The sequence below is a fragment of the Streptomyces sp. NBC_01446 genome (assembly GCF_026340095.1).
GTDB lineage: Bacteria > Actinomycetota > Actinomycetes > Streptomycetales > Streptomycetaceae > Streptomyces > Streptomyces aureus.
In genome coordinates this window covers 286500-343321 of record NZ_JAPEPO010000002.1, presented here as the reverse complement: position 1 = coordinate 343321, position 56822 = coordinate 286500, and the positions used below count along the sequence as shown (strand labels likewise).

General features: G+C 68.4%; 52 protein-coding genes and 6 pseudogenes (1 of these 58 only partly in view). 23 read left to right on the top strand and 35 right to left on the bottom strand.

Annotation, left to right across the window (positions count from 1 at the left end; genetic code table 11):
• The 5 genes from OG456_RS39040 to OG456_RS39020 form a co-directional block, all read right to left on the bottom strand.
• Nucleotides 1–202 carry the start of a hypothetical protein gene (locus tag OG456_RS39040; RefSeq protein ID WP_266569831.1) on the bottom strand. The gene continues 221 nt to the left of window position 1, outside the view, so only the first 202 of its 423 coding nucleotides appear in the window; the start codon lies at nt 200–202; its stop codon lies beyond the left edge, outside the window.
• Nucleotides 199–1029 carry an IS5 family transposase gene (locus OG456_RS39035; protein WP_266569830.1) on the bottom strand — a complete coding sequence of 277 codons (831 nt, stop codon included), beginning with the start codon at nt 1027–1029 and terminating at the stop codon, nt 199–201. The genes OG456_RS39040 and OG456_RS39035 overlap by 4 nt, the downstream gene beginning before the upstream one ends.
• 304 nt (nt 1030–1333) lie before the next feature.
• The gene (locus OG456_RS39030) at nt 1334–1585 is read right to left on the bottom strand and encodes a hypothetical protein (RefSeq protein WP_266569829.1); all 252 of its coding nucleotides are present in this window, start codon (nt 1583–1585) and stop codon (nt 1334–1336) included.
• Between the two features lie 239 nt (nt 1586–1824).
• A complete protein-coding gene (locus OG456_RS39025) occupies nt 1825–2676 on the bottom strand; it encodes a class I SAM-dependent methyltransferase (RefSeq protein ID WP_323136433.1) in 852 nt (283 codons plus the stop codon).
• Between the two features lie 198 nt (nt 2677–2874).
• Nucleotides 2875–3288 carry a helix-turn-helix domain-containing protein gene (locus OG456_RS39020; RefSeq protein ID WP_266569828.1) on the bottom strand — a complete coding sequence of 138 codons (414 nt, stop codon included), beginning with the start codon at nt 3286–3288 and terminating at the stop codon, nt 2875–2877.
• 101 nt (nt 3289–3389) lie between these two features.
• On the opposite strand from OG456_RS39020, the gene OG456_RS39015 reads away from it, so the two are divergent.
• The 11 genes and pseudogenes from OG456_RS39015 (at nt 3390) to OG456_RS38965 (ending at nt 15483) form a co-directional block, all read left to right on the top strand.
• Nucleotides 3390–4241: an alpha/beta fold hydrolase gene (locus tag OG456_RS39015; protein ID WP_266569827.1), complete on the top strand. Its 852-nt coding sequence runs from the start codon at nt 3390–3392 to the stop codon at nt 4239–4241.
• Nucleotides 4242–5145: 904 nt separating this feature from the next.
• Complete coding sequence (locus tag OG456_RS39010; protein WP_266569826.1) at nt 5146–6585, top strand: PP2C family protein-serine/threonine phosphatase; 1440 nt, start codon at nt 5146–5148, stop codon at nt 6583–6585.
• Nucleotides 6586–6595: 10 nt separating this feature from the next.
• Nucleotides 6596–6742, top strand: a complete 147-nt coding sequence (locus tag OG456_RS39005) for a hypothetical protein (RefSeq protein ID WP_266569825.1) — start codon at nt 6596–6598, stop codon at nt 6740–6742.
• Nucleotides 6743–6826: 84 nt separating this feature from the next.
• Nucleotides 6827–7432 (top strand): dihydrofolate reductase family protein, encoded by a 606-nt coding sequence (locus OG456_RS39000; protein WP_266569824.1) that lies wholly within the window; start codon nt 6827–6829, stop codon nt 7430–7432.
• Between the two features lie 895 nt (nt 7433–8327).
• Nucleotides 8328–9593: a glycosyltransferase family 39 protein gene (locus OG456_RS38995; protein ID WP_266569823.1), complete on the top strand. Its 1266-nt coding sequence runs from the start codon at nt 8328–8330 to the stop codon at nt 9591–9593.
• A 755-nt stretch (nt 9594–10348) separates the two neighbouring features.
• Nucleotides 10349–11186 (top strand): annotated as a pseudogene (locus OG456_RS38990) (NAD(P)-dependent oxidoreductase).
• A 308-nt stretch (nt 11187–11494) separates the two neighbouring features.
• Nucleotides 11495–13018: a glycine betaine/L-proline transporter ProP gene (gene proP / locus OG456_RS38985; RefSeq protein ID WP_266570733.1), complete on the top strand. Its 1524-nt coding sequence runs from the start codon at nt 11495–11497 to the stop codon at nt 13016–13018.
• An 18-nt stretch (nt 13019–13036) separates the two neighbouring features.
• Entirely contained in the window at nt 13037–13405 is a 369-nt protein-coding gene (locus tag OG456_RS38980; protein ID WP_266569822.1) for a hypothetical protein, read from the top strand.
• A 29-nt stretch (nt 13406–13434) separates the two neighbouring features.
• Nucleotides 13435–14100 carry an NAD(P)H-dependent oxidoreductase gene (locus tag OG456_RS38975; RefSeq protein ID WP_323136432.1) on the top strand — a complete coding sequence of 222 codons (666 nt, stop codon included), beginning with the start codon at nt 13435–13437 and terminating at the stop codon, nt 14098–14100.
• A gap of 87 nt (nt 14101–14187) precedes the next feature.
• Nucleotides 14188–14721: a type 1 glutamine amidotransferase domain-containing protein gene (locus tag OG456_RS38970; protein WP_266570732.1), complete on the top strand. Its 534-nt coding sequence runs from the start codon at nt 14188–14190 to the stop codon at nt 14719–14721.
• A gap of 297 nt (nt 14722–15018) precedes the next feature.
• Entirely contained in the window at nt 15019–15483 is a 465-nt protein-coding gene (locus OG456_RS38965) for a hypothetical protein (RefSeq protein ID WP_266569821.1), read from the top strand.
• A 59-nt stretch (nt 15484–15542) separates the two neighbouring features.
• Here OG456_RS38965 and OG456_RS38960 read toward each other — a convergent pair whose 3' ends face one another.
• The 3 genes from OG456_RS38960 to tnpA all read right to left on the bottom strand — a co-directional run bounded on the left by OG456_RS38960 (nt 15543) and on the right by tnpA (nt 17677).
• On the bottom strand, nt 15543–15890 hold the full coding sequence (locus OG456_RS38960; RefSeq protein WP_266569820.1) for a hypothetical protein: 348 nt from the start codon (nt 15888–15890) through the stop codon (nt 15543–15545).
• A gap of 144 nt (nt 15891–16034) precedes the next feature.
• A complete protein-coding gene (locus OG456_RS38955; protein ID WP_266569819.1) occupies nt 16035–17243 on the bottom strand; it encodes a transposase in 1209 nt (402 codons plus the stop codon).
• The gene (tnpA, locus tag OG456_RS38950) at nt 17240–17677 is read right to left on the bottom strand and encodes an IS200/IS605 family transposase (protein ID WP_266569818.1); all 438 of its coding nucleotides are present in this window, start codon (nt 17675–17677) and stop codon (nt 17240–17242) included. Before tnpA ends, OG456_RS38955 begins: the two co-directional genes overlap by 4 nt.
• A 400-nt stretch (nt 17678–18077) precedes the next feature.
• On the opposite strand from tnpA, the gene OG456_RS38945 reads away from it, so the two are divergent.
• Nucleotides 18078–18512 carry a hypothetical protein gene (locus OG456_RS38945; RefSeq protein WP_266569817.1) on the top strand — a complete coding sequence of 145 codons (435 nt, stop codon included), beginning with the start codon at nt 18078–18080 and terminating at the stop codon, nt 18510–18512.
• A gap of 149 nt (nt 18513–18661) precedes the next feature.
• Here the strand turns inward: OG456_RS38945 and OG456_RS38940 are convergent, their stop codons facing one another.
• Nucleotides 18662–18931: a PRC-barrel domain containing protein gene (locus OG456_RS38940; RefSeq protein ID WP_323136431.1), complete on the bottom strand. Its 270-nt coding sequence runs from the start codon at nt 18929–18931 to the stop codon at nt 18662–18664.
• A 771-nt stretch (nt 18932–19702) separates the two neighbouring features.
• On the opposite strand from OG456_RS38940, the gene OG456_RS38930 reads away from it, so the two are divergent.
• On the top strand, nt 19703–20683 hold the full coding sequence (locus OG456_RS38930; protein ID WP_266570731.1) for a hypothetical protein: 981 nt from the start codon (nt 19703–19705) through the stop codon (nt 20681–20683).
• 359 nt (nt 20684–21042) lie between these two features.
• Here OG456_RS38930 and OG456_RS38925 read toward each other — a convergent pair whose 3' ends face one another.
• The 5 genes and pseudogenes from OG456_RS38925 to OG456_RS38905 all read right to left on the bottom strand — a co-directional run bounded on the left by OG456_RS38925 (nt 21043) and on the right by OG456_RS38905 (nt 26981).
• Nucleotides 21043–22686 carry a transposase gene (locus OG456_RS38925; RefSeq protein WP_266569816.1) on the bottom strand — a complete coding sequence of 548 codons (1644 nt, stop codon included), beginning with the start codon at nt 22684–22686 and terminating at the stop codon, nt 21043–21045.
• Nucleotides 22679–23255 (bottom strand): annotated as a pseudogene (locus tag OG456_RS38920) (IS607 family transposase). Before OG456_RS38920 ends, OG456_RS38925 begins: the two are co-directional and overlap by 8 nt.
• 205 nt (nt 23256–23460) lie before the next feature.
• Nucleotides 23461–24147 carry a hypothetical protein gene (locus OG456_RS38915; RefSeq protein WP_266569815.1) on the bottom strand — a complete coding sequence of 229 codons (687 nt, stop codon included), beginning with the start codon at nt 24145–24147 and terminating at the stop codon, nt 23461–23463.
• A gap of 264 nt (nt 24148–24411) precedes the next feature.
• Entirely contained in the window at nt 24412–25215 is an 804-nt protein-coding gene (locus tag OG456_RS38910; RefSeq protein ID WP_266569814.1) for a phosphatidate cytidylyltransferase, read from the bottom strand.
• The gene (locus OG456_RS38905; protein ID WP_266569813.1) at nt 25212–26981 is read right to left on the bottom strand and encodes a histidinol-phosphate aminotransferase family protein; all 1770 of its coding nucleotides are present in this window, start codon (nt 26979–26981) and stop codon (nt 25212–25214) included. Before OG456_RS38905 ends, OG456_RS38910 begins: the two co-directional genes overlap by 4 nt.
• A gap of 432 nt (nt 26982–27413) precedes the next feature.
• Between OG456_RS38905 and OG456_RS50605 the strand changes: the two genes are divergently transcribed.
• Both OG456_RS50605 and OG456_RS38895 read left to right on the top strand, forming a co-directional pair.
• Nucleotides 27414–28094 (top strand): hypothetical protein, encoded by a 681-nt coding sequence (locus OG456_RS50605; protein ID WP_323136430.1) that lies wholly within the window; start codon nt 27414–27416, stop codon nt 28092–28094.
• Nucleotides 28095–28358: 264 nt separating this feature from the next.
• Nucleotides 28359–28565, top strand: coding sequence for a DUF6417 family protein (locus OG456_RS38895; RefSeq protein ID WP_266569812.1), 207 nt, complete (start codon nt 28359–28361; stop codon nt 28563–28565).
• A 1078-nt stretch (nt 28566–29643) separates the two neighbouring features.
• Here the strand turns inward: OG456_RS38895 and OG456_RS38890 are convergent.
• Together OG456_RS38890 and OG456_RS38885 are read right to left on the bottom strand one after the other, a co-directional pair.
• Nucleotides 29644–29790: a hypothetical protein gene (locus tag OG456_RS38890; RefSeq protein WP_266569811.1), complete on the bottom strand. Its 147-nt coding sequence runs from the start codon at nt 29788–29790 to the stop codon at nt 29644–29646.
• A gap of 9 nt (nt 29791–29799) precedes the next feature.
• Nucleotides 29800–30489: a S9 family peptidase gene (locus OG456_RS38885; RefSeq protein ID WP_266570729.1), complete on the bottom strand. Its 690-nt coding sequence runs from the start codon at nt 30487–30489 to the stop codon at nt 29800–29802.
• 16 nt (nt 30490–30505) lie between these two features.
• Between OG456_RS38885 and OG456_RS38880 the strand changes: the two genes are divergently transcribed.
• Nucleotides 30506–30706: a DUF6381 family protein gene (locus OG456_RS38880; protein WP_266569810.1), complete on the top strand. Its 201-nt coding sequence runs from the start codon at nt 30506–30508 to the stop codon at nt 30704–30706.
• Between the two features lie 367 nt (nt 30707–31073).
• On the opposite strand, the gene OG456_RS50915 is transcribed toward OG456_RS38880, so the two are convergent.
• The 3 genes and pseudogenes from OG456_RS50915 to OG456_RS38865 form a co-directional block, all read right to left on the bottom strand.
• On the bottom strand, nt 31074–31283 hold the full coding sequence (locus OG456_RS50915) for a hypothetical protein (RefSeq protein WP_353963606.1): 210 nt from the start codon (nt 31281–31283) through the stop codon (nt 31074–31076).
• 572 nt (nt 31284–31855) lie between these two features.
• On the bottom strand, nt 31856–33628 hold the full coding sequence (locus tag OG456_RS38870; protein WP_266569808.1) for an MOSC and FAD-binding oxidoreductase domain-containing protein: 1773 nt from the start codon (nt 33626–33628) through the stop codon (nt 31856–31858).
• 317 nt (nt 33629–33945) lie between these two features.
• A pseudogene (locus tag OG456_RS38865) lies at nt 33946–34050 on the bottom strand (alpha/beta hydrolase); the annotation flags it as partial.
• A gap of 461 nt (nt 34051–34511) precedes the next feature.
• On the opposite strand from OG456_RS38865, the gene OG456_RS38860 reads away from it, so the two are divergent.
• Nucleotides 34512–35339, top strand: a complete 828-nt coding sequence (locus OG456_RS38860) for an alpha/beta fold hydrolase (protein ID WP_266569807.1) — start codon at nt 34512–34514, stop codon at nt 35337–35339.
• A 159-nt stretch (nt 35340–35498) separates the two neighbouring features.
• On the opposite strand, the gene OG456_RS38855 is transcribed toward OG456_RS38860, so the two are convergent.
• The 3 genes from OG456_RS38855 to OG456_RS38845 form a co-directional block, all read right to left on the bottom strand.
• Nucleotides 35499–35963 carry a hypothetical protein gene (locus OG456_RS38855; protein WP_266569806.1) on the bottom strand — a complete coding sequence of 155 codons (465 nt, stop codon included), beginning with the start codon at nt 35961–35963 and terminating at the stop codon, nt 35499–35501.
• Complete coding sequence (locus OG456_RS38850; RefSeq protein ID WP_266569805.1) at nt 35930–36340, bottom strand: STAS domain-containing protein; 411 nt, start codon at nt 36338–36340, stop codon at nt 35930–35932. Before OG456_RS38850 ends, OG456_RS38855 begins: the two co-directional genes overlap by 34 nt.
• Before the next feature lie 1373 nt (nt 36341–37713).
• Nucleotides 37714–38442 carry a TetR/AcrR family transcriptional regulator gene (locus OG456_RS38845; protein WP_266569804.1) on the bottom strand — a complete coding sequence of 243 codons (729 nt, stop codon included), beginning with the start codon at nt 38440–38442 and terminating at the stop codon, nt 37714–37716.
• A gap of 89 nt (nt 38443–38531) precedes the next feature.
• Between OG456_RS38845 and OG456_RS38840 the strand changes: the two genes are divergently transcribed.
• Nucleotides 38532–39392 (top strand): SDR family oxidoreductase, encoded by an 861-nt coding sequence (locus OG456_RS38840; RefSeq protein ID WP_266569803.1) that lies wholly within the window; start codon nt 38532–38534, stop codon nt 39390–39392.
• Between the two features lie 803 nt (nt 39393–40195).
• On the opposite strand, the gene OG456_RS38835 is transcribed toward OG456_RS38840, so the two are convergent.
• The 5 genes from OG456_RS38835 to OG456_RS38815 all read right to left on the bottom strand — a co-directional run bounded on the left by OG456_RS38835 (nt 40196) and on the right by OG456_RS38815 (nt 43975).
• A complete protein-coding gene (locus OG456_RS38835; RefSeq protein WP_266569802.1) occupies nt 40196–40855 on the bottom strand; it encodes an RraA family protein in 660 nt (219 codons plus the stop codon).
• Between the two features lie 40 nt (nt 40856–40895).
• Complete coding sequence (locus OG456_RS38830) at nt 40896–41168, bottom strand: DUF6510 family protein (protein ID WP_266569801.1); 273 nt, start codon at nt 41166–41168, stop codon at nt 40896–40898.
• A 282-nt stretch (nt 41169–41450) separates the two neighbouring features.
• Nucleotides 41451–42203, bottom strand: coding sequence for a ferredoxin reductase (locus OG456_RS38825; protein WP_266569800.1), 753 nt, complete (start codon nt 42201–42203; stop codon nt 41451–41453).
• Nucleotides 42173–42772, bottom strand: a complete 600-nt coding sequence (locus OG456_RS38820; RefSeq protein ID WP_266569799.1) for a sulfite oxidase-like oxidoreductase — start codon at nt 42770–42772, stop codon at nt 42173–42175. Before OG456_RS38820 ends, OG456_RS38825 begins: the two co-directional genes overlap by 31 nt.
• A 120-nt stretch (nt 42773–42892) precedes the next feature.
• Nucleotides 42893–43975 carry an IS630 family transposase gene (locus OG456_RS38815; protein ID WP_266567716.1) on the bottom strand — a complete coding sequence of 361 codons (1083 nt, stop codon included), beginning with the start codon at nt 43973–43975 and terminating at the stop codon, nt 42893–42895.
• Between the two features lie 758 nt (nt 43976–44733).
• Here OG456_RS38815 and OG456_RS38810 point away from each other — a divergent pair.
• From OG456_RS38810 to OG456_RS38795, 4 genes are all read left to right on the top strand, one after another.
• Entirely contained in the window at nt 44734–45177 is a 444-nt protein-coding gene (locus OG456_RS38810) for a pyridoxamine 5'-phosphate oxidase family protein (RefSeq protein WP_266569798.1), read from the top strand.
• A gap of 42 nt (nt 45178–45219) precedes the next feature.
• The gene (locus OG456_RS38805; protein ID WP_266569797.1) at nt 45220–45519 is read left to right on the top strand and encodes a hypothetical protein; all 300 of its coding nucleotides are present in this window, start codon (nt 45220–45222) and stop codon (nt 45517–45519) included.
• Nucleotides 45520–45777: 258 nt separating this feature from the next.
• A complete protein-coding gene (locus OG456_RS38800) occupies nt 45778–45978 on the top strand; it encodes a hypothetical protein (RefSeq protein WP_266569796.1) in 201 nt (66 codons plus the stop codon).
• Nucleotides 45979–46095: 117 nt separating this feature from the next.
• Nucleotides 46096–47559 carry an NAD(P)/FAD-dependent oxidoreductase gene (locus tag OG456_RS38795; RefSeq protein WP_266569795.1) on the top strand — a complete coding sequence of 488 codons (1464 nt, stop codon included), beginning with the start codon at nt 46096–46098 and terminating at the stop codon, nt 47557–47559.
• 335 nt (nt 47560–47894) lie between these two features.
• Here OG456_RS38795 and OG456_RS38790 read toward each other — a convergent pair.
• From OG456_RS38790 to OG456_RS50910, 4 genes and pseudogenes are all read right to left on the bottom strand, one after another.
• Nucleotides 47895–48182 (bottom strand): annotated as a pseudogene (locus OG456_RS38790) (transposase); the annotation flags it as partial.
• Nucleotides 48183–48189: 7 nt separating this feature from the next.
• A pseudogene (locus OG456_RS38785) lies at nt 48190–49390 on the bottom strand (IS110 family transposase).
• A gap of 616 nt (nt 49391–50006) precedes the next feature.
• Complete coding sequence (locus OG456_RS38780) at nt 50007–50924, bottom strand: NADP-dependent oxidoreductase (RefSeq protein WP_266569792.1); 918 nt, start codon at nt 50922–50924, stop codon at nt 50007–50009.
• An 85-nt stretch (nt 50925–51009) separates the two neighbouring features.
• Nucleotides 51010–51231, bottom strand: a pseudogene (locus OG456_RS50910) (DUF4158 domain-containing protein); the annotation flags it as partial.
• A 577-nt stretch (nt 51232–51808) separates the two neighbouring features.
• Here OG456_RS50910 and OG456_RS38770 point away from each other — a divergent pair.
• Nucleotides 51809–52015 (top strand): DUF6417 family protein, encoded by a 207-nt coding sequence (locus OG456_RS38770; protein ID WP_266569794.1) that lies wholly within the window; start codon nt 51809–51811, stop codon nt 52013–52015.
• A 1028-nt stretch (nt 52016–53043) separates the two neighbouring features.
• On the opposite strand, the gene OG456_RS38765 is transcribed toward OG456_RS38770, so the two are convergent.
• The 4 genes from OG456_RS38765 to OG456_RS38750 all read right to left on the bottom strand — a co-directional run bounded on the left by OG456_RS38765 (nt 53044) and on the right by OG456_RS38750 (nt 56352).
• Entirely contained in the window at nt 53044–53427 is a 384-nt protein-coding gene (locus tag OG456_RS38765; protein WP_266569793.1) for an MmcQ/YjbR family DNA-binding protein, read from the bottom strand.
• A 422-nt stretch (nt 53428–53849) separates the two neighbouring features.
• Nucleotides 53850–54767 carry an NADP-dependent oxidoreductase gene (locus tag OG456_RS38760; protein WP_266569792.1) on the bottom strand — a complete coding sequence of 306 codons (918 nt, stop codon included), beginning with the start codon at nt 54765–54767 and terminating at the stop codon, nt 53850–53852.
• A 53-nt stretch (nt 54768–54820) separates the two neighbouring features.
• Nucleotides 54821–55468 (bottom strand): nitroreductase family protein, encoded by a 648-nt coding sequence (locus OG456_RS38755; protein ID WP_266569791.1) that lies wholly within the window; start codon nt 55466–55468, stop codon nt 54821–54823.
• A 59-nt stretch (nt 55469–55527) separates the two neighbouring features.
• Entirely contained in the window at nt 55528–56352 is an 825-nt protein-coding gene (locus tag OG456_RS38750) for an isocitrate lyase/phosphoenolpyruvate mutase family protein (RefSeq protein ID WP_266569790.1), read from the bottom strand.
• Nucleotides 56353–56822: the final 470 nt, after the last annotated feature.

Genomic DNA, 56822 nt, shown 5'->3' with positions numbered 1-56822 from the left:
GCTCGGTGGCGGGTGAGGGCACGGGGAGCGTGAGGAGGGTCTTGCGGGTGATGCGCAGGTTCTCGCTCTCCGTGTCGATCTCGCCGAGCTGCCGGGTGAGTTCCTCGATGCGGTCCCGCAACTGCCCGGCCTGGTCGGCCAGTTTGCGCTCACGGTTCTCGATGTGTTCCAGGATCGCCTTGACCTGCGGGTTGTCGCTCATGCGGTCCTCCAGGAGGCGAGGGTGGCTCCGGTGAGGCGGCGGCTCATGACGGAGGTCATCGCCCACAGAACGCGGGAGCGGGAGGAGGCGGGACGGTGTTCGTAGTCGCGTACGAGACGGCGGTAGAACATCAAGATCCCGTTCGTCTGCTCCACGATCCACCGCTTCGCCTGCGGAACGAACCCGCGCTGGTCCGGGTTGCGTTCGACGATCTCGACGTCGATGCCCACGGTCTTGCCGTGCTCGACGACCTTGTTCTTGAAGCCCTGGTCGACCAGGGCCTTGGTCACCGTGTCGCACTGTGCGGCGACACCGTCCAGCAGGGCGATACCGGCGGCGTTCTCGTGCGCGGAGGCGGGCAGCACGACGCAGTCGATAACCAGGCCCAACACGTCCACGGCCAGGCATCTCTTCCTGCCCGGGACTCTTTTAGCGGCGTCCTTGCCGGTCGTGGTGGCGGGGACGCCGACCGCGGCGTGGATACTCTGCGTGTCCAGGACCACCAGGCTCGGATCGGCTAATCGCCGCTTCTTCTCGCGAAGTTGCCACCGCATCAGATCGTGGACGGTCTGGTCGGTGCCGTCATCGCGCCACTTGTAGAAGTAGTACTTCACCGCGCCGGCGGGCGGCAGGTCGTGGGGCAGCAGGTCCCACTGGCAGCCGCTGCGGTTCTGGTACAGGATCGCGTTCACGATCTCCCGCATCTCGTATCTGCCCTGATGGCCGCTGACCGACGGATGCGTGGCCTTCCAGGCTGTGATCACGGGCTCGACCAGGGCCCACTGCTCGTCGGAAGTGTCACTCGCGTACGGCTTGCGCATGCTCATGCCACAACCCAAGCGAATCCCGAACGCCTGACCGGCCGCGATACCCCAACATCACACCATCGAGCGATCACAAGCCGGACAGAAGATCACGTACCGCACTCTCACTACTGGCGAGCAGTCGCATGCAGGGTGACGGCGCGGGCGTTGCATTCCCATGCCGGAGCAAACCCCCGGATCAGGTCGAACCCGTACACCACTTCCCTGGACGCAACCGTTCGTGCGCGATGGAATGTCGTACACGCCGTCACGCCGGGAATGTCTCGTAGCCTGCCACGCCGCACGTTGTCGTGGGGTGTGGACGCACTCACTGTTCGCCTGAGTCTGCCTTCGCCTTGGCCTTTACGTCGGATTCGATCTCGTGCCGCTGGGCGCCCTGGACCTTCGCGTGTTCAGTGACAGCAGCCTGGACGTCGCGGGCAAGATCCCGCCAGGCGCGCCATGCCGTCTCATAGGTCTCGGTCTGTGCTTCCGTCCACGGCGTCGCGATGGTCGGACCGTAGTCGTCCCGCGGCGTCAGGACCTGAAGGCGTGCCGCGTTGGCGTTTGCGCGCTGCATGTCCACGAGGTTCTCGAAGGGTGTGCTACGAGCGGGATCTCACGTTGGCCTCACCGGCCACCCGGGCCGACCCGCACGTTGGGCCAGCGCCACCTCGGTAGTGGCATCGCTGGGTCGGGCCACCCCAGGGCGCTCAGTGGTAGGCGGTCAGAGCGCGCATGACCGGCTGGCCGCGCATGAAGCTGGCTCCACTCATCAGGCCCCCTTCGAAACCATCAACTAGGGAACCGGGAGGCGCTCTACCGGCGGATCGCCGAGATCAGGCCACCGGGCCGCTCCTCGTGCTGCGGCGGGGTGCTAATCGGGCGGCCGTAGGCGGCAGCGCGCTCGCGCAGGGTGTGGCTGCCGGCCTCCCAGCCGTGCCCGGCCAGCCAGGCCACCGGGTCGTCGGGCATCTCCGAGACCCACATGGACGCCGGTGATCCCGGCACGGCGTCCGCGCCGAAGCGCTCGATCACGCCGCGCGAGCCCAACGTCAGCCCCATCCGGCTGCCTGGCGCCGACTGCGCGCTGATCCGGGCCAGTAGCAGCTCCACCGCGTCCTCGGGCAGATAGATCAGCAGTCCTTCGGCGATCCACACGGTCGGCACCGCCGGGTCGTGCCCTGCGGCGGCCAGCGCGCCCGGCCAGTCCTCACGCAGATCCACCGCGACGGTGATCCGCTCGCAGCGTGCGATGGCCCGCTCCTGGCGCAGCACCGAAGCCTTGAAGTCCAGTGGCGCGACGGTGTCGACCTCGAACAGCCGGGTGCCCTCGGGCCAGTCCATCCGGAAGGCCCGGCTGTCCATGCCGGCGCCGAGCAGTACGACCTGCCGGACCCCGGACGCGGAGGTCTGCTGCAACAGGTCGTCGAGGAACTTCGTCCTGATGACGATGGAGAACGCCACGCCCTGCCGGCGGCGTCGCGTGGCCTCGTCACCGGGCAGCGGCGGCGAGGAGGGCCCCCGGCCGCCGGCGGTGGCGAAGGCCTGTGCCAGTGGGTCGCGGAACAGCGCGTTCTCCCGCTCGCTCTCCAGCGCCCGCACCCTGGCCACCCCCACCGCCGTGGCCCACACTCCGGACGGCTGCACCCGCTCTTGCTCATCAGTCACCGCGGCAGCCTAGATGATCGATTCCAAGGGGGCTGATGAGGGTGGAGCCAGGTTCATGGGCGGCCAGGCTGCATTAATCGCCTCGAAAGGCACCGGGCCGTAGCCACGCGGTATGACAAATTGGCGGTCCGCTACGAGGCGACCGTTCTTGTCGCGGTCATCAACGAGTGGCTGTGACCGGCACATTCGATCCACGCGCTAGTCGGGGGGTGACTCGTCGGCGAGCTGGTTGCTGCGGTCGATCTCCGGCATGTGTGTCTCGGCCCAGATCCGCAGGGCGGAGAGCGGTCTTTCGAGGGACAGGCCGAGCTCGGTGAGCCGGTAGTGGACGGCGGGCGGCACGGTGGGTTCCACTCGGCGCGCGACCAGGCCGTCGCGGACCAGGCTCTGCAGGGTGACGGACAGCATCTTCTGTGAGATGCCGGGGATACGGCGCCGCAGTTCCGCGAAACGGAGCTCGTCCGGAGCCTCCTCGGCCAGCACCTTGACCGCCATCGACGTCCACTTGGTGCCGATACGGTCGAGCAACTGGCGGGTCGGGCAGCGCGGATCCAGCAGGTCACCCCGCTCACCGGGCCGCCGGCTGGGTTCGCCGGGCCTCGATGTGGTCACTCAGGGCTCACCACCTGAAGGGAAAGTGCCGTCTTGGAGGAACCAGGATAGTTCCTTAGCGTGACCTGGTCACTATTCCTCACCACACCTGGAGCCTCTCCATGCCCGAGCTGCGGCGCGTCCCCGTCAACGGTGTCGAACTGAACGTCGCTCTCGCCGGATCGGGCCCGGCCGTCCTGCTCCTGCACGGTTTCCCTCACACCTGGGAGCTGTGGACGGACGTCATGGCCGGCCTGTCCGGCCGCTACCGCGTCATCGCGCCGGACCTGCGCGGGTTCGGAGCGAGCAGCCGGGCCGCCTCCGGGTACGACGCGGGCACCCTGGCCGAGGACGCCGCGGCGCTTCTCACCACGCTCGGCGTGTCCTCGGCCGCGGTGGTGGGCATCGACGCGGGTACCGCGCCGGCCTTCCTCCTCGCCCTGCGTCGCCCCGGTCTCGTCCGGCGCCTGGTCGTCATGGAGTCCCTTCTGGGCAGGCTGCCTGGCGCCGAGGACTTCCTCGCCGACGGGCCGCCGTGGTGGTTCGGCTTCCATTCCGCCGCGCCCGGCCTTGCCGAGACCGTGTTGGAGGGCCGTGAGGCCGCCTACGTCGACTGGTTTCTGCGCGCCGGCACGCTCGGCGACGGGGTGCGCCCCGCCCTCCGGGACGCCTTCGTCCGCGCATACACCGGCCGCCAGGCTTTGAGCCGCGCGTTCTCGTACTACCGGGCGCTGCCCGAGAGCGCGGTACAGATCGCGCAGGCGGTCGCCACTGCCCGCCTGACGGTGCCGACGATGGCGTTGGGCGCCCGGCCCGTCGGTGCGGCACTGGAACGCCAGCTCCGCCCGGTCACCGACGATCTCACCGGACACGTCATCGAAGACTGCGGCCACATCATCCCGCTGCACCGCCCGCGCGCCCTGCTCACGCTGCTGCGTCCATTCCTGGCCGGTGAGGACGCGAAAGCAACGTGACCGGGGCTGGGGGCTGACTTTCGATCACGACTTAGCGTCGACTCGCGGATGTTCTCCCGCTCGGTCTCCGCCGTCGCGGCGAAGAACGCGCGTAGCAGCTTGCCCGGGCTGGTGGGTCGTAGATGCTGGTCAGGGGCCCGGCGAGCATCTCCAGGATCCAGGATGAGGCTGTCGGCGGGGAGGTGGTCGGCGAGCGCGAGTTCGGCAACATCCCGGCCGATCCGCTTCATCTCGTACACGGTGAAGATGACCCGGTGGCGCGGGGCGTGCGCCTTGATCTCCCGGGCCGTATGGACTGACTCCTCGAACTGGGGCCGTCCGCGGACCCGGGCCCGAGGGTGGAACAGTGGGCCCACCCGATGCGGATGTCTGCGCTCGGCTCGGCAGGGTCGATCGGGGCCGGGGGCGGGGTGCCCGGGCGCCACGGCCGCCCGGGCCGCGGTCGGCCGGGGTCGGGACCCGCCGCGCCTTCTTCAGCCGGGGGACCATGGTGAAGAGGCGGGTGTCGTAGGCGGGCGACCGCACCGCCGCGCGAGCGGCACGGCGAGCCGGGCTGGGCGTCACATCGGACAGGCGTGCTGTGCGATGTCGTCCGCGTCCGACTGGTCGGCCGGCGGTCGGCCGGTGACGGAGTGGGCCGTAACACCTCGGGCCCACGGCTGAGGTCCGCTTGGCCGCCGAGGAGGATCGCCGCCGGGTCGACGGATGCGGACTGGGTCGTCTCTTCGTCTTGCAAAGGGGTGCTTGAGCGTCGGCGACCGCGCTCGCCGAGCGGTGGGTCGCGGCAAGCCCCGCTGGACCGACGACAGACCGTGGACTGCGTCGGCGCTCGCGGTCTTCCTGTGCTGCGGTCCAAGGTGGGTAGCAGAGAGACTCAGCTCGCTACAGACGAGGGAGGAGGGTCATGGATGTGAACCGTGAGGCAGGCGGGCGGGCGATGCTCGCCGGTCTGCTGGACGTCAGTCACCTGATGCCCCTCGACGCGTTGCCGGAGAAGGCCGGTGAGTTTGCCCGGGCCGCGGGTTTCACCGACGTGCTCATCTACGTGGCGGATTTGCGGCGCCAGGGACTGCACCTGCTGACCGGGCCGAACGGGGCCGCTCCGAACACCGCGAGAGACCTCCACATCGAGGGCACCACCCCTGGGCGGGCCTACCAATACGGCCGGCTCACCGCCTCCTCCGTGAAGGAGGCGGCAGGCATCGACTGGTGGCTGCCCATCGTGGACGGCACCGAACGCGTGGGGGTGTTGCGCGTGCGCTCTGTGTACGACGATGCCCGTGCCCGCGAGGACGCCGACCGCCTCGCCGCGCTCCTGGCGCTCCTGATCGTCGCCAAACGGGCCTCCAGCGACACGCTGGCTCGGCTGGTGCGGACCGAGCCGCTGAGCATCGGGGCCGAGATGGCGTGGAACCTGATGCCGCCGAGCACCTATGCCGACGGGCGGGTCGTAATCGCAGCGTCGTTGGAGCCGGCCTACCGCGTCAGCGGCGACGTGTACGAGTACGCCCTCGACGGTCCTTTGGTGCATCTGACGCTGTTCGACGCGATGGGCCATGACGCCGCCGCCGGTCTGTGCGGTGCCCTGGCCCTGGGCGCGTGCCGCAATGCCCGCCGCCAGGGCGCGGGCCTCGCTGCCGAGGGCGAGGCTGTGGAAGCCGCCCTGATCGGCCAGTACGGCCAGCCGCGCTACGTCACCGGCATCCTCGCCACCCTCGAGACTCGTACCGGTGTGCTGAGCTGGGTCAACCGCGGCCATCCTCCGCCAGTCCTTATTCGCGAGAACCGCTGGAGCAGCCACCTGAAGTGTTGCCCGGCCCACCCGATGGGCACTGGGCTGGGGTTGCCCAGCACTGTGTGCCGCGAACAGCTGCAGCCGGGTGATCGCATTGTCCTCTACACCGACGGCATCACCGAAGCGCGGGGTGCCGACGACACCGAGTTCGGTCTGGAGCGATTCACCGACTTTCTCATCCGCCACCACGCCGACGGCCTGCCCGTCCCCGAAACCCTGCGCCGTCTCATCCAGGCCGTTCTCGACTACCACGACGGGCATCTGCAGGACGACGCCACCGTCTTGATGTGCGAATGGCTGGGCCCTCTCGTTGAAGACACCGAACCAGCGGCGGCCCTGACCGGACTGCCGGTCAACGACCCGCCACACACTTCAGCGTGCCCTTGCGAGGAACCCCGGGGGTTCGCCCCCCGGGGGGAATCGCATCCGGTGACGGCGATGCGGAGCATCGCCGCGACAATTGGCGCGGAGCGCCCGCAAGAAACGGGGCCGGAGTGCTCGGTGGGGAATGTGTGCTGTTCGAATGCCGGTACGTCGGGCGGCGGGTAGCGTCAGGGTCGTGAAGTTGACCGTGCAGGTGAAGCTCTTGCCGACGCCCGTGCAGGCGGCGGCACTTGAGGCAGCCCTGCATGCCTGCGAGGCGCTCGGACTGGAATTCGCCCTCACGGTCGATGTCGGATGGATGCCGGATCCGACATCGCGGTGAGACTCCGTAGTGCTGTGCCACGGAACTTCCCTCGATGAGTTTCTGGCGGTTGCGTGGTCTACCCGTCGACTAAGGGAGCACACCATGCGCGAGATCATCGTCTGCACGTTCCTGACCCTCGACGGCGTCATGCAGGCGCCGGGCGGTCCGGACGAGGACGCGGGGAGCGGCTTCAAGCACGGCGGCTGGCAGAAAATGGTGGCCGACGATGAAGTTGGCACGGCCATCGCCGGTTGGTACCAGCACTCCGACGCGATGCTGCTCGGCCGCAAGACGTACGAGATCTTCGCGTCGTACTGGCCAACCGCCGATCCTGACAATCCGTTCACCGATCGGATGAACAGCACGCACAAGTACGTGGCGTCTCGGACCCTGACGTCCCTCGGGTGGCAGAACTCCACGCTGCTGGAGGGCGACATCGTCGATGCCCTGCGCACGCTGAAGGCATCCGACGGCGGCAACATCAACGTCGTTGGCAGCGGCGACCTCGCCCAGACCCTCATGCACCACGGCCTCGTCGACGAGTACCGGCTGACCATCCACCCCGTGATCATCGGCACCGGCAAGCGACTGTTCGCCGACGGAGCGATCCCCACCGCGCTGGAGCCGGTCAGCGTCTCGACGACGAAGGGCGGCACCGTCCTCGGCGTCTACCGGCCGAACGGTAAACCCACCTACGACAGCTACTAATGTGCGCCGCGGACCGCTGACGACCATCGGCGCAACTTCCGCGGCACAGCAGTAGCTCAGCGGGTCGCGCCTTCGCCACAGGTCTGCACGGACGGCGATTTCCGACATGGAGCCGAGACGCCGAGTGTCCGACGTGACGTAAGACAGCAGACAGATCCGCAGGTCGCAAGGCCCGATATCCGACACCAGCCGCGAGACCGTACACCAGGCAATGGCTACTGCAACAGGGGCGGTCGGAACAACCAGCCGACAGACGTTCCTCTATAACGGCCCGGTGAACAACATCGGATGACCCCGCACCCAGGCCCCCTTCTCACGGAGGGGACCTTTGGCTGCGTACGGATTCAACCCGCAGATTCGAGCCGGGCCGCCGCCCCGTTGAGTCCGAGGTTGGCGCGTGCGGCGAGTGCGCCTGCCATCAACTCGGCTCGCCGGCACGGGTTGTTGGAGAGGACACCCCCGAGCCGGACGGGACACGGCGGTGTCCATGTGGTCGCCGGCGCCGGAGCCCCGTGAGGCCGGAGCTCCAGGGGCGACCTTTAAATCAGTAGTAATAGAGGTCCATTAATGACGATAGACATGCAAAGGTGTCTAATCCTGGCTTAGTTCTTGTGTCTCTTGGGGTAGCCCGAGCAAGGTGACGGAGTCGGCGGGGGCGGCGTCCCTGACGGGTTCGGAGAGGTAGTGGGAAATTCAGGGGCTCGATGGGTTGACCCTGTTTCCGGTGGAGTTGGCGCTGCTTATCCATCGTCGCCAACAGACGGGCCGTGCTACTGCGCCAGAGGGTGTTCCGAGGACCATGGCACAGCGGTGTGGCGTGTCTGCGTAACCCTGACCTGCACGGGTGTAAGGGTTCGGCGAACGATCGTCCATGACGCCGGGGTGACTTCGACCGATGAATGCGATGCCGACTGTTGTCTCTGCCGAGCCCGCACAACACGACGGCACACTCCCGGCCGCGCCGGTCGACCTGCACAAGCGGTCGAGCAGGCTGGTACGACGCTATGGGCCGGCGGTCGGGTGCTACGCGGTACTGAAGCTGGCCGGCTTCGGGGTCTTCATGTGGCTGGTCGACTACTCCGGCTACCACCTCACGAAGCAAGTGCGCTTGGGCGGCGGCGCCCACCCGTGGGACGTGCTCGCTTCCTTTGACGGCTGGTGGTACCAACAGATCGCGGAGTTCGGGTACAACCCCCAACTGGTGCCGATCACCGGTTCCCCCCTGTACACGTTTCAGGCGAACTCGGCTGCGTTCTTCCCGCTCTACCCGGGCCTGATGCGCATGGTCTCGGAGTTCACCGGTCTCGGCCTGTACGGCGCCGGGATGCTGGTATCGGTGGTCGCTTCGCTGTTCGCCGCGGCCGGTATCTTCGCCGTCGCGGAGAGGCTCGGCGGGGCACGGGCCGGTGTGATCGCGGCGGGCCTGTGGGCGGTCATCCCGGGATCCGGCGCGGAGTGGGCGGTCTACTCGGACTCCACCTTCACCGCGCTCGCCGCGTGGTCCTGCTACGCCGTGATGACCCGGCGGTGGATCGCTGCCGGACTGCTCGCCCTGGTGGCCGGGCTCAACCGGCCGACCTCGGCGACCCTGATCGCAGCGGTGTGCGTGGCGGCGCTGGTCGCACTTTTGCGGCGCACTGACAAAACCGGGCGCCCTCTGGCCGCGATGGTGCTGGCACCGCTCGGGCTGTTCGGATATCTGGGCTGGGTGAGCTGGCGTATGGGGGACTGGGGCGGCTACTTCAAGCTCCAGAGGGGAGCCTGGCTGCACTTCTTCGACTGGGGCCAGCACAATGCCACCGTGATGCGGGGCATTCTGCTTGGCAGCGACGATGATATTTTCGCCGCGCTCGTCCCCGATCTGCTGGCGGCACTGATCGTCATGGCGTTGCCGATCCTGATCGTCCTGCTGGTGCGACTGCGCCCGCCCGCCGTTTTGATGGTGCACACGCTGCTCACCATCGCGACCGTGCTCGGCAGCCAGCAGATGTTCTGCAACGTCGCGCGCTTTCTGTTGCCCGCCTTCCCGTTGTTGATCCCGCTGGCGATTGCCCTGAGCAGGCTTCGCCGACCTGCTCTGGTAATGGTCCTCGGCACCTGCGCTCTCGCCTCCGGCTGGTTCGCGGGATTCGCGATGTTCGAACTCGGTGGTGCCCCATAGCAGCGGCCGAGCGCACGGTGAACTGCGTGTTCATCGGGATTCCTCCGTGGATACTCCGCTCTTCAGGGTGGAGAGGAAGAGGACTCCTGCGGAGCAGGGCAGCGAGCGGGTATTGGCTCTCTGGGCGGATACCCGCCCCACGCGCCGTCCGCGACTTGTATCCTCGACCCTGCCCGGCTGGCGATAACCAAGCTGGCCGGGTCTACCGCCGGGCTATTCGTTTTGAGAGGCTGCGCAGTGTGGCGCGCAGCCTCTCACACTCCGGTGTGCAGTGACCGGTTCGGCACTGCCGAGCCCCCCCACGATCACGGCCCAAGACCCACCCAGCGTGTCCAACTCTGGGGACTGCGCAGCGGGCGACAGCCGACTGCGCACCCCCCTACCCAGAACATCCCCCATCAGCCAGAACGGCTGCCGAAGCCGACGGGCTTGTCGTCGACGTGGGCGTCGGCGTGCACGTCCCACGACCCCCGCCGGCTCTGCAACTGCGCACTCCCCCCTCCCCTCCGCACCGGTACGCGTTTGGTTTTCCAACGCGTCATTCAGGCCATGGCGGAGCGGCTGCCGGACGGTGACGTGTTCGCGTCGGTGCCGCGCAAGGACCAGCGGGCGAAGGGGGCAGCGCAACGACGAGTGCGAGGCGGACGGACGCTACCTCTGGCAGCCAAAGACGTAGTCGCCAACCCGGCCGGCCGACGGAGAAGGCGGTCACCCGAGCGGGTGACTGGCTTCGCTGTTGGGCCTGTGGGGCTACGGTGACGCACAGGACCATTCTGATCGTCGGCGGCAGCGGCTTCCTGGGGTCCGAACTGATCCGGCAAGCGAGGACAGCGGGGCACACGACCTCGCGACCTACACGACCGGGCCGGGCAGCTCATCCCCGACCGCATGGTGCCCCCTCGATCTACAGGACGCGGGAAGGATAGACGCCGTCATGGCCGACGTGAATCCGGCCGTGGTCGTCAACGCATCGAGAGGCCGGGCCGACTGGGCGGTTACTGCTGAAGGCCCTCTTCAGCTCGCGATCGTCGCGGCGAAGCACGGAACCCGCATGGTCCACGTGTCGAGCGACGCGGTGTTCTCCGGTGCCGGCCGCGTCCACTACGACGAGTCCTGTCTCCGGACCCCGTCACCCCGTACGGCGCAGCCAAGGCCGCCGCCGAGACCGGGGTCCTCGCCGTGCACCCGAAGGCCGTTGTCGCCCGCACGTCGCTGATCATCGGGCACGGGCGTTCCGAGCACGAGCGCCTGGTGCACCAACTGGCAGCCGGCACAGTCGATGGGGCCCTGTTCACCGACGACATCCGCTGCCCGGTCCATGTCTCGGATCTGGCAGCCGCCCTCCTGGAACTGGCGTCGAGCGGAGCAACAGGCATCCACCATCTCGCAGGGACCGACGCCCTGAGCCGTCACGAACTCGGCACCCTCATCGCCACACGCGACGGTCTCGACGCCTCCCATTTGCCCACGGGCCTGCGGGCAGACAGCACCGTTCCCGGAGCCCTCGACGTACGTCTCCAAAGTCAAGCGACCCAGCGGCAGTTGCGCAGTGTGCTGCGTGGAGCTCGGCAGTTCCTGGGCCCTGGTGTGTGACGCGATTCGCGGCCGTTCTGGCCTACGCGGGCGAGTGTGCAACCCGCCGACCCGAACCACTGGCGCTTGGTTGTGCGCAGCTCGGACGGTATCGCGTCGCGTGGCCCGGGCCACGCGTACAGCCGTCTCTGGAGGCGGTCCGGCCGCTCACTGCGAAGAATGAGAGCCCTCCGCATCGGCGCCGCAACCCGCGGCTGCCGCAGCCGTCCGCAGAGAGGCTCCCGCCCATGCCAGGTCTCTTCCGGCGCCGGAAGTCCGATCCGCCGGGGCGGAGCGCTGCGCGCGCGTCGCATCCGGCCACCGACCGCATGCTGCGTACGCTGCTGCGCCGGCGTAAGAAGGCCCTCTCGGCCCAGGACGTGACCGTCGCCGACCGTCCGCAGGTGCGCAAGGCTGTCACCGCGGCTGCTCTGGGCAACACCATGGAGTGGTTCGACTTCGGCGTCTACGCCTACCTGGCGGGCACCCTGGGCAAGGTCTTCTTCCCGTCGAGCTCGCCTGGCGCGCAGGTGGTCTCCACCTTCGCCACCTTCGCCGCGGCCTTCATCGTGCGCCCTCTGGGCGGGCTCGTCTTCGGGCCGCTGGGCGACCGGGTGGGCCGACAGAAGGTGCTCGCCGCAACGATGATCATGATGGCGGCCAGTACCTTCGCCGTGGGCTTCCTGCCAACCTACTCCGCGGTCGGCTTCCTCGCCCCGATCCTTCTGCTGGTGTGCCGCCTCGTCCAGGGCTTTTCCACCGGCGGCGAGTACGCGGGCGCCACGACCTACATCGCCGAGTACGCGCCCGATAAGCGCCGGGGTTTCCTCGGCAGCTGGCTCGACTTCGGCACCTTCATCGGCTACTCGCTCGGCTCCGGTCTGGTCACGGTGCTCACCCTGGTGCTCGGCAGCGACGGCCTCGAGGACTGGGGCTGGCGTATCCCGTTCTTCGTGGCGGGTCCGCTCGGTCTCATCGGCCTGTACATGCGCATGAAGCTGGAGGAGACGCCCGCGTTCAAGCAGGAGGCCGCCTACGCGCACGCGCAGGCGTTGGGGAAGGGGGCGGACGAAGACCCCGTGGAGCAGGCCCGGCAGTCGGGCAGGGGCCGCGTGAGGGAGATCTTCGCGCGCCACTGGGAGGCGGTACTCATCTGTATGGGCCTCGTCCTGCTCTACAACGTCACCAACTACATGGTGACGTCGTACCTGCCGACCTATATGACCGTGACGCTCGGCGAAAACGACACGACGGCGCAGTTACTGGTCCTTGGCACGATGCTCCTGGTCGTCCTGCTGATCACGACCGTCGGCAGGACGTCCGACCGGTGGGGACGCAGACCTATGTTCATGGCCGGGAGCATCGCGCTCATCGCGCTGTCCTATCCCGCGTTCCTGCTGATCAGGGAGGGCGGCATCCTGCTTCCGGCGTTCGGGTGCGCGATCCTCGGCATGCTGCTCGTCATGTTCGCGGGAACCGCAGCCGCCACACTACCGGCCCTCTTTCCCACCCGGATCCGCTACGGCGCCCTGTCGATCGCCTACAACCTGTCCGTGTCGCTCTTCGGCGGCACCACACCCCTGTTCGCCTCAGGCCTCGTCGAGGCGACGGGCAACAACATGGTCCCCGCGTACTACCTGATGGTCGCCGGAGTGATCGGCCTCATCTCGACCCTCTTCCTGCACGAGACCGCGGGGCGACCGTTGCGCGGATCCGGCCCCATGGTGGAGACGCCGGAACAGGCACGCAGACTCGTGGCCCGCAGCCGCACCGCCGCCGGCCGGCAGGCGCGCGACATCTGGGTGCGCCTGCGCCATCCGCACGCGCGTCACTCGTCGCCCGACGACGAGTGACGCGCCCCCGTCCGCGAAGTGCCGGGCCTGGTACGCCGACGCACCGGCCTCGCACCCGGCTCGGTCGACCTGGCCCTCAGCAATGCGCCGTACGTTGCGACGGTGTACCGCCGACGGCGGCCGCACGGCCCGGCCCGTGCCTGGGAAGGCGGAGAGGGCGGCCGCGACGCCGTGGACCGGGATTGCGCCACGGCGCACCGGGCGCTGCGTGTACCCGGCATGCCGCTGATGGTGCACTGCGAGCGGTGCGGCGTCGCCGAGACGATCGAGCGGCTGAGCGCCCTCGGCATGAAGGCACGGGCCGTGGACCGGGCGCAGGTGCCCTTCGGCCCGGTAACCCGCAAGCGACGGGCCCGGCTCTGTGCCCCCGGGGTACCTGGACCGTGACCCGCGGACAGAAGGGCTGGTGGTGATCCGTGCCGAGCGCCCATGAACGACCGTTGCGCCTGACGATGGGCCGCGAGCAAGGCCCGTTCCTGAGGGAGGGGCCGGTCGAGGTCGTCGACGAGACGGGGGCCATGCACGTCTCGCAGCGCTTTCGGGCGGCCCTGTCCACCTGTCGGCGCAACCGCACCTTCCCCGGGTGCCACACCCGCCACCGCGGTCGCCGGCCACGCCATACGCCCCGGCGTGGAGGTGGACATGGGGGAGGGGACGCCTGCCCGCTCCTGCGCGACAAGGTGCACCAGGTCGACATCCTCGTGATCGCCACGCCGATCTGGCCGGCCCACCCCTCCGGCCTCTGCGAGTGGGTCCTCGAATGGCTGAACGCCGAGTCGTCGCAGACCGACGGCAGGGGCGCGCGCCCCCTCCTCTACAGCAAGGCCGCCGCGGTGGCCGTGGCCGGCAACGAGGACGGCGCGCACAAGGTGAGCGCGGACATTTCCCAGGCCCTGAACGACGTCGGCGTCTCCATCGCCCCCGGCACCGTCATGTACTGGGCCGGGCAGACCCAGCAGGGCACCGACTGCCAGGACTTCGACGAGAGGCCCGAGGCCGTGGCGGACACCACCCGCACGCTCGCCGTCGACACGGTCCACCTCGCGAAGCTCCTGAAGGAGCAGCCCTGCCCGGCCGGATGACCGGGCCTGCGCCCGCCCCGGAGCAGGGCCACACCCGCACAGAAAGGTTCACCCCATGACGGACCGACGACTGAGGGACGCAGCGTCCTGGCTCTCGTCACCAACTACGGCGTCGAGCAGGACGAACTGCTCGTGCCTTTGCGACAGTTGCGCAAGGACGGCGTCGACGTCACCGTCGCCGCGCCCAGCACAGACCCAGTCCAGACGCTGCAGGGGGACAAGGACCCAGGCCAGAGCGTGGACCCGGACGTCTCGCACGAGGCACTGGGCGCCGCCCCGCACGACCTCCTGCTCATCCCCGGCGGCACGCTCAACGCCGACCACTTGCGCCTGGAGAGGGCCGCCGTCGACACGGTGAAGGCATTCGCCGCGAGCAGCCGGCCCGTCGCCGCCATCTGCCACGGCCCCTGGGCACTGGTCGAGGCCGACGTGCTGCGAGGCAAGACCCTCACCTCGTACCCGTCCCTGCGCACCGACATCACCAACGCCGGCGCCAAGGCGTGGGTGGACGAACCGGTCGTCGTCGACGCGGAGGGCGGCTACCCGCTGATCACCTCCCGCACCCCGAAGGACCTGGACGACTTCGTGAGCGCGATCCGCGAGCAGCTTGCCCGGGCCTGAGAGACAACGGACAAGCCGAACGCGAGCGCACCGGAGGACGACACGTGCCCCGTACCCGAGCCGATGCCCAGCGCAGCCACCCCCGCCACCAGCGACGCGGCGAGGCCCGGCTGCCCGCCGTCGTCGCGACGCTGGTGGCGGTCGGGCTGTACCTCCTCCTGCCCCAGCAACTGCTGATCGCCCCGCGTTACGTCCTGCCCACTCTGGAAGTCGCCCTGCTGGTGCCGCTGGTCGCCATCAACCCGCGCCGGGCTCACCCGCCAGACCAGAACCTTCCGCGTCCTGTCGCTCACACTCGTGACGGTCATCGCGGCCAGCAACCTCGTCGCGCTCGCCACCCTGATCCATCAACTGGTCCACGCGGGCGTGAAAGACGGCCCCACTCTACTGGTGGCCGCTCTGCAGGTCTGGCTCACCAACATCATCGTCTTCGGGCTCGCCTACTGGGAGTTGGACCGCGGCGGCCCCGTGAGCAGAACACAGGCGGCCCGCGAGGAACTGCCTTTGGCCGACTTCCGTTTCTCGCAGGACGAGAACGACGACGCGGTCCAGGAGGTTGCCGACGGTGCCAGCGGTACGTCCGACTGGGTGCCCACGCTGGTGGACTACCTGTACGTCTCCGTGACCAACTCCACGGCCTTCAGTCCGACGGACACCATGCCGCTGTCGACGCGCGCCAAGAATTTGATGAGCGTGCAGAGCGTCGCCGCGCTCCTCACGTCGCTCCTCGTCATCGCCCGAGCGGTGAGTGTTCTGCCCTGAACCTCCCGCGACGCACCGAGACGACGGACCTGGGCACTCTGTGCCCACGCCGCCGACGCCTAGTTCCCCCTCGCCAACGCACTCGCCGCGTTCTTGAAAGTTGGGGGAGGCATGATCAGCACCGAGCCTGAGGACCCCGTGTGCTCCGTCTTGAGGCGCTGGACAGCGCGGCGCGGCTGGAGCTCGTTGACCTCGATGACTTGGTGGGGGTCTTCGGCAAGCACCGCGCGGAGCTCTGCCTCCGTCGCCGAGCGTCCCTGCGCCAGCCGGCCCAGTTCCGTGAAGTACCGCCGCATCACCTCGTCAACAGCCGTACCGGTGACGGGCTCGGGCTTGATGGTCCAGGTCGCCATCCAGTTCATGGTCCCGGTCTCGTCGCACGCCGTCCACGGTGCGGCTTGCGTCAAGCGCCAACCGTCACGGGCGACGAGTCGGCTCCCTGGGGGTGAGGCGCGTCCGGTGCCGGTGCTTCGCTCGTCGGCCGCACCGTTGAGCCGGAGGGTGGTGACTCCTCCCCCCGGGTAAGTCCGGGGGGCTTCTCCTGTCGGTGGCTATGCCACGTCGGGAAGGACCAGCCCGGCCCTGAGTGCGACGTTCCAGGCGCCCACGCGGTCGGCGTGGTCGATGTGGTGGCATGAGGTGCACTGGAACTTTTCGCCGTCGCGGTTCTGCGCGTCCACGTGCCCGCATTCGGGGCAGGTGCGCGAGGTGTTGCGGGGGTCCACCGGGATCAATACACGAGCGGCGCTTTCAGCCTTCTGCGCGAGGATGCCCAGGAACACCCCCCAACCCGCGTCAAGAATGCTGCGGTTGAGTCCGGCCTTCGAGGCGGCGCCGTTCGCCAGGAACGCTCCGGGCATCTCGGGGTCGGGCTTCGGCTTGGGAGTGCGAACCATGTTCGCGATGCTCAGCCGCTCGTGCGCGATCTGGTCGTAGTCGCCAACCAGGCAGAGCGCGGCTTTGTGCGCGTGGTCCAGACGCTGACGGCGGACCTTGCGGTGCAGCTTGGCAACCTTCTCCACGGCCCGGCGGTGCTTGGTGGTGCGGGTCTCCCGGGTGCGCCGGGGGAACGCCTTGAGGGCACGCTGAGCCTCGGCGAGGGCGTCGGCGTTGCGCTTGCCGTGCCGGGGGTTTTCGACGTGCGCGCCCTGGGAGGTGGTGAAGAAGTGCGTGACACCCATGTCGATGCCGCACGCCGCGCCCGTGGCCGGCAGCGGCTCGGCGGCCACCTCGTCGCAGGCGAGGACGACGTACCACTGCCGACCCTCGCGCTTGATGCTGACGGTCTTGACGCGACCCTTCACGGGCCGGTGCTGGTGCACGCGGACGTGTCCAACGCCTTGCAGGCGCACGCGGGTGACGGGGTCGTGCCCGGTGGAGTCCCACCGGCAGCCGTCGCCATCCTTGGGGAACTCCACCGTGTCGAACCACATCGCACCCCGAAACCGGGGATAGCCCGGCTTCTGTCCGGCCTTCACGCGCCGGAAGAACGCTTGGAACGCCTTGTCCAGACGGCGAAGCGTGGCCTGCTGGGAGGAGAACGACCAGCGGCCCTGACGCTCCGGGTCGAACGCGCGGACCTCCTTGAGCTGCGCGGACTGCTGCCCGTACTTGATGCTGGTCTTCGAGGCGTGCCGGTAGGCGTCACGGCGCTCCTGCAACGCGCCGTTGTAGAGCGAGCAGTGATCACGCAGCATGTCGCCGAGAGCCTGGCGCTGGCGGACGGTGGGGCGAAGGAGGAACTTGTAGGCGCGTATCACGCCTGTCCCTCCGTCTGCTTCTTCGTCCAGGGCCGTTCCCACTGGGTGTTGATGTACTTCTCCACCGTGTCCGCGCTGACCGCGCCGATTGAGGCGACGAAGAACGACGACGACCACAGCGTGGGCATCTGCGACTTCAGGTGCACGAACTCCGAACGGAGCACGCGGGAGGTGAAGCCCTTGAACGGGTTCGCGACGTAGGACGCGGAAGCCTTCGGCTCGTGCTTGACGAACAGGTGCACGTGATCAGGCATCACCTCAAGGGCGATGATCTCCCAGCCCTTCTCTGCTGCCTTCGCCTCGATCAGCTCACGCAGCCGGACCGCGACACGGCCACCAAGAACCCGGCGACGGTACTTCGGGCACCACACCACGTGCAGCCCCAAGTCGTACACGCCACCGGAGTACCGGCGAACCTTCCGCGTTACAGTCACCACGATCACTATACACACGGCACACATCTAGTCGTCTCGGGTCAACAGTGCAGACCCGTGCACCGAGTTGAGGTCAGAGCAGCCCTGAGAAGCGATTCCCCCCATGCCTAAAGCCACGGGTCCCCTCGCTAGATAGCTGATGGAATGCACCGCCGTCCACCGCGTCGACCTGGGTGAGGACGAGGAAAAACACATCGGCGTGACGCTGATGATCCTGCAACGAGCGGAGGGAAGAACTGTGCGAGCCGTACGGCCTGTCCATGGACGATCTGCACCTGGACCTGAGCCCGTTGGGATCGCTTCTCCCTCGGAGCTCCCTGGGTAGTTGAACCGGCCCCGCGTTGCTCTCCGGTATGGCGATCCCCGTTTCACTGAGGAAAGACAGGCAAGGAGGAATTCTATGAGTACATCGAGCGGAAGTGCCAAGAACTCCGGCAATGGGACGGCACGTAAGGCGCCAGCCAACCGGGCCATGTCGACGTCCGAGAGGGCCCAGTCGAAAGCCACCGCCGCGGCGAGCAAGGCGGAGACCGCTGTCGCTGACGCGGAGGAGGCCGCGTCGACCAGCGTCCGCTCCGGGAGTGAAGCGGCGAGGAGCGCCAGCCGTGCGATGGCGAGCGGTTTGCAGATGGGCCAGCAGGCGGTGACGGTGAACGCCGCGAAGGCGGCGACCGCGGCCACCGCGGCCTGGACGGTCGTCAAGAACAGAAAGTTGATCGCGGCGGGTGCGGCGGCGAGCATCGTCGGCGTCGCCGGCGCTGGGTTCGCGGTGGGCCGCGCGACAGCCAAGCCGCCCGTCGGCCCGCTGACCCGGCTCGCTGGCGGACGGATCTGACCGTATCTGGTCTGCTGCGTATGGGGAACGCTTTCCGGTCCGCTCCGCCTCCTTGGAGCGGACCGGCGTCGTGCGCCGGCCTCGGTTTCCTGGAACAGTCGCTACTCCCGCCCGGGACGGCCGGTCATCAGCGCGGCTGAGACGTTAGGTCACAGGGAGCTGGCGTCGCCCGCGCATGGGCCGGCCATCCGGTAGTACGTCACGACGTCCTCGCGGTACTGCCGATCGGCGAGGTGTCTGTCGGAGAGAAACTGAGGGGCGTCCCTGACCTCTTCCTTGGCCAGGCACAGATGAAGGGCGCGGCCCGCGGTGTCGACCTTGGCGACCGCACGAGCAGGCAACAGCAGCTTGCCGAAGATCCACTTTCCGGCGTCCACGACCAGGTAGGCGTCACCGGCTTCGTCGGAGTGTTCGTCCACCGTTCCGATGCGGCCGTCGGATGCCTCGACGCTTCATCCGGTCAGATCGGTGCCCGGTAGGTGGCCGCACGTGGCGCTGTAGGACCAGGGGTTCTCCGTCATGATGCCGCTCCTCTGCTTCTCGGACACGTCTTCCCTTGTCAGCGGAGCCCACACGATGGACACGCTGCCTCCCGTCTCACGACGCCGAGCAACGGGTGTCACGGCATGGGATTCGTGGGGCGGTAACCCAAGGGTCACATTCGCCGCCTGGTCCCAGAAGGAACAGACCAAGGCGCTTTACAGCTGCGGCCACTGGCAGGTCCGCGTCACCGTCCCGGATTGGAACCACGTCGGCATCCTGCCCGCGCACTCGCCGGGGCGGGCGCCTGGCACCACCCCGCCGCCCCCGGCACCACCTTTACTACCTGGGCCGGCGGACCCGAAATCCACACTGCGCTGGCCAACCCCATCGCGCCATGGAAGATCGAAATCCTCGACGGCATCCTGTGGGAGGACGGCAAACCACTGGACGACTGGGCCAGGACACTCAAGGAGGCCTGGGCCAACCTCCAGGCCCAGTCACGCTTCCAGCAAGACCCCCATCAGGCCGCGCGCCCTGACCGGCCTCGGCGCTTCGCCGGAGCGCTGACGGGTATGCACGTATGTGGCGCGACGGGCAAGGCGGCGCGACCGGCAGCGAGCGCGGCCTCTGTCACCCGATGTGCCATTACACTGCGCCGTGGCGCCACAGGACACACGGTAACTGGCCGAAAGCGAACGGGGAGCGGCATGGCTACGGGGGGATGGGGGCCGGGAAACGGCCCGGGTCAGCCTGGCGGCAACGGACCGGGAGGCCAGGGCGGTTGGGGCGCTCCCTATGGACCACCGCAGGGCGGCCCGTATGGTCCGCCACCACCGAATCTGGGCCCGCACCCGAACCAGCCTCCGTACCCGTACCCGTACCCCTACGGCCCCCAGCCCACGAGGCCCGCCACCCGGCGCCGCCGCGGATGCCTGTCGTTCGGCTCTCCCTTCGGGCTCATCGGCGCGATCCTGCGCTCCGCACACCGCGTCGCCACCAGGCTCTTCGCGCAGCAGGGTGAAGGCCGGATCGTGGACCGCGCCGTGGACCGCGTCCAGCTGGCCCGCACGGTGCTCGGTGCAGCCGCCACCATCGCCCTGATCTTCGCCTACAACGTGGACCCGAACCGCTGGGAGGACGCGGCGTACGGCGGTGCCGCCCAACTCATCCTCGCCCCGTTCGTGCTGATCATCGCCGCGCCCCTGGTCATCCTCGGATTCATCTACTACGCGCCCCCGCCCCTGCGGCCGCATCTGCGCTCCCGGCTCCGCGCTCCGCTCAAGGCGGTCGGCTGGTACGTGCTGACGTTGGTCGCCATCGGCGGAATCCTCGTCCCGACGGCCCTGACCGTCGACGCCGACGACGGGAAGAGCTGGTGGGAGTACGTACTGGCAGTCGCCTCGCTGATCGTGATCGTGTGGGGCCTTCCCTTCTTCTTCATGGCATCGCTGTACTCGGCCCGCAGTGCCTTCAACAGCGCCCAGGTCCACCCGATGCTGCCACCCGTCCTCACCCTGACGCTGGTGTGGGTGTTCGCGGCCTTCAGCGTGATCGGCGACGGCATGCCGGGTGGCCCGCCCATCGTCCAGTTCTGCTCCACGCTGGGCGGGCCGCTGTCGGTGACCGCTGTCTCGCTGTGGGAACTGCGGCGTATGAGGACCCGTTTCGGCGTCACCCTGCGCGCCTGATCCGGCTTCGGCGGGCCCCGCTCCGCTGTCACGGACCAGTCTGGAAGAGCGGATCTGGAACGCTGGGCTGCGAGTTCTCGCTTCAACTGGGCCTTATGAGGGCGCCTGTTGGCGCGCTGGCGGAAGGGGGGTGTCAGTATTCCGGGAAGGATGGAGTTGCTGAGCTGCACATTCTTGCCGGCGTTCGTTCGTGCTTACTGAAGCTGAGCGATGCGCAGAGAGACCTGTGCGGCCAGCGAGGGGTCGATCGCAAGCCTGCAACAGATCGGCAGTTGTCCGTGCCACGGTCGCTGGTAGGGCGTGCAGCGGGTTACGTGCGCCAGCGCCCCCTGGCCCCGCGATGCCGACCGTTACCGTTCCTAAACAGTGTCCGGGAGCGGGTCTTGTGCCCGCGTCCCAGAACTGCGCGCATCCCGAACGGTTTTGGATGCGCTGGTCCCCCGCGTTCTCGTTGTCCCTGTCCGGCAACGTGCATCGTGTGCACGCTCCGGGACGGGGCGGCGGGTTTCCTCACGCCCTCGGTCACCACGATCGGCCTGGACGGTCCGATGCCCAGCACCATCACTCTGGTGATGCTGGGGCGGTGCCGTCCGTCGCCGGATCGGGTGCCCGAGGGCGCGCCTGCCGATGGCCACCGAGGCGGCGTCATGGCGCGTCATGCTGCGAGTCTTGCTGATCAGGGGCTTGCGCCAGTGCTGGTCGCCCCACATCGAGGTGTATGCCGGGTCGACGGCGACGATGGCGATGTTGTGCTCGGCGGCCATGGAGACGATGCGGGCCTTGAGCTTGCCGGTGGGCATACCGGAGATGAGCTGCCGAAACCGCTTCTTGCGGCCGTGCTTCTCGCGGGTCTTCTCGGCGGCGAAGTCCAGGTTTTCGATGCCGATCGCCTGCGCGCCAGTCTGCTTGGTCCAGTGCAGGAGGCGAGTGAGGGCGTGCCGGATCTGGGCGTCGCGGTGGTCGGCGGTGCCGGACAGGTCGTAGGGGAAGCGGCGCGGGTCGCCGACTGGGTTGCCGTGCCGGTCGAGCCGGTAGGCGGCGAAGTGGTCGGCGTTCGTGTCGACGCCGACCATGCCCTTGGCGCAAGCGGTGGCCGGCGACATCGTCTGCACGACGGGCCTGGTCCACGAAGCGGTGAGGTACCAGCGGCCCCGCTCAACGTGGCAGTGGATGCGGTAGGCGACGGCACGGTTGGCCTCGGTGCGCTCGCGCCACTCGTCCCCACGGTGCGCGAACGCGACCTTGGAGGCAAGAACGTACCGGCCATGCCTGCTGTTGGCCAGGTGGGCGAGCGGGGCGGGCATCTTGAGCGACACTTCGCCGTCAGGGGTGACGCGGATCGTCTCATTACCGAAGCGTTTTCCGGACTCGCCGTCTGCGGCGAGGAACCAGCGCTCAGCCTCCCAACGCTGACGCCACTCGCGCTCGGTGAGCTGCGCGGCCTGAAGGTTGTGCCGGTTTTTGAGCAGCCGCCGACCGCCGCGAACGACACGGACACGTCCGGACTTCCAGTCGTCGCGGGCCATGTCGAGGCGGTGTTCCAGGGTGGCCAGGCGGCGGGACTTGTGGAACCACTCGCCCTTGGACCGGTACCCGCCCGGCGCCCGCTTGCTGCCTTTCTCCCCGATCGGGAGGGACAGGCGGTGTCGCAGCATGCGGATCCCGGCCTCAAGGTTGTGGACATGGGCGAGCAGGCAGCGTCGGGCCAGGCCGTACTGGTCGTGCGTGGCCTTCGTGATCGCACCCGCGATACGCGACGACGACTGCTCGGTCAGGACACGCTTGCGGGATGCCCACGCGTCGTTGTTGTGCTGGTGCCCGGCTTCGCAACGGGCCTTGAGGTCGCGAGAGGCCAGGCGGCCCTGGTGCTCGCCGACCAGACGCAACACCTTCTCGTCCGTTGGCGTGAGGTGCTTGAGGCGGTCGCGTAACGCCACACCCAACGGGCCGACAGCAACGAACGGCGGGTCGATGGTGCGCAGCTGCTTCTTCTTGTCAGCCATAGGCAGCCGCCGCCTCCAGTGCCTTCTTGGCACGGTTCTTCGCACTGCGACGGCCGTACAGGCGGGCACAGAACGAGGTCAAAACCTCCACCATGTCGCGCACCAGGTCGTCTTCGACCTCGCCGTCATCCAGCACAACGAGTCGACGGCCGGTTGCAGCCAGAGCGGCCTCAACGAGTTCGACGTTCATGCGGCCCAACCGGTCTTTGCGCTCCACCACTACGGTGGTCACCGCCGGGTCGGCCAGCAGGCGACGGGCCTTGGCGCGGGCGCCGTTCATACCCGAAGCGACCTCGGACTCGACGCGCACGACCTTATACCCGGCCTTGGCCCCATGCCGACAAACGTGCCGTCTGCCGCTCCAGATCGGCCTTCTGGTCGCGGGAGGAGACGCGGGCGTACAGGCCCACGCCACCGGCCACGGACGGTGAAGTGTTCGCATCGATGTTCACCAAGATCGTGCGCGGCCCCACCCGCTCCGCAGGGACCGGCAACGTGCCCTCACGGAACCAGCGGTACGCAGTACGCGGGGCAACCCCCTGCGCGCGCGCCCATTCCGTCAGGTTCATACACCCGACCATACGACACTCATGACAGCTAAAGACCACTTATAGACACTTAGTCCAGAGCAGTTCCCGACCTGTGCGACGCGGTGGCCGCCTGGCTGAACGCACCCCACCGGGCTGGCGCACCGACACAGGCCGCGCCGCGTCCGCATGGCCGGATACTTCGTTTGGCTGCTCGCCGAGAGACTTCTTCGGGTGTCCTCGGCGGCTACGAGCTGACCGCGTCGGCCTTCTTGCGCTTGCTGCTGTCCTGCCCGGGCTGAGACGGCACGGTAGCCGGGGTCTTTTCCGGTGCGGCCTGCACGGCAGCTGAGGTGTAGAGGACCGAGGCGCCCTGCTTCGACCGGTGAGCCTGGCTCTTGGCGACAAGATTCTCGAGCGTGGTGCGCACGACGGTCGTCTTGATATTGCGCTGGGGGTGGGCCTCAGCAAGCGCCGTGGTGACCTCCGCCGCGGAACGGGGTTCCTTCTGCTGGTCGAGGTGAGTGCGGATGAGCGCGATCAGCGTGGGCTGCGCCGATGCTGTTACCGCCTTCGGCTCCGCGCCCTGGGTCTTGTCCTTCTTGGCCTGCGGAGTGGTCTTCTTCGCGCTGGGGGCCTTGGCTGCAGTCTTGGACGGGGCACGGCGGGTCGTGGTGTTCTTGCCGGATGCCTGCTGGGGGAGGGACGTTGAAGGCTCCGGGGTTGCCGGCGCGGATGCCGGTCGGTTGCCGAGCGTCTTCTGGATGCTGTGCAGCACGCTCTGGTCGTCCTGCAGGATGCGCAACTGTGTCTGCAGGGCGGAGAGCTCCGCGCCGATACGTTCCTGCTCTTTGGTGTTGAGCTCGAGGTCCTGTGCGACCTGAGTGGCGTACTGCGATGTCACGCTGGTGATGGTGGCGGGGTTGTCAGTCATGGTGTTGGCCTCTCTTCAATTCGGCAGCAATGGTGCATCACCGTGAGTGCAACCGAAGTAGGTGCGTCCGCGTGTTCGTGTACTTCCGCGGCGAATGGTGGTGTGGCGGCGTAGCGATAGTACGCATGGGTGATGGCTCATGGTCTCATCGAGTGATGGTTCAACCCTGCATTCAGGGTTGAACCTTTGAAGTTCCCCCCGTGATCGTGGACAGCGGATGGTTACGCTGCGAGGGCGAGGTGGCCGGCAGGCCCGCCCCGCAGCTCACCCCACCACGACCAGCATCACCAGCGCCCCCACTAGCGAATCGATTCGGTCCAGCAACCCCCCGGAGCCGGCCAGCCACTGCCCAGAGTCCTTGGTACCGGCGCCCCGCTTGACCAGGGACTCCACCAGGTCGCCCGCCGGCCCGCCCACAGCCACCGCGAGTGCTGCCGGCCAGCTCCACGCCGAGAGCAGCGTGAGAACGCCCAGTCCCGCCGCCGCGCCGCACAGCGTCCCACTCCACCGCTTCGCCGGGGACAGCTGCGACAGCCGGGGCCCGCCCAGCCGTTGCCCGGCGAAGAACGCCACCACGTCGGCCACCGATACCGCCGCGAACAGCGCCAGCGCCACCGTCCCGAGCGGCGCCAGTGCGGCCAGCGTGCCGAGCCAGACCAGCCCGAGCAGGCTGGTGCCAAGTCGGCGCAGGCCCTGTTCGGCATCGCCGGTCACCAGCGGTACGGCGGCCAGCGCGAGCGCACCTACGGCGCCCACCCGCCAGACCTGGTCCGGCGCCCAGGCAGCTGCGACGATCAGGCCCGGCACGGCCGTGGCGAGCACTGCCCGCTCGGCGCGGGGCAGCCGCGTCAGCGCACCGAACTCCAGCACCGCGATCACCGCGACGACCCCAGCGAGCAGGGCGACACCGAGCCGCCCCCACCAGAACGCGGCGGTCACCACGGGCACGCCGACCGCCCATCCACACCACCGGACTATCAGTTCGCGCCGCCGGGACACCCCGACCGCCACACCGCTCACCAGCAGCGCACCGCCCAGCCACGGGGCCAGCGAGGCCACACCGGTCACCTGGCGAGTCCGGCGGCGGGGGCAGACCCGGCAGGGGCGGCGGAGGCGGTGCGCAGGGTGGTGAGGGCGGCCCGGTACGCGGCGACGATGCGCGCGTTCTCCGCGGTGTCGCGGACCGCGACGCGCACGGTGCGGCCCTCGTAGGCGGCGGAGAGCGGCGACAGGTCGCGTAGATACACGTCGTGGCGTCGGCATGCGGCGACCAGGGCGGCGGCGCTCGGTCCGCCCGGCGGCAGGGTCAGCAAAAGGAAGTTCGCGACCGACTCCTCGACCAGGACGGACGCGTCCACCCCGGCCAGATCCGAGGCGAGTTGCCGGCGCAGCCCGTGTGTGTGCCGCAGCCGGTCGGCGTAGTAGGCCGGGTCGCGCAGGGCCGCCACGGCGGCGAGCCGGGCAGGCAGCCCGACTGCCCACGGCGGCGTCCACCGGCGTACCTCCGCCGCTGTCTCCGGCTCGGCAACCAGGTAAGCGGCCCGGACGCCGGACAGGGCGTACGTCTTCGACATCGAGGTGCAGACCACTGCCCGCGGGTCGGTCGCGGCGAACGGGGCGAGCGACTCGGCGGGATCGACGTACCCGAGGTACGCCTCGTCGATCCACCAGCGGGTCCGGGCCGGCGCGGTGGCGATCACCGCGCGCAGCTCGGCGGCCGGCGCGTGGCGGCCGGTGGGGTTGTTCGGGTTGACCACGACCACGAGGTCGTACTCCCCGGCCGCGACGACCGCCGACAGCCGCTTTGGATCGATCCGCCAGCCCTCCTCGCGCCGCAGCCGGAACCGGTCCACGCGGCAGCCGATCACCCGCTCGGTGACATGGGCGTACTCGCCGTACCCCGGGTCCATCAGCAAGACCCGGCTCGCCGGTGTCAACCACCGGCCGAAGGCCCGGAAGATCAGGTCGGAGGATCCGGCGCCGACAGCGAGCGTCTGCGCGGGCAAGCCGCGGGCGGCGGCGATCTCCGCGAGCAGACCCTCCGCGCTGGTCGGTGGAGAGGTACGGGCAACCCACCCGGTGTCCTTTGCGAGCGCCGCGCGGGCACCGGGGGCGGGCGCGAACCAGGCGTCGAGCACGTCGGCCGCGACCACCTCGAGCCGCCGATCCAGGCTGCGGAAGTCCGTGCCGATCGCGGTGAACGAGGCCCCGCCGTGCTCGCAGCCGTCCGGCCGGGGCGCGAACGACGAGTCCAGCCGCCAGTCCACGCTGGCCGCCAGCCGGGTCACGGTCGCGGCGTGCCGGCCCGTCGTGCCCCGCGTCAGCTCCGCCACCTCTCCGGTGAGCACCTCGTATTCGACCGCGCCGCTGCGGACGGTACGGCCCACGGGTTGCAGGCCCGCCGCCCGGTACATGCCGACCAGGTCGGCGCGGCCCATCGCCACCACCCACCGCCCGCCCCGGGACGCGATCCAGCGCAGCGCCGCGTACATCAGAAGGGCACCCGCCGCACCGGCCCGCGCGTCGGGCTCGACGGTGAGCAGGCGCACCTCGAAGACACCGGCCTCGTCGAGGAGCGGCAGTTCCGCGCGAGTCAAATACTTGTCGAGCCCGTACCGTCCCACCCACGGCGGCGTCACGCTGACGAACCCGACACGGACCGGGCCGCGAGCCGCGACCAGGTAGACATTGTCGCCGTCGAGCCCGTCGACCAGCCGCCCCTCGGCATTGGGCGCGTGCTGGCCCAACTCCTGCGCGTAGACCCGGTGCCGCAGTTCGTGGATCCAGGGAAGGTCGTCCGCGGTGGCGGGACGCAGGCTCAGGGGACGGCTCATCAGGACCTCTTCGTCGGGGAGTGCGGGAGGTCAGTGTGTCGAGGGCCGGCCGGGGTCAGCAGGGGCGAGCACCTCAGGGGAGGTGAGTACGCGTACTCAGGCGATCCCGTCCGTCGGGCCGGCGGAACCCGCGACGTCCGGCCCCAGCAGCGCCGCCGCAATGCGCCGGGCATCGCGCAGTTACCCGGCGCGGCGGGTCGCCGGATCCGTGGCCGTGACCGAATGGATCGCCGCCCACCAGCACCTCGGAACACCTCTCCGGGACAACTTGAACGTCCACCTCGAGCACGGACTGCCCCGCCTCACGCTTGCCGGCGCCCGCCCCTGCCTGCTGAGCGCGACCTCCTCGACCTGCTTGAGGACCTCACTTGAAGCGGCTCGGTGGCGAGGCACCCCGACTCGCCTGGGCTGTAGCTGATCTCTAGTTGCTCTATGGCAACGACGACGATTCAGGTGTCGCGTGAAGTCTGTGATCATTTGGCCGAGCTGGCCCGGGAGCGGGGCCTGAGCTTGGGGCAGCTGGTCGAGGCTCTCGCCGCCGAGCAGCCGACCGCGGCGCAGCGCGCGGAGCGGCTGGCCGCGGATCGCGAGGTCGTTCGGCGCCAGATCGGGATCGACCTGAGTGACGAGGAGTTCGACCAGGCCCCCGATGTCCTCGGCAACATCTACAAGATTGCCGCCGAGAAAGGCCCGCACCACCCGGGACACTGCCGCGTGATCATCCTCGACACCGGCGCCGTCAAGGCCCTCGCAACCGGGCACAAGGCGCTGAACCTGCTCGCCGGCAACATGGCCACCACTCCAGGCGACCAGCTCCGCATCCCCGCCCTGAGTCTGATGCAGGCCGAAGCCGAAGAGGAACACCTGCACCGCCGCGTCCTGGCGTTCTCCTCCGTCGTCGTCGAGCCGCTCGACACCATGGCCGCCGCCACCGTCGCAGCGATGATCCGCGACGGCTACGGCAGCCCCGACACCTGCCACGCCCTGTACTGCGCCCTGCCTCGCGCGGAGTTCACCGGCATGTCGATCCTGCTCACCGAGGACGAGCACCGATATCCGCCCGGCATCGTCACTGTCGACATCAACTCGCCCGGCATGCACGGCTTCCACTGACCGTGGAACCCGAGGGTGACGTCCTGGCCCCTCGCAGCTGACCCGAGGAGCGGTCCACGCTGGCGCATCTCGTCGGTGACTACCACGCCGGTGCCTCCCGAGCCGGATTCCGGGCCGGCTGATCTTCCCGCCGTCGACAGCCGGCATTCGTCCCACACCCCGAGCGGCTCTCACAGCACCGTCGCGCGATGCGCCGTTGTCTGCCCTTCGGGTGGTCCGCAACGCTCGATGTAACCTTGAGCGTCGGAACGCGTTGAAGCGAGCATGGATGCAAACGAGCACACCGCTGTCGCGGACCTCATCCCGGCTCAGGACGACGCAGCGCGGCGTCTGGCGATTCTCACCCTCGACGAAGCCCACGACCTGCTGCGCCTGCTCCAACTCATCGCGAGCGAAGGGGCGGACGAGTTGTCGCAGGAGGCGGACTGGTTCGCCCGCGAGATCGCCGCACGCATCCCGTCGGACAACTAGCGCGCAGACGGTGCTTCACGCTCAGGGAACCTTCGGCGCTGCCACCGTAGCAATAGCCGTTGAGTGAGCAGACGGTCGCGGCGTGCAGGCTGGCTCTTCGCGAACGAACCCCATACGGGCTGCCCGAGTGATGTCCCGCCGCAACGACGGCGCCCCCGGTGACTTCATCGGAGACCTACCTGTCAGCTCCTTCACCCACCCTGCCGGCCTGCCCGTCACACCTCCGCAGTCGAGGTGTTGCGACGACCGGTTGAATCCGCCCAGCACACGTCCATCGCGTTCGCCGCCCACCGCCTCGACGCCGGCATTCGATGTCGCGATCGGAACCGTCCGCGCCGCCCTGGACAACGCCCTCATGGAGTCCCAGATCGGCCTCTGCAAAACGGAGTTGATGAAGCCGTATAGGCCCTGGCACAGCCTGCGCTCGCCTGGGGCGTCGAGGAGTGCCGCCCAGGAGTACGTACACAGTGGACGTGGGAGCGGAGGCGAAGCGGACGAGCAGGGTGGAGAGCAGTACGCCGGCGGCCATGTCGGCGAGGAGGTCGATGCTGTTGGTCAGGGCGGACCGGCCGGGATGGCGGTGGTCCTCGAGGTCGAGGAGGGCGGCACCCGCGGCGCTGGTGGCCGCCCGTGGCAGCCTCTTGCAGGATGCGGGCAGCGATGAGCGGGCCGGCGCTGTGCGCCGAGGCCAAGAGCAGCATGGAGGCTGCCTCCAGGACCAGGGCTCGTCGAGGCCTTCTCCAACCGGCAGCGTCTACGGCGACGTCCGCGCTGGGGCTACCTCACCCCGCTGGAACCCGGCAGCGCCTCGAACATGAACACGCCCTTGTGGCGTAGGTATCGAGTATCCAAGATCACCGGGAAGCTTCAGTGCTGCGGAAGCCGCCTCCACCTGGGTCCTGCCGGCTCCGACATTCTGAATGCCGCCCAGGACGGCGCCGCTCCGAGACCAGGTCAGCTGGCGAGTACGGTGTCGAGCCAGTCGAAGGTGCGCTGGTGGAACAGGAACATCGCACCCTCGTGGCAGTGCTCGCGGCGCCTTCGTCCTCCCGGTAGAAGATCAGCTTCTTCTCGCAGGTCAACTCATCCAGGAGGCGCTGTGGCTGCCCGGTGAAGAACTGGTCGTTCTCGGCTTCAGCACGAGCGTCGGGCAGGTGATGCAGTCGGCGATACCCGCCATGGTGTACGCCTCGGTTGCCTTGACCAGCTCGTCGAAGTCGGACACGCCGAAGGTCTACAGGCCGTTGCGCACCACCCACCGCGCCATGGTGTTCTGCGCCATCAGCGCTTCCAGACCGCCGGGCATCGAAGCGGCTCGGCTGGCGGTTGTGGCCATGACTTCGTGAAGGTCGTAGACGCCGTCGTACAGCACGCTGGCGGCGATGCGGTGCTCGAAGGCGGCCGCCCTCGCGGCGAGGTAGCCGCCGAGGCTCATGCCGATCAGCGCCAGTCGATCAGTGTCCGCCTCGGGCACGGTGAGCGCGAAGTCGACGACCGGGGTGACCACGGCCTCCCAGTCCGGCCTAAAGTGCAGGCCCTGCTCGCGGACGGTGCTGCCCTGTCCGGGGCCGTCGAACGCGATGACGTTGTAGCCGCGCCGCAGCGCGCCTGCGGCCAGCGCAAATAGTCCTCCTCGAGAGTGGAGTCGTATCGGCCGTGGAAGAGCACGGTCGGGCGCGGCGTGCCCGAATCGTCGGCGAGGAACCCGGACTGGGACAGGCCGCGTCCCCGGCCGACGTCGACCGTGTCGTATCCGATCCCGTGGGATGGGAGCCACTGAGCGAGACACGCCACAACGCGAGCAGGATCCGGCACGCAAGCCATTCCGCGCACGCCTTCCAACGGCACAGATAACAGTGGGTGATTGATCGAGATGCAGAGGGTGGCGGGGCCTGTTTCTCTGATGTGGCCCGCTCTTCCCCATCACCCAAGGAGTGATCATGAGCGCTGCAGGCGAGTCCGGTCGTACCCAGCAGACCCGTGCCCGGGCCCAGGACCTCGAACAGGCCGCGGAACGCGCCACTGACCCGCAGGAGCGTCAGCGCCTGAAGGACCAGGCCCGCCGGCTCAAGGAGCAGAGCGAGCACGCAGGCGGCACCCGCACGCCGGACACCGACCCGACGGTCTCGTCGCACCGGTAGTTCCGAGCACAGACACCGGCCGGTGGCCGGCCTCCGTGGCTTTCTGCCACGCGAGAGGCCGCCGGCCGGTCACTGCTGTCTCCGCTCAGGAACAATGCCTCCTCCGCCGCCAACGACACCGGCAAAGGATCACCGCACCTCGGGGCAGTACCGCCGAGCCGTCCCGCCAGCCACTCAGCTACTCAGCCGCCCTGGTGCGCGTGCGGCTCGCACCGACTCCTCCAGCGCGCCATCAAGTCCACCGCCGGCCCGGGCTCGGGCGGCGCGGTCGGCTCGCCGCCGGACACCTTCGCCTCGACCAGCTGCTCAAGTGCGTGACGGTACTCGTCCCGGACCTGGTCGACCTCGACACCCGTGAACTACCGCATCAGCACCTCGGCGAGCTCCAGCTCCCGGTCGGTGACCGGCGCGGACGGGGCGAGGTCCCCCGGATCGCGCAGTTCGTCCCGACCAGGACCAGCGTCTGGAGGATGAGCATGCCGTGGCGTGGCCGCAACAGTGCGATCCGTTCCCGGGAGCGGAGGGCGACCTGGCACACGCCGACCTGTCCGGTGCGGGCTGGTGCTTCGACGAGCAGCGCGTACGGCCGGTCGGCCGGCGGGCCGCCGGGGCCGACGTAGACGGCCGACCAGCCCGCTGACCGCGCGGAAGCCGGCCTTCGGGTCGTCCGCGAGCCGTCGGCCCGCGACGAGCAGCGCGGGGCGGCTGGTGCGTCGGGCCAGGAGGCGGGCTCGAGCCATGGTCAGCCAGGGGCCGGCAATGACGAGGCCGGTCAGGACCAGCAGGATTCCCGGGGCGAAGACCCAGATCTGGCCGTTAGTGCTCCTGGGCATTCGGCCGATGGTGTGCGCGAGTTCGGCGATACCTGCGGCCAGTGGGTTCACCCGGTAGACCCGCGGCGGGCGTGGCGTGACGCGCCGGGTGACCCCGAGCGGGGAGACCTGCACGCGGCGCAGGGCGATCCGGGCCGCGATGGCAGCCCCCACCGGCGACCGCCTCGATGACCCGGACCCGACCCGCCTGCTGCTATTTCGCGTGAACATCCCCCAAGATCCGCAACCGCTGCTCGAGCAGCAGACAAACGCTGCTGCTCGAAGTGAACGAAGCCATCCGCGAGATCCGGTGGCGGCCTGGAGGGCCTGCCGCGAACTACAGGTCCAGGACGACCTCTTCGGTGGGCTTGGAACAGCAAATGAGGATGTTGCCGTCGGCGGGGGGTTCGACCGGCTCGGGTGAGTAGTCCACTGCGCCGGTCATGAGGGCGAGTTCGCAGGTGTGACATACGCCGGTGCGGCACGACCACTGGACGGGGACGTCGCAGGCCTCGGCGAGTTCGAGCAGGGAGTCCTGGGTGTCGTTCCAGGGGACGTTGAGTCCGCTGCGCGCGAAGGACACCGTGGGGCCGGTGCCGGCCGGGCCCGCGGGCAGGTGGGGCGCGGCCGCGGTCGCGGAGTCTTTGATCCCGGGGGTGAGGGAGGCGCCCGCGCCGAAGGCCTCGGTGTGGACGTGGGACGCTTCCAGACCTGCGTCGATGAGGGCGTTGGTGATGCTGTCCATGAAGGCTGCGGGGCCGCACAGGTAGGCGTCAGCGTCGGTCGGTAGGCCGAGGGTGCGGATGCGGCCGGCGGAGAGGCGGCCGGTCTCCGCGTAGTCGAAGCCCTGGCGGTCCTTGGGGGTCGGTTTGCTGTAGTAGACGGTCGACCGGGCGTGGGGGAGTGCCCCGATCAGGGCCCGGCTTTCTTGGGCGAAGGGGTGCTCGGTGCCGTCGCGAGCCCCGTGCAGCCACCACACCTGTCGGGTGGAGCGGTCGCGGACGAGTGCGTGCAGCATGGCCAGTACGGGGGTGACGCCGACGCCGGCTGACACCAGGACCACGGCGTTGTCGCCGCCGGCCAGGCTGAAGGTGCCGCGGGGCGCGGCGGCGTCCAGGTGGTCGCCGGTGCGTAGGTGGGCGCGCAGGTGGTTGCTGGCCGCGCCGTGGGGTTCGACTTTCACGCTGATGCGGTAGGTGCCGGTGCCCGGTTCCCCGGACAGCGAGTAGCTGCGGATCAGCGGCGCAGCATCTCCCGCGGGCTGAATCTTGACGGTGAGGAACTGGCCCGGCAGTGCGGCGGGCAGATCGGAGCCGTCGTCGGCGGCCAGTGACAGGGAGAACACGCTGCGGCTCTCGGGCTGGATGTGGGTGACGGTCAGCGGGCGGAAGCCCGGCCAGGCGGGGGGTGGGGCGGTGGCCGCGGTGTTCAGTCCCGCGCTGCCGGAGGCCCCGGCCGCCTCGTTGCCTGCCTGGTCCAACAGGGTCTGCATGGATGTCCGCCAGCCGGGGCTGAGGGCGGGGATCCGCAGGGCCCGTTCGACCTGTGCGCGGGTGTGCCCTGGCAGATAGAGCACCTGGTCGATCTCCGTGACGGTCATCGCCTCGGGGCCGGTGGCGACCTTGACGATCTCCTGTCCCGCCTCCACCTCCCCTTCCTCGATGACCCGCAGATAGAAGCCGGGGCGGTGGTGGGCAACGAGCAGGGCTGCCATCTGCGGCTCGCCCATGCGCAGGCCCACGCGGTAGCAGGTCACGCGCGGCTGTGTGACCTCGAAGAGCGCGTCGCCGATGCGGTAGCGGTCGCCGATGCAGACCTCGTCGTCGGGCAGGCCGTCGACGGTGAAGTTCTCGCCGAACTGTCCGGGCGTGAGGTCGTCGCGACCCAGTTCCCGAGCCCAGTAGCGGTAGGAGTCGGTCTGGTACACCAGGACTGCCCGCTGCTCGCCTCCGTGCCCGCCCAGATCACCTTGGCCGTCGCCGTCGATGTTGAGCCGCCGCACCATGCGTGGCCCGGTCACGCTCTGCTTGTAGATCCCGGTGTGCACGCTCTTGCCGTGCCAGGGGACGTCCCTCGGCATCCCGACGTTCAGTGCTGTCAATGTGGCCACCACGCCCCCTTTCTTGCGCCGTCTTCCATGCGAACTTGGGCAGAAGGCGCGTCGCGTCGGCTTCAGGGCGGTCGGCCGCTATTTCGCCTCTTGCGGTTAGGCTCCTGGCGACCAGGCCGGTGTCCTCGTAAAGGTGGAGTCGGACAGGCGCCCCGACTCGACGGAAGTGGAGCGCGACGGGACGGGCATGCTGAATCGGCGGCCGTTGGCTTGCACGACCAGGCTCAACGTGCCCAAGGCCACGGTGTCGGCGCCGTCGACGAGGATCTTGCGTCGCGTGCGACAGCCGGCCCAGGGAAGCACCTTTTCGTCGCGCCTCAGGCGAGGACGCGACTCAGGAACCCGTGCACGTAGCCGCTGATGGCGTCCAGGTGTGTCTCCAGGGCAAAGTGCCCGGCCGGCAGCAGGTGCCCTTCCGCGTCCGGCGGTCAAGGGGCGAGAGGCCGCAGGCTCAGACTCGGGAGTCTCCCTACGTGATGTGGTGCCTGGCCGCAGATGGCGCCTGGTGTCACTTTGGCAACGGTAGACCCGGCGCTCAGGTAGGGCAACGCAGCAGAGGAAATGAGCGAGACCCTGAATTCTCTGGCAGCCTATTTGCTGTGCCCGCGATCTACGTTGGAGGCCACGGGCCCTCTTCCCGAACCCGGCCACGGCCACCGTGGTGGGCGCGACCTCCGTCGTCTCCAGTGTCCCGGCCCTCGTCTACGCGGCAACCACGCCTGTCCGCGCGGGTGGCGCCGGCCGTGCTGTGTCAGGTCGTGCCCAGCCATCCCTTGCCCGGCAACCGGCGCCGGTTGCCGGGACTCCGCGCCCAATGTCGCGTGGAGTCGAGATCTGGCGGGCCGTCATGTCCGATGTCGATGCGATCGTAAGGAACCTCACGATGCCTTTCATCACCACAAAGGACGGTACTGAGCTCTTCTACAAGGACTGGGGCTCCGGTCAGCCGGTCGTCTTCAGCCACGGCTGGCCGTTGACCGCCGACGCGTGGGACCCCCAGGCGAAACTGGTCGTGGACAACGGCTTCCGAGCGATCGCCCACGACCGGCGCGGCGGCGGGCGCTCCGGCCAGCCCTGGGACGGAAACGACCTCGACACCTACGCCGAGGACCTGGCGTCCCTGATCGAGACCCTGGATCTGAGGGACGTCATCCTGGTGGGCCACTCGACCGGCGGCGGTGAGGTGACCCGCTACATGGGCCGACACGGCACCGGCCGGATCGCCAAGGCCGTTCTGCTCGGCGCGATCCCGCCGTTGATGCTGAAGACCGCGGAGAACCCCGAGGGACTGCCGATCGAGGTCTTCGACGAAATCCGCAACGGCGTCGCGAACGACCGCTCGCAGTACTACCAGGACCTCAGCGCGGCCTTCTACGGCGCCAACCGTCCTGGATCGACGGTGACGCAGGGCATTCGCGACGAGTTCTGGTTGTGGTCCATGTCCGTGGGCATCAAGGGAGCCTACGACTGCATCAAGGCGTTCTCCGAGACCGACCTCACCGAGGACCTCAAGCGGATCGACGTCCCCACCCTGATCATCCACGGCGACGACGATCAGATCGTCCCCATCGTGGCCTCGGGCAACAAGTCCTCGAAGCTGGTGAAGGGCTCGACCTTCAAGGTCTACGAGGGCGCCCCGCACGGCTTGTCGATGGTCCCGAAGTTCGCCGATCAGTTCAACACCGACCTGCTGGCCTTCGCCCGCGGCTGACGGGCTGACGGCTGCTTCGCAGTAGTACAGATTCCCTCGACGGGAATGACGTCCCGCGCAGAGCGCCTGCACGCCCTGGGTGCCGTCGGCACGCTGGCCTCCGAGGCCGCGCCGCGGGGCCGTCGGCCTCGTGGCCGTCCGGTAGGGCCGGGGCTCAGCTCAGGGACCGGCCGTCGGGCATGGCGCGGGCGAGCTCCCGGGTAGCCAGGCGGGCTTGGGCGCCGGCGCGGTGGGGACGTTCAACTGGCCGGAGCCGTCGGGGAGCCGGTCCAGGATGCTGCGCACCATGGCCGCTGTCGCCTGGGGGACCCGGTCCGAGATGACGATACGGGCGAACGGCGAGGCCGCTGAGTGGAGATCGATACGGGTCACCGGGAGTTTGCGGGGGCGGATCGCGACGAAATCCCGCGTTCCCGCGTGCTCCCGCACACCGAGGCAGAGTGCGCCCGGGATCCACATGCCCCGACCGGGTGTGCCGCGCAGGACGCGGCGCCAGGAAGGCTCAACGCTCGCCATTGTCACCGCGCAGAGCGGCACTTTGACATCGCCTCGGCGTGCGACGATCTTCTCCCACCAGGCCAGCCTGACGATCAACTCGTCACCTCGGACTGTAAGCCGGGCCATGGCTGGAGCACCTCCTCCTCGCGATCCTTCACCGCAGCGGTGGCCTGGGCAACGGTGTCGAAGACAGGCATCACGTCGGACAACTCCGTGATGTGCAGCAGGCGCCGGATGCGCCGCTGCGGGCATACCAGGCGAAGCTGGCCCTGACGGCCCTTGGCCGCGTGGTGCGCGGCAACCAGGACACTCAGGCCGCTCGCATCACAGAAGTCCAGCCCGGACATGTCCAGAACGACCCGTGCCGGGGTGCGCTCGGCGATGACCTCTTCGAGGTGGTCGCCCAGCTGGTTCCTGGTAGCGACGTCGAGCTCACCACTCACCTCGACGACCGTCCATCCCTCGTGGCGATGGGACGACACCCTCAGCCAGTCCATCAACATCACCCCCTCAGCCTGTGTCGGGAACGCCCACCGTTGCGGGCGGCTGAGGGCCCGCGGGCGACGTCGCACGAGGGCCTTCGCTCACGCGGCGGCCATCCTGCACGCGGCTTGTAACAGCACCAACGGGAGCACCCCTCTCTCACCGAGCCGCTACGCCCTAATAAATCCCATATAGCTTGGTTTGCAACCAAAAGCAATACCCCCTGAGCAGGAGGTTTGGCGCCGGAAGCCAGCCGGTGGAGCCAGACCCCCCACACACCCTTGCCACTGCGTACAGGAACACGTCGTAGCCCTTGGGCGGGCGGTACCTCGTCCCTCAAGCCCGCCTACGACGGAGCCTCGATCGGAACCCTCACCGAGCGCACCTTGCTGATCGACGACTGGCAGCCCCCGCCGCCCTCGCCCGGCGCCGCAACCAGGGCCGGTGACCTCAAGCGGCTGGGCGCGTTGGGAGGACCTTGACATCTCCCCCAGCTGAAGCCGGGGGATTCATTCCTCGCGGAGTGAACTTTCTGCTTCATCGACAGCCGCTGCCCCGAATGAACGGCGAGGGACGTTGGTACGCCCAGCAGTCTTACGCAAGCTCCACAGACCTGACATCCCGCCAGCCCGGCGGTAGACCCGGCCAGCTTGGTTATCGCCAGCCGGGCAGGGTCGAGCATACAAGTCGCGGACGGCGCGTGGGACGGGTATCCGCCCAGAGGGCGAATACCCGCTCGCTGCCCTGCTCCGCAGGAGTCCGTTTCCTCTCCCCCCTGAAGGGCGGAGTATCCACGGAGGAATCCCGATGACCACGACGCTGGGACCGGGTGAAACGGTTGCGCCCCGGGGAACGAGCCGCTCTACGCCGCGATGGCAGCCCGGTCAGCGACGGTAGGGCGTGTCGTGCCCGGCCAGGCCGACCAGGAGTGGAACATACTCGTGAGCCGCTGTCCGTGGCCCACCCGATAGACCGGCGTGGCGCGACGGGCCTTCCCCCGGGGCCCCGCACCACGCCACCTGGGCCGGCAGCCCCGGAAGCCTGCCCGACCATCCGGGGCTGCCGGACCGGCCGGTTCTGGCCGGGCCCCCTCCGGCCGGCAGCCCCACCCGAACGAGTGAACCTCTCTGGGGCCTGGGCGGGTAGGCGCGGGTGATGGACAACTCCAGCAGCAGAGTCTGCCTCGTGCCGACGATCACGCAGCTCTGCGGCGCCCGGACCCTCACGTCGCTGCGCACCCCGTTGACCTGCAAATCGACATCGACCCTCCAGCCCGGCTGGACGGGCTGGTGGACGAGCCCCGGCCGGCCCGCGGCGCCGTCTCGGCCGACGCCGCTTGGTGAGTGATCTGTGCTGGCGACCCTCGACCTGCAGGTGGGCGGCTGACGGAGTATCAGGCCTGCTGTGTGCCGCCGTCCGCCGCCAGGCGGGTGAGCCACTCGCGCAGCAGGCGCTGCTCGGCGTCGCTTAGGACGTCGGCGTCGTCGGGGAGGGCGGCGCGCAGCGCGCGGGCCGCTGGGGCGGGGCCGGACTCCGCGGCGGGGACTGTCGGTTCGGCGCGGGTGACGGCGGCGATCATGGACTCGCGAAGGACGGGCAGCAGCGCGGGATTGCGGCGTTCTGCGGGGGTTGAGTGCCAGGTGGTGACCCCGCCTTGGCCGGTGGCCTGGATGATCTGGGCGGCCAGCTCCTCGTCGACCCGCAGCCATCCCGCGGCCGCCAGCCGACGCACCCGGCCGCGGAGGATCTCCAGGCCCGCGCGGTGCGCCGCGTCCGACCTCGGGCCGGTGGCCCTGTTCATCACGGCGAACAGTTCGGGGCGCGAGACCCCGAACTCCACGACCATGTCCCAGGCGCGGCGCAGCTCCTCCACCGGGTCCTGCGGCGCGGGGTCAAGCTGCACGCGCTTGCTCTCGAGGAACTGTGCGTAGCCGTGCTCAGCGACCGCCTCCAGCAGCCCGTCCTTGTCGCCGAAGTGGCGGTAGATGGCTGGCGGCTGCATCCCGGCCGCGGCGGCGACCGCGCGGGTGCTCACTGCGTCGGGACCACCGCGCTCCAGCAGCTCGATGGCCGCCTTGATGATGCGCTGGCGGGGACTGTCGGTGGTGTCGCGGATAGGCATGTATCGATGATATCGGGAATCTGCTTCCATCGTTAGTTTCAATGTTATCGTCTAAGTGATTCCACTGGAAGCATCGTTTGGAGAGCCCCTTGATCATCGTGACCGGAGCCACCGGAAAACTCGGCCGCCGCACCGTCGAGCACCTCCTGGAGCGCCTCCCCACCGACCGCGTCGGCGTCAGCGTCCGCGATCCCCGCAAGGCCCAGGACCTCGCCGAGCGGGGCGTCCGCGTCCGGCAGGGCAGCTTCGACGACCCTGCCTCACTCGTCCACGCCTTCGAGGGCGCCGAGCAGCTGCTGCTCGTCTCCCTCGACCGCACGGGCGAGGAGTGCGTCACCGGCCACCGCGCCGCGATCGACGCCGCCGTGAAGGCCGGAGCCGGCCGCATCCTGTACACCAGCCAGATGGGTGCCGCCCAGGACTCCCGCTTCCAGGCATGCCGTGACCACGCCCAGACCGAGGACCTATTGCGCGCCACCGGCCTGCCCTGGACCGCGCTGCGCAACGGCTTCTACGCCGCCAGCGCCCTGCAGCTTCTGGAGTCCGCCCGCCACACCGGCGACATCGCCCTCCCCGCCGACGGCCCCGTCTCCTGGACCGGCCACGACGATCTCGCCGAGGCCGCCGCGGCGATCCTCACCGACGAGGGCCGCTTCGAGGGGCCCACCCCGCCGCTCACCGGCCCGGCGGCGCTCGATTTCGACGCCGTCGCCGAGATAGCGGCCCAGGCCACCGGGCGGCCCTTCACCCGCACCGTCGTCCCCGGCGAGGCCTTCCGCAAGCAGGCCCTGGCGCACGGCGCCCCCGCCCCGATCGCCGACCTGATGCTGAGCATCTTCGCGGCGGCACGGAATGGTGAGTTCACCGCCGTCGACCCGACCCTGGCCGAATTGATCGGTCGAGAGCCCGCCACTTTCCGCACCCTGCTGGAGCACACCTGGGCCGAATAGACCCGGTGGGGCACGCACCCGCCGCCACGCCGTCCTCGGCCCCCGTAGCCCAGCACGCCGACCTGCTCAACCGGGTCCAGAGCCGACCACTCTCGCGCAGGTTCGCCATCGCCGTGGGCGGTCGGCTTTGATCTGCTTCGAGCTCCGTACCGCGCCGAGCACCGCGGCCAGCAGTTCGTGCGGCGATTCCTCGAGCTCGGCGTCATTCCTCCTCGACCTTCACGAGCGCGTTGATCACGGAAACCGACGGGCTCCGCGGCCCTGCCGCAATGCCGGTCGGCCGTGTCCCAGGGTGTCTCAGGGGCCCTGCCCAACTTGGCGACCAGGCCGAACGGCGCCTCGCCGACGTAGAGCGCCGCGTCGACGTGGACGACGAACGAGGACCGAACGTGAGCCGCATCATCCGTGACTACACCCCCGCAGACGAAGCGTCATGGCTCCGCTGCCGAGTGCTCTCCTTCCTGAACACCCCCTACTTCGATGACGTTCGGCAGACGAAACCAGAGATCCCTGCAGTTGAGAGCTCTCCACCCGCCGTGGGCTACCTCACCGCCACGGCGAGTGGACTCCGATCCACCCCGCCGGCGAATCGGCTTCCCCTGCCCTGCTCCGCAGGAGTCCGATTCCTCCCCGGCCTGAAGGCCGGGGCATCCTCGGAAGAATCCGGTGAAACCCGGGCGTTGGTGGCTTCGCCGTAGATGCCACGGTCCGGTACCTCGGGCCAGATCAAGCTCGACCACCAGATCTCGCCGATGTTCGGGCCCACCAAGGCGGCGACCTTGCGATGAGCGAGTGGGGACGTGTTACTGCTCAGATCTGTGGTCGGCGGGGTTTCCCTGGCGCATTCTCTCGACGAAGGCTGCCTCGTCCTGTGCGACGCGGTTGGCTTCTTTGAAAACGCTGAGGACCTGTGCAGCGGGGATGACGGCAGCGCCGGATGTATCCGCGAACACGTAATCACCGGGGCGGACGGTCACGCCCGCTACGACGACCGTCCGGTTGGCCTCGAACGGCGCCACCACATCGCCGCCCCATTTGGTCGTCTGCCCCCAGCAGTAGACGGCGAAGTCGTAACTCGCGATTTCGGTGAAGTCGCGGAGACGACCGTCGGCCAGGATGCCCGCAAGACCTCGTGCTGCCACCTGCGACAGCTTTGTTCCGCCTCCGAGTGAGACGTCGGCGTGCCCGTTGCTGGCCAGGACCAGCACGCGCCCCTGTGCGCCGTCCTCGATTGCGTCATTGAACAGCCGGAAGAAGTTGAACTGCTCGGGTGGGAGCGTTTCTTCGCATGAAGGCAGGTACGAGACCGTCACCGCGGGCCCTAGCAGGACCCGGCCCGGAGTTGGACTCACCAGGTCGTTGATGTGACACCTATGGCGATGCATCCGTCCCATGGCATCGACGACGTCGGGGGTGCGTACCCGCGAGGCCAGACCTTGCAGGCGCTCGTTCATGTCTGCCATGGAGTCTCCCGAGCCGACATGCGACCTTGTCGTAGGCAGGTCATTGCGGTGTTGGGATCTTGAGGTAATCCAGGCCGCCGACATCGAGCCACAACTGGGTGGGAGAGCGGACCAGGCGAAGCAGAACGCTGTCGCACCCAGGACAGCGCAGCACCGTCCCGGGGCCACCGAGGAAGGCATGCGTCTGGGCAAGCAGCATCTGTTCCCCGCAGCCGCGGCATCGTCCGGACGCCATGGTCATGTCGGTCCCGAACAGGGACTCGAGGTCCCCGGCGGCGGCGTTGCCGTCGAAGAAGTCAGGCATCAGGGTCATAGCGATTCAGCTCCCTGTCGTACCGATGCGCCCGGGGCCTGTCCGACCGGGATCATGGGCGTGTCCCAGGAAGAGACCGAACGCGGCGGGCAACCACAAGGGGCGCGTCCATGCAGGTAGCGCGGTGACCGCTGGGCTGTCGCCGCTGTAGGTCGCCAGCCGGGCAACCCCGCCACTGGCGCGTATACAAGCCATTATGGACGACCACGTGGAACCTGGCTCTCTGCGAGGCCGACGGCGCGTTGACGCCAAGACTTACGGTCGTGGTGTTTCGGCGTCTCCTCATTCGCTGGGGCCGAAACGCTCGGTGCGGATACGGCCAGGGTGGTGGCCGAGCGCCACCAGCAGGCCCGAGGCTTTCTCGACGAAGCCGGTGGAACCGCAGACGTAGCAAGTGGGTTCGAAGTCCGGTGGCCACCCGGTGCTTGACAGGTCCGAAGCGGTGATCCGCCCTGGAGGACGCGGGCACTGTGGTGGGGCGGAGCGGGAATAGACGTACGTCTTGTCGAGGCCCGGCTCGTCCTGTCTCAACTCGGATTCGTAGAGCTGATCCTCGGGGCTGCGTATGGAGTACACCAAACGGAAGGGCGTACGACTGCCGGCCGCGCGGCGCATACGGATCATCGCCATCAAGGGCACCAGGCCGGAGCCGCCGCCCACCAGCAGAATCGGTTCCTTCTGCTCTGGGCTCCACACGAACCAGCCGCCCACCGGTCCGCGCAGTTCCACCACATCGCCCATGGCGAGTTCGTCCGTCAGATACGGAGAGACCTCGCCGTCACTGACACGCTGAACGGTCAGCTCGACACTCTCGCCATCGGATGCCGACGCCAGCGAGTAACTGCGCTGCGTGCTGTAGCCGTCCTCCGCCGTGAGTCGCACATCCACATGCTGCCCCGCCAGATGCCCCGGCCAGCCGGGCACCTCGAAGACGAGGGTGCGCGCAGCGCGCGACTCGACGCGCCCATCGGTGAGGCGGGCTGTCCTCCAGCGCAACCGGTTGCCTAGTCGCCTTGATACCGCTGTTCGCGCCATGGGTCCCCATAATCGTGGTAGCCGATGTTCTCCCAAAAACCCCGTTCTTCCTCGACGAGCAGCTGGATGCTGTGCACCCACTTGGCGGACTTCCACAAGTACAAGTGCGGAATCAGCAGCCTGGCGGGCCCTCCGTGCTCCGGCGCGAGTTCCTCGCCGTCATAGCGGTACGCGATCCATGCCTGCCCGTTGAGAAGGTCCTCCAGGGGCACGTTGGTGGAGTAATCGCCGTAGGAATGAACGAGCGCGTAGTCGGCACTGGTCTCCACGTCCTCAAGAAGGACGTCCAAGGAGACTCCCTGCCACTCCGTGTCGAACTTCGACCACTTGGTGACACAGTGCAGGTCAACGGTTGAGGTCTGGCTGGGCAACGCTGTGAGCTGTGCCCAGTTCCAGCTCCGCCGTGCACCCGTCTCCGTGCGGATGGTGAACTCCCACTCGTCAAGGTCCACCGTGGGGGTGGGTCCTGCGGACAGAACGGGGAAGTCGGTGGTTTCGTACTGCCCAGGAGGCAGTTTGCGCTGTGTATCCCGCGCTCGTCCGTGGAATCCGCGCGAAACGATGGGCATGCCGTGCCCCCATTTCTTCGAAGTCGGCGATTTCTATTCTCCAGGACATCGCGCACCACAGCATCTGGGCGGGAGAAGGCTCCTGAGAGTGTGGCCTAGTGTCTCGTGATCCTGTTCATGTCAGTTCGAGTTGTTATTGACGAGTTTCCTCACGTTGGTCGCGGCGAGTCGGACCTTCCCGAGGACCTCGCTGGAGGTCGCGGTCCAGGTGAACGGTTTCGCCGTCGTGTTCCAGGAGTTGATGTAGTCGCGGATCTGTTTGATCAGGACGTTGACGCTGGAGAACGTGCCGCGGCGGATGGATTGCCGGGTCAGGATTCCGAACCAGATCTCGATCTGGTTCAGCCACGAGGAGCCGACGGGAGTGAAATGGAAGTGGACGTGCGGGTTCTTGACCAGCCACTCCTTGACCTCGGGTGTGGTGTGCGTCGAGAGGTTGTCCAGGACGACGTGGATGTCCTTCCCGGCGTGCGGTTTCACCGCCTTCTTCAAGAAGGCCAGGAAGTCCTTGCCGTTCCGGGTCGGCTTGCACTCGCCGAGCACTTCGCCGGTGGTCACGTTCAGGGCGGCGAACAGGTTCGTGGTGCCGTGCCGGACGTAGTCGGCGGTGCGCTGCTCGCTCGCGGCGAAGGAGACCGGCAGTACCGGCTGGGTTCGGTCCAGAGCCTGGATCTGCGTCTTCTCGTCGATCGAGAGGACTACCGCGCCGCCCGGCGGTGCCAGATACAGGCCGATCACATCGGCCACTTTCTCCGCGAACGCAGGGTCTTTGGAAATCTTGAAGGTGCCCAACCGGTGCGGCTTCAGGCTTTCCTCCCGCCAGACGCGCGCGATGTAGTGCCAGGACACGGTGAGGTTCTCGGTCCGCTCCAGGTACTTCGCCAACTCCCGTGTGGACCAGTGCGAAAGCCCCGTGCCGTCCGGCGGCGTCATGCGCGTCAGCGCAATCACCCGGGCCCGCACCCGCGCCGGCACCTGTTCCCGTGGGCCGCCGGGACGCTCACCTTCCAGCCCGGCCAGGCCCTGCTCGACATAGCGGATCTTCCAGCGGTCCACGGTCGGCAGCGACACCCCGAGCAGCTCGGCAATGTCCTTGCGCCGACGCCCCTCACTCGACCACAGCACGATCCGGCCCCGCGTTGCTATGTCCGCAGGAACGTCCCGACTGTTCACCAACTCCCGCAACTCGGCGGCCTGTTCCACGGAGAGCTCCACACCAAGAGACCCTGCCACACAAGATCAAGTAACGCTGACGGAATCACGAGACACTAGCCACGAGCCGTATCTCGTCGGTTCCCCTCAAAGCGATCTGGGCGCAACGGCGTTGATGGCACCAAAGGAGGTGGGTTAAGAGCCCGCGGGGCCGGGCTAGCCGGTGGGGGAGCGTGGTATCACGAGTACGGATCTGTACGTCCGGCTTGGGGCGGCTCAGCTTGCCCATCTGGCGGAGGCGGTCGTGGAGGGAAAGCTGAAGCAGAACGTGGAAGCGCTCCCTGTGAGTGAGGGGCTGGCCGCTTTCGCCCGGGTGTCCGCCGGGCAGGCCGGTGGCAAGAAGATCATGCTGATCTGAGCAGGTCCATCGCGGGGTGTCGCCCGGTCCTGACACCGACTCATGGCACCCGCGGACTGGGTACGGCCGCGTCCGCGGCCGTACCCACCAGGCGCAGCGCACATCAGGCGGTCGGCCGGTTCACGGTGGCACCGTGGGTGGGGGGCGACTGCCGGTCGGGCTCCGGGACACGGTCGCCGGAACGGCCGTCGGTGCGGATGTCATCACTGACCGAAGGGGTGTCCAACGCGATCGGGAAGCCTGCGCAACAGCGCAGAGCGAGCGCCGAAGCATCGGCGGACCAGGCCAGTTTGTGGCACTCGAAAAAGGCTGCGTCGTGACGGCCCAGGAGGGCGGAGCACGCGGACGTGGCAGGAAAGGTTGAGGAGCGATGGGAATAATCACTGAGGACATGCGGCAGATCGTCACCAGCGCCAAGCTGGCGTTCGTTGCGACGGTCTGCGAGGACGGCTCTCCGAACCTCTCTCCGAAGGGGTCCTTGCGCGTCTACGACGACGATCACCTGGTATTCATGAACATGGCCTCGCCCAATACGGTGGAGAACCTGCGGCGCGATCCGCGGGTTGAGGTCAACGTGATCGACTTCCTGCTCCGGCGGGGGTACCGCTTCAAGGGAACAGCTGAGATCCGCGGGAAAGGCGACCCGGTGTACGACTGGTCCCGCCAGTGGGTGCTGAACACCCACGGCGATCCCATCTACCCGTGCCACGAGGCCGTACTGATCAGGGTGGACCGGGCGCTGCGGGTGGACTCTCCCGCGTACACGTTCGGGCACGCGAACGAGGATGACCTGAAGCATGAGTGGGCCGCCAACTACGGTGTGACATACCTTTGATGCGACATCGGACCACCTGTCCCGCAGGGCCGGCCGCAGACCGTGGTCTGCGCCGGCCGGCCGCCGAAGTACGAGCGTCCGCTGAAGGGCTCGGCGGTGGACGCGGTCAGGGTGCGGATCCGCAAGCTTTTGCGGGAGACGCCGACGATGCCGGCGACGGTGATTGTGGAGCGGATCGGCTGGCAGCGGGGGAGGACGATCCTCAAGGAACGTGTTGTGCGTGAGCTCGGACCGGCGTGTTTGCCGGTGGACCCGGTGTCCCGGACGACGTATCGGCCGGGCGAGCCAGCCCAGTGTGACCTGTGGTTCTCCGAGGCGGACATCCCGTTGGGCTACGGGTAGACGGGTCGGCCGCCGGTCTGGGTGATGGTGTCCGGCTGCTCGTGGGTGATCGCCGGGAGGATGCTGCCCTCGCGGCGGACCGGGGACCATGATCCCGGCCCCGGTCGGGGAACGGCTGGCGATCGACACCGCGGAGTACAACAATTGCACCTACTGCCTCTCTGCCCACACCTACATAGGGCGCGCGTCGCCAAGGTCGGCGCCGGGGGAGTGGAGTGTGCCCGCCACGCGGAGTCCGCCGACCCGCACACCGTCGCAGTGCTGGACCCGTCCCACGCCATTGCCCGCGGCCACATTGGTGAAACGCAGCTCAAGGCTGCCCGGGCCGTGGACGTCACCGACGCCGAGATCGCCGAGGTCGCGGGCAATCTGGCGTTGAACATCCTCACGAACTACTTCAACGTCCTCGCCGATACCGACACCGAATGGCCGGTCGTCACCCCGCACACCGACGCCTGACCGACGTGCCCTGGCCTGGTCGGGGAGCCCCCGCCCAGGCCCACCCACCAGGCCCGACGGGCAGCATCACCACCGCCTCGACCGTCGTCAGGCACTCCCAGGAATGCGAGGAAGAACATGAGCGAATCGCACGAAACCCGGACAGGGGTGCCTTACGACGTGGTCGTGCTGGGCGCAGGCCCGGCCGGTGCGAACGTCGCCGACCGCGCCCGCGCCGCCGGCCTCTCCGCAGCGGTCGTGGAACGGGAACTGGTCGGCGGTGACTGCGCGTACTGGGCGTGCGTGCCCAGTAAGGCGCTGCTGCGGCCGGTCATCGCGCTCGCCGACGCGCGGCGCGTGGACGGTGCCCGGCAGGCTGTCACCGGTCGGGTCGACGCCGATGGCGTCTTCGCCCGTCGCAACCGCTCTGTCTCCGACTGGGACGACACCAGACAGGCTCTGTTCCTCAAGTCCATCGGAGCCGACCTCTTTCGTGGCCACGGCCGTTTCGACGGGCCCCGACGCGTCAGCGTCACCCGTGACGACGGCGCCCGGCAGACACTCACGGCCCGGTACGCAGTGGCCATCGCCACCGGCAGCCGACCGGCGTTGCCCGACATCCCGGGCATCGCCGAGGCCCGTCCATGGACGAGCCGGCAGGGCACCGAATCCAGCACCGTGCCCACTCGCCTCGCCATCATCGGCGGCGGCGGAGTCGGCATCGAGATGGCCACCCTCTGGCAGGGCCTCGGCTCCCAGGTCACCCTGCTCGCCCGGCGCCGCCTGATCCCCCGCATGGAACCCTTCGCCGGCGAACTGGTCGCTCAGGGATTGAGAGAGTCGGGCGCGGATGTGCGGATCGGCGTGCAGGTGACCGCCCTGCGCCGCCCGGACCCGCAGGGGCCGGTCACCCTCACCCTCGACGACGGCGGCGAGCTGGAGGCCGACGAGGTCTTGTGCGCCACCGGCCGCACCCCCGCCACCGACGACATCGGCCTGGACACGGTCGGCCTCACCCCCGGCTCCTGGCTCGATGTGGACACCACCTGCCTGGTGCAGGGGGTCGACGGCGACTGGCTGTACGCCCTGGGCGACGTCAACCATCGTGCCTTGCTCACCCATCAGGGCAAATACCAAGCCCGGACCGCAGGCGACGCCATCGGCGCCCGCGCCGCCGGCCGCCCGCTCGACGACGCGCCCTGGGGCGACCACGCCACAACCGCCGACCAGCACGCCGTACCCCAGGTCTTCTTCAGCGACCCCGAGGCGGCCGCGGTGGGCCTGAGCGCCGAGCAGGCGGAGCGCTCCGGGTACCACGTCAAGACCGTCGACCTTGACTTCAACGCTGCCCAGGGCGCCAACCTCTACGCCGACGGCTACCAGGGCCACGCCAGGCTGGTCGTCGACCTCGACCGGGAAATCCTCCTCGGAGCGACCTTCGTCGGCCCCGGCGTCAGCGAGCTCCTGCACTCGGCAACCATTGCAGTCGCCGGCGAAATCCCGCTCAAACGGCTCAGGCACGCGATCGCCCCCTTCCCCACCATCAGCGAGATCTGGCTCTTCCTCCTCGCCGCCTACCAGCACGATCAGGAGACGCCGTAGACCACCGCCACCTGACACCGAAAGGGGACGGCTCAGGCGCGCCGGCCCAGTCGTCGCAGGGCCCTGACCGTCCTGTCGCACCGGGCTGCGAAGATCACGTCATGTTCTCGACACCCACCCCTGGGCCTCCGTCTCGCACGCCTATGGTCCCGCCGAGGACCTGCCCGACCTGCTGCGCGCCCTCGCTCAGGGGGGCACCTCGGCAGTGGAGGCCGCGGCGCACTCCATCATGCAGCCCAACAACGCCAAGGCGACGCTCGGAACCATGCTCGGAGAACTGCGCAACGCCCCGCCCGTCACCGGGTCGACGTCTCCAACGATGGCATTGACGCGAAGAAAGACGCCGCGGCCTTCAAGATCTCGTTCGCCCGCTTGAGCTCGGCGATCTCCTTCTTCATCGCCTTGACCTGCGCGGACTCCTCCGTCGTGGTGCCCGGCCGGGCACCGGCGTCGATCTGGTCCTGCCGCACCCACTTGCGCAGTGTCTCGGTCGTGCCGATGCCCAGTTTCTGGGCGACTGCTTTCATCGCGGCCCACTCGGTCTCGTATTCCGGCTGCACCTCGGCGACCATCCGCACCGCACGACGGCGCAGCTCAAGCGGGTACTGGGAAGGAATCTCAATGACCGTGTCAAGGTGCCCGAACGACTGGCGGGGCGAAGGTGAACGGCCTATTGTCCCGCAGCATTGCCCACAGCACGTCGACCCGACGGCGCGCGAGCGCAAGCAGAGCTTGGGTGTGAAGGAGCCCTTCGGACCGCTTCTTGAGGTAGTAGTCCCGAGATGGACCGGGCCGCATCATGGCGGTCTGCGCAGCCAGGTAGAAAATGTGGCGCAAGCGCCGGTTGTAGCGCTTGGGCCGGTGGTTGTTGCCGGTGCGGCGTCCGGAATCGCGGGGCACCGGGGCCAGACCGGCGTGGGAGGCGAGGCGGCCGGCGTCCGTATAACCGGACAGGTCGCCGACGATGGCGACGAACTCCGCGCCCAGGATCGGACCCATGCCGGGCATCGATTCGATGATCTCGGAGCGTTCGTCGGCCCGGAAGGTCTCGCGGATCTCCCGGTCGTTGTCCTTGATCCGCTCGTCCAGGGCCAGGAGCTGGTGCGCCAGGTCCTGGCCAGCTTGGCCGCCCGCCTCTCGCCAGGCAGGATGATCTGCTGGGACTGGGCGGCCTCCACTGCCCTGCTGGCCACGTCCCCGGCTCCGCGGACCTTGCGACGCTCCAGCCAGGTCGTCAGCCGTTTGACGCCGATCCGACGAAGGGCAGCCGGGGTCTGGTAGTCCGCCAACATGACGACGGGCCCCTTGGCGGCGGAGTAGTCGAAGGCCCGTTCCAGGGCAGGACAGATCCCCAAGAGCAGGTCGCGCAGCCGGTTGATCAGCCTCACTCGGTCGGCGATCAGGTCAGCACGGTAGTGCGTCAGCACCTTCAGGGCAGCCACGAGCTCCGGTGGCGTGTCCAACGGAGCGAAATCCCGGCGCATCCGGGCCTGGTCGGCGATGACCCGCGCGTCCTTCGCGTCAGTCTTCCCCTCGCCCTTGTAGGCGCCGGTCATCCGGTTGACGGTTCGGCCTGGAACGTAGACCACGCTCTGGCCATGGGCCACCAGCAGGGCCAACAGCAGTGCGGAGGCCCGACCGGAGATGTCCACCGCCCACTGCACCTGACCGGCCATTTCCCGCGCGGTCTCGATGAGCGCCAGGATCTGCGACTCGTCGTTGATCACCTTCGTCGAGAAAAGGATCTCCCCATCGGCGTCCACCGCTGCCGCCCAGTGGTGCCCCTTGCGGCGTCGATGCCGACCCATATCCGGTTGATAGACGTGCCCAAGTCCCTCGCTCCGTATCCCTCGTGACCAGAACTTCATGGTCCGAAGAACACTCCGCCGACGGGTCCCTAACCAGCGATGACCGCAGTTCTCAATCAGCAGTCGGAGCGCCCCGGAGGATCGGGCGGCCATTCCTTCCGAGCCCTCGAGGGCAACGTGCCATCAGCCACACCCGGCCCTCCCGGACCGCCTCACATTCTTAGGGACGTGCCATGACTCGATCCTCTCAAATGATCGAGTCCCTATCGAACCCGGAACGGTTCAGGTGGCCAGCGTGGCCGGTGGGAGGTCTAGCGGCCCATGGTCAGCGAAGGTGTCGGAGCGCGGAGACAGTCCGGAGGCGCCAGCGGAACTCGGTCGGTCGGCCCGGGATTCACATGCCGGGCCGACCCTGACGACACCGACTCAGGACGGGGCGGGCAAATAGATCGAGGCGAGTTTGGCCAGGCGATGACGGAGAGGGGGGTTCCGTCGGGGCGCCAGGACATGTGGCCGGGGATGCCGTTGACCAGCACGGGTCGGTGGCGGGCGACCTCGCCGGAGAACATGCGGGCGCCGGCGGCGACCTCGGTGGCGCCGAGGGTGCCGACCACGCCGTCGGACTATGGCCGTCACTTCCTACGGGCGTACGCGGATGACTGTCTTCCCGCGGCGTCGCGTGGTCGGGTTAAGGGCACCAACGGCATCGTCCAAGCTTGCGACGTCACCGATGTTTGTCCGCAGTCGTCCGTCCCGCACTCGCTGCACGATCTCGCCCAGTTGGGCACGATCGACCTCGACTACGAAGTCCACCGCCAGGCCGTCAGCGGGTCGCGCCTCGACCGGGCCGACGATGGAGACCAGCGTTCCTCCAGCCTTGATCAGGGCAGCGGACCGTTTCTGAACGTCGCCACCGATGACGTCGAAGACGAGATCGACGCGGCCGACGTCTTTCAGCGCGTCATTTTCGAGGTCGACGAACTCGTGCGCGCCGAAGTCGAGTGCCTTCTCCCGGTCGGCGGCGCGTCCGGTGCCGATGACGTAGGCGCCGGCCTCACGTGCGAGCTGGGTCACCATCGTCCCCACTGCCCCGGCCGCGCCATGGGCGAGGACGGTCTGGCCAGACTGGAGGCGGCCGTGCTGGAACAGCCCTTGCCACGCGGTCAGACCTGAGATGGGCAGGGACGCGCCGACGGTGAAGTCGACGTCGCCGGGCAGCGGTGCGAGGTTGCGTGCTTCGATCGCCACATACTCCGCCAGGGTGCCGTCGCGGTGCCAGTCGGCGAGGCCGAACACTCGTTGCCCGACCGACAGCCCCGTCGTGCCGTAGCCGAGGGCGGTGACCACTCCGGCCAGCTCGTGGCCGGGGATCGACGGTGTCTTGTCACGGCCGGCACGATCGGTCCAGGTCGATGGCCACTCCATCTCAGTCGGGACGAAGCCCGATGCATGAATCTGAACGATGACGTCGTTGATCGATGCGGGCGGCTCAGGCCGCTCCGTCAGCGTCATCCCGGCCGTTCCCGCGGCCTGGTCGGTTACCACAATGGCTTTCATCGAGATTGTCCTCTTCCTCGCATGTGTTGTGGGTTTGGTTTCCGGGTGGGTGTTCAGACGAAGATGACCAGCTGGCCGGCGTCGAGTCCAGCTCCGACACCCGCGCCGCCGACGGCACGGTCAGCAGGGAATCGAGGACCGCCCGCTGACCTGTGCTCAGCAGCCCGTGGAGGCTGTCCCACAGTCGCTGGTTCGCCGCCTCCCGCACCGACGCGACCAGCCGGGCGAGCGTCGTCACGCCGGGCAGCAGCACCCGACGCTCGCGCAGCCACCCCACTAACGCGTCGAAAAGCGCCTTCGGCCCCTCCGCGGGAGTTCGTCACCGCGTCGCTGCGGGAGTCCGAGTCGCTCTCCATCTGATGGACGACGGCGTCGACATCGCCATGAACCAGGAGATCCTGGAGGTCGCCTACGGTCGACATCCTGTACACGAGCGACGAAGTTCCTGCAGAGTGCGCCAAGGAGGGCCCTGGCCTGGGCAGAAGACGGTGCGTCACTTACAGGGGGCCTGACCTGATGCCCCGGCATGTCGATCCTGCTCACCGAGGACGAGCACCGATATCCGCCCGGCATCGTCACTGTCGACATCAACTCGCCCGGCATGCTCGGGTTCCACTGACCGTGGAACCCGAGGGTGACGTCCTGGCGCCTCGCAGCTGACCCGAGGAGCGGTCCACGCTGGCGCATCTCGTCGGTGACTACCACGCCGGTGCTTCCCGAGCCGGATTCCGGGCCGGCTGATCTTCCCGCCGTCGACAGCCGGCATTCGTCCCACACCCCGAGCGGCTCTCACAGCACCGTCGCGCGATGCGCCGTTGTCTGCCCTTCGGGTGGTCCGCAACGCTCGATGTATCCCTTGAGCGTCGGTACGCGTTGAAGCGAGCATGGATGCAAACGAGCACACCGCTGTCGCGGACCTCATCCCGGCTCAGGATGATGCAGCGCGGCGTCTGGCGCTTCTTACCCTCGACGAAGCCCACGACCTGCTGCGCCTGCTCCAGCTCATCGCGAGCGAAGGGGCGGACGAGTTGTCGCAGGAGGCGGACTGGTTCGCCCGCGAGATCGCCGCACGCATTCCGTCGGACAACTAGGCCAGCCCTAAGCGTCCCTGTGATGGCAGGGGAGTTCTGCTGCGCTCGTGTAGGCGGTCAGGACCTGGCCTGCGGCCTCAGGGAGGGATTATGTGATGCGTACAGGCACTCGGCGTCTGGTCAACAGCCGGGCCAGCGCGCCGGTCTCCTCCTCGGGCAGGGCGATGGCGGCCAGGTGGCGCGCGGGTGACAGCGATGTACCAGATGCGCAGCACCTCGTCGGTGGCCGAGTCCGCGGTGGCCCAGCGCTGGACGCTTCCGATATCGGGCAGCAAGAGCAGAACACCGTCCGCCTGGTCGCCGACAGCGCATCCGTGTCGTCGGCCCGGCACCACCTGGCAGCCGCCAGATCACCGGCTGGATGATGCGCCACCCCGACCGGCTCCGAGAGGCAGACCGTCAACAGCTCGCCGAAGTCCTCGCCCGCTGCTCTGAACTCGAAGCCGCGAGCCGCCTGGCCCGAAAACGAGTGCCACTGCGTCGGACGTATGTTCCGGCACGGGCAGCTCGTCGAAGAGGTCGGCAAGGGTGCCTTCGGCGAGCCGGTCGAAGTCCGGGTCATCGGCGAGCTCGGTGGACCCTGTGCGCTCGAGGATCAGCGGCCAGGGGGCTAGGTGGGCCCAGGCCCACGCGCCTCCAACGCCGAGTTCAGCAACTTGACGGCCGCAGACCAATCCAGGGCGGCAGGTCCGTCGATGGCGAGGGTGATCGGCCTATCGGGAAGCGTGGCGACCAGGGCGCTCCACCCCGGGGTACTCCGCCAAGTGCTGGGTAACGAGGGTTTGGTTGGTAGGCCCGGGGTGATCGATGGGTGTTCGTGTTGCAGCAGCCGCCCGTACTCCGGTTCTGCCTTGAGGGTGACGATGCGTTCGTCCGGGTCGTCCTGACGATCGGGAAGACCTTGCCCGCCACCTTGTAGACGTCCAGCTGCTCGGTGAACGGGCGCCCGTGGCTGGCCCCGGGCAGCGCCAGTGCCGTGTCGCGCGCTCTGTCCTGGAGCTTCTCGCCGCTGATGGGCATGACGAAGGTCAGGCGCGGCGGCCGTAGGTGCGCGGATCCACGGGCTGCTCGGACTTGGGAAGCCCGCCGACCACGAGACGGTAGGAGTCGATCACGAGCTCCTTCACTAGCTTCTCGTCGATGGTGCCCCCGCCTTCCGCCGTGATCCAGTGCCTCTTGTTCATGTGATAGCCGGGGGTAATGTCTGCGTACTGCTCACGCAGGGCTGCGGCGCCGTCCGGATCAGCTTTCAGGATCACGACGGGGCGCCCCGGCATGTCGGTCATGAGCATGAAGACCTTGCCGCGCACCTTGTAGACCTCCCAGTCGGGGCCGAAACGATGCTCCAGGTCGGTGCCGGGCAGTTCCACAGTGCAGTCGTGCGCGATCTTCTGCAGCTCTTGTCCGTCCAAGGTGATCAACTCCTCTATCGATCCGAGTGCCCTGACCGCCCGGCCAAGGCCCAAGGCGGCGTCTCCCGAATGACCGCCACGAACGGCGGCGCCCGCACGCCGGCAACAGTGACGGAAGCCGACGGGGGTACAGAGACAGCTACGCGGGCGGCGCGACGCAGGCGGCCAAATCCGCGTACACCGAGACACAGCGGCAAATACTCATATGGCATCCGCACCGGTGACATCAGGTCCCCGCCACAGCGTGCCGACCTGCTGACGGATCGTAGGCGGGGGCCGGTCGCGGGGGCAGCCGAACCCGGCATCCCGCCGGAACCGGACCTGCCCGATGATCTACGCCATGGTCACCGATCGGCGCAAGTACCCGAACCGCCACGCGTACCAGGCCCATGACCTGCCAGGCGGACTGTGGCCGTCACTTCCTACGGGCGTACGCGGATGACTGTCTTCCCGCGGCGTCGCGTGGTCGGGTTAAGGGCACCAACGGCATCGTCCAAGCTTGCGACGTCACCGATGTTTGTCCGCAGTCGTCCGTCCCGCACTCGCTGCACGATCTCGCCCAGTTGGGCACGATCGACCTCGACTACGAAGTCCACCGCCAGGCCGTCAGCGGGTCGCGCCTCGACCGGGCCGACGATGGAGACCAGCGTTCCTCCAGCCTTGATCAGGGCAGCGGACCGTTTCTGAACGTCGCCACCGATGACATCGAAGACGAGATCGACGCGGCCGACGTCTTTCAGCGCGTCATTTTCGAGGTCGACGAACTCGTGCGCGCCGAAGTCGAGTGCCTTCTCCCGGTCGGCGGCGCGTCCGGTGCCGATGACGTAGGCGCCGGCCTCACGTGCGAGCTGGGTCACCATCGTCCCCACTGCCCCGGCCGCGCCATGGGCGAGGACGGTCTGGCCAGACTGGAGGCGGCCGTGCTGGAACAGCCCTTGCCACGCGGTCAGACCTGAGATGGGCAGGGACGCGCCGACGGTGAAGTCGACGTCGCCGGGCAGCGGTGCGAGGTTGCGTGCTTCGATCGCCACGTACTCCGCCAGGGTGCCGTCGCGGTGCCAGTCGGCGAGGCCGAACACCCGCTGCCCGACCGACAGCCCCGTCGTGCCGTAGCCGAGGGCGGTGACCACTCCGGCCAGCTCGTGGCCGGGGATCGACGGTGTCTTGTCACGGCCGGCGCGATCGGTCCAGGTCGATGGCCACTCCATCTCAGTCGGGACGAAGCCCGATGCATGAATCTGAACGATGACGTCGTTGATCGATGCGGGCGGCTCAGGCCGCTCCGTCAGCGTCATCCCGGCCGTTCCCGCGGCCTGGTCGGTTACCACAATGGCTTTCATCGAGATTGTCCTCTTCCTCGCACATGTTGTGGGTTTGGTTTCCGGGTGGGTTTTTAGATGAAGGTGAACAGCTGGTCGGGGGCGAATCGCGAGATCGGGGTGGTGTACACCCTCTCCGGGTCGGGGTAGCCGAGGGCCAGCAGCACCGTCGTGCTGTGTCCGCTCTCGCGGATCTTGAACGCCTTGTCGACACTGGTCGGGTCGAACCCCTCCAGCGGCGTGGCCTCGACGCCGAGCTCAGCGGCCGCCATCATGGTCAGGCCCATCGCCATGTAGGTCTGCTTCTCCATCCAGTGGTTCAGGTCCTTGTAGCCGTAGTTGCGCAGGTTGAGGAAGTCTCGGGTCATTGATTCCCACAGCTCCTGCTTTGACGGGTCAGAGAACCGGCCGTCGGCCTTCTCCTTCGTGAACACCGCCTCGAGGTGGCTGTCAGGCAGATCTGCCCGGGTGGTGAGGATGATGGTGTGCGACGCGTTCAGGATCTTCTCGGCGTTGTCCTGGAATCGTTCGCCCAGGTTGTTGGCGAGCTGCTCTTTGCCTTCGGGCGTGGCGAGGACGTAGAAGTGGTTGGGCTGTACGTTCACCGATGACGGCGTAGAGCGCAGGAACCTCAGCAGCTGCTGAAGGGTTTCCTCCGGAATGGTCTTGCTGGGGTCGAAATACCTGGTGAGGTGCTTGTTCATGAGCTTGTCGAGATTCATGTCAATCTGCCTTCTTCTTGCGATGAGTGGGTGAGGAGCGGTGGTTCGCAGGGTTTGGGCTATTTCGTGCCGCGGGCAAGCAGTTCGCTGACGCGGTCGAAGCTCATACCTGTCGTCGCCGAGGCGAGGTCGCCCGCGACGAGCGCCTTCGTGGCTTGTTCGAGTGCGCCCATCGCTTGGGTGTAGAGCAATGGGCCCAAGCTGATGCGCTTGACCCCGGCCTTCTGCAGTTCGGCGACGGTCAGCACCTTGTCCGACGGTGACACGAGGACGTTCACCGGTGTCGGCGCGACCGCGGTGACGATCGCGACGAGTGCGTCGAGGTCGGGTGGGTATGGGGCGTAGAGCACATCGGCGCCGACGTCGGCGAAGGCCGTCAGACGCCGGATGGTGTCCTCGAGATCGGGCCGTCCCTGGATGAAGTTGTCGGTGCGGCCGGTGACGACGATGCGCCCTTTGGCCGCGGCGACGGCGCTACGTATGCGATTGACTGCCTCGTCGAAGCCGCGGATGGGTTGATCGGGATTGCCCGAGGTGTCCTCGACCCCGATACCGGCGAGGCCAGACTCCACGGCGGCCTCAACGGTCGCGGCGACGCCTTCAGGCGTGTCGCCGTAACCGTCCTCGAAGTCTCCGTTGACGGGCAGCCCGGTGAGTCGGCCGAGCAGCCGTGCATGCTCGAGGTGCTCTTCGAGGGTGACTTCATGACGCCCGTCGAGGCGGCCGAGCGTGGCCGCGAGCGCCGCCGACGATGTCGCGATCGCCTCGAAGCCGGCATCGGCCAGCATCAGTGCCGAGAGGCCGTCCCAGGCGTTCGGCATGACGAGGCCACCGTCGCGGGTGTGCAGCGCCATGAATTTCTCATAGAGTTCGGAGCCCGGCATGTCGACCCTTTCCTGAATGATCGTTGAGCCGGTGAGGGGTTAGCCGGCTGGGTGCGCGGACCGCGTCGAGGGTTCCGGCGGTCAACCGGTGGGTGGGGTGTTGTTGGCGGCGGCGTGGAGCTTCTTAAAGCCGACCCAGCCCCAACAGACGAGATGACGCGCGATGAGTCAGTCGACGATGTCCATCGACTCGACGAGGTGGGTCTGTTCGCCCGTCGCTGTCTGGCGCGGGTACTCCCAGATCAACTGATGCCCGTCGGTGAGGTAGGTCCCAGTACCTGGCCGGTAACCTTGCCCCGTTCTCCCGTCTTCTGAACGGTCCGTCCCCAGCCTGTGGTGACGACCGCGCCGGCGGATCCCAGGTCCAGACACGTGACGTAGGGGTTCGGGAGACGTGCGGTGCTCCCGTGCGCTTGATTCGTCGTCATGCCCGCAACGCTACGGTCTCAGTGGTGCGGGAGTATGGTCCA

What these genes read in the sequence shown, in the direction of transcription:
- OG456_RS38820 (WP_266569799.1), bottom strand. Translation starts at nt 42,772, where the DNA reads ATGCCCATCGTTTCGCGCGGATTCCACGGACGAGCGCGGGATACACAG.
- OG456_RS38925 (WP_266569816.1), bottom strand. Translation starts at nt 22,686, where the DNA reads ATGGCTGACAAGAAGAAGCAGCTGCGCACCATCGACCCGCCGTTCGTT.
- OG456_RS38835 (WP_266569802.1), bottom strand. Translation starts at nt 40,855, where the DNA reads ATGGCAGACATGAACGAGCGCCTGCAAGGTCTGGCCTCGCGGGTACGC.
- OG456_RS39010 (WP_266569826.1), top strand. Translation starts at nt 5,146, where the DNA reads ATGGATGTGAACCGTGAGGCAGGCGGGCGGGCGATGCTCGCCGGTCTG.
- OG456_RS39015 (WP_266569827.1), top strand. Translation starts at nt 3,390, where the DNA reads ATGCCCGAGCTGCGGCGCGTCCCCGTCAACGGTGTCGAACTGAACGTC.
- OG456_RS38855 (WP_266569806.1), bottom strand. Translation starts at nt 35,963, where the DNA reads ATGGCCCGGCTTACAGTCCGAGGTGACGAGTTGATCGTCAGGCTGGCC.
- OG456_RS38930 (WP_266570731.1), top strand. Translation starts at nt 19,703, where the DNA reads ATGGCTACGGGGGGATGGGGGCCGGGAAACGGCCCGGGTCAGCCTGGC.
- OG456_RS38760 (WP_266569792.1), bottom strand. Translation starts at nt 54,767, where the DNA reads ATGAAAGCCATTGTGGTAACCGACCAGGCCGCGGGAACGGCCGGGATG.
- OG456_RS38885 (WP_266570729.1), bottom strand. Translation starts at nt 30,489, where the DNA reads ATGGGGAAGAGCGGGCCACATCAGAGAAACAGGCCCCGCCACCCTCTG.
- OG456_RS38915 (WP_266569815.1), bottom strand. Translation starts at nt 24,147, where the DNA reads ATGACTGACAACCCCGCCACCATCACCAGCGTGACATCGCAGTACGCC.
- OG456_RS38945 (WP_266569817.1), top strand. Translation starts at nt 18,078, where the DNA reads ATGAGTACATCGAGCGGAAGTGCCAAGAACTCCGGCAATGGGACGGCA.
- OG456_RS38755 (WP_266569791.1), bottom strand. Translation starts at nt 55,468, where the DNA reads ATGAATCTCGACAAGCTCATGAACAAGCACCTCACCAGGTATTTCGAC.
- OG456_RS38995 (WP_266569823.1), top strand. Translation starts at nt 8,328, where the DNA reads ATGAATGCGATGCCGACTGTTGTCTCTGCCGAGCCCGCACAACACGAC.
- OG456_RS39035 (WP_266569830.1), bottom strand. Translation starts at nt 1,029, where the DNA reads ATGAGCATGCGCAAGCCGTACGCGAGTGACACTTCCGACGAGCAGTGG.
- OG456_RS39030 (WP_266569829.1), bottom strand. Translation starts at nt 1,585, where the DNA reads ATGCAGCGCGCAAACGCCAACGCGGCACGCCTTCAGGTCCTGACGCCG.
- OG456_RS38780 (WP_266569792.1), bottom strand. Translation starts at nt 50,924, where the DNA reads ATGAAAGCCATTGTGGTAACCGACCAGGCCGCGGGAACGGCCGGGATG.
- OG456_RS38895 (WP_266569812.1), top strand. Translation starts at nt 28,359, where the DNA reads ATGGATGCAAACGAGCACACCGCTGTCGCGGACCTCATCCCGGCTCAG.
- OG456_RS38830 (WP_266569801.1), bottom strand. Translation starts at nt 41,168, where the DNA reads ATGACCCTGATGCCTGACTTCTTCGACGGCAACGCCGCCGCCGGGGAC.
- OG456_RS38845 (WP_266569804.1), bottom strand. Translation starts at nt 38,442, where the DNA reads ATGCCTATCCGCGACACCACCGACAGTCCCCGCCAGCGCATCATCAAG.
- OG456_RS38860 (WP_266569807.1), top strand. Translation starts at nt 34,512, where the DNA reads ATGCCTTTCATCACCACAAAGGACGGTACTGAGCTCTTCTACAAGGAC.
- OG456_RS38825 (WP_266569800.1), bottom strand. Translation starts at nt 42,203, where the DNA reads ATGGCGCGAACAGCGGTATCAAGGCGACTAGGCAACCGGTTGCGCTGG.
- OG456_RS38795 (WP_266569795.1), top strand. Translation starts at nt 46,096, where the DNA reads ATGAGCGAATCGCACGAAACCCGGACAGGGGTGCCTTACGACGTGGTC.
- OG456_RS38850 (WP_266569805.1), bottom strand. Translation starts at nt 36,340, where the DNA reads ATGTTGATGGACTGGCTGAGGGTGTCGTCCCATCGCCACGAGGGATGG.
- proP (WP_266570733.1), top strand. Translation starts at nt 11,495, where the DNA reads ATGCTGCGTACGCTGCTGCGCCGGCGTAAGAAGGCCCTCTCGGCCCAG.
- OG456_RS38905 (WP_266569813.1), bottom strand. Translation starts at nt 26,981, where the DNA reads ATGAGCCGTCCCCTGAGCCTGCGTCCCGCCACCGCGGACGACCTTCCC.
- OG456_RS38810 (WP_266569798.1), top strand. Translation starts at nt 44,734, where the DNA reads ATGCGGCAGATCGTCACCAGCGCCAAGCTGGCGTTCGTTGCGACGGTC.
- OG456_RS38770 (WP_266569794.1), top strand. Translation starts at nt 51,809, where the DNA reads ATGGATGCAAACGAGCACACCGCTGTCGCGGACCTCATCCCGGCTCAG.
- OG456_RS39000 (WP_266569824.1), top strand. Translation starts at nt 6,827, where the DNA reads ATGCGCGAGATCATCGTCTGCACGTTCCTGACCCTCGACGGCGTCATG.
- OG456_RS38880 (WP_266569810.1), top strand. Translation starts at nt 30,506, where the DNA reads ATGAGCGCTGCAGGCGAGTCCGGTCGTACCCAGCAGACCCGTGCCCGG.
- OG456_RS38750 (WP_266569790.1), bottom strand. Translation starts at nt 56,352, where the DNA reads ATGCCGGGCTCCGAACTCTATGAGAAATTCATGGCGCTGCACACCCGC.
- OG456_RS50605 (WP_323136430.1), top strand. Translation starts at nt 27,414, where the DNA reads ATGGCAACGACGACGATTCAGGTGTCGCGTGAAGTCTGTGATCATTTG.